This is a genomic window from Micromonospora sp. URMC 105, from assembly GCF_051386295.1.
Lineage (GTDB): Bacteria > Actinomycetota > Actinomycetes > Mycobacteriales > Micromonosporaceae > Micromonospora.
Map to the genome: position 1 here is coordinate 1 of NZ_JBPQTL010000038.1, position 51202 is coordinate 51202.

Below are 51202 nucleotides of genomic sequence, written 5' to 3' on the forward strand. Positions count from 1 at the left end.
CCCCCCCCCCCCCCCCCCCCCCCCCCCCCCCCACCGCTCACCTCAGACCTCTTCGACCGAGCTCGGCTCGCGCCGGGACAGGTCGATGCCCAGCTCCTCCGCCGCCCGGAACACCTCGTCGTCGGTCTCGCGCATCTCCAGGGCCACACCGTCGCTGGAGAGCACCTCGACGTTGAGGCACAGCGACTGCAGCTCCTTGAGCAGCACCTTGAACGACTCCGGGATGCCCGGCTCGGGGATGTTCTCGCCCTTGACGATCGCCTCGTAGACCTTCACGCGGCCCAGGACGTCGTCGGACTTGATGGTCAGCAGTTCCTGCAGGGCGTAGGCGGCGCCGTACGCCTGCATGGCCCAGCACTCCATCTCACCGAAGCGCTGACCACCGAACTGCGCCTTACCACCCAGCGGCTGCTGCGTGATCATCGAGTACGGGCCGGTCGACCGGGCGTGGATCTTGTCGTCGACCAGGTGGTTGAGCTTCAGGATGTAGATGTAGCCGACCGCGATCGGGTCCGGCAGCGGCTCGCCGGAGCGACCGTCGAACAGCTGCGCCTTGCCGGAGGAACCGATCAGCTGCTTGCCGTCCCGGTTGGGCAGGGTCGACGAGAGCAGACCGGAGATCTCCTCCTCGCGGGCACCGTCGAAGACCGGCGTGGCCACGTTGGTGTCCGGCTCGGACTCGTGGGCGTCGATCGAGCGGAGCTGACGCTTCCACTCGGCGTCGTCGCCCTCGACGCTCCAACCGGTCTTGGCCACCCACCCGAGGTGGGTCTCCAGGACCTGGCCGATGTTCATCCGGGAGGGCACACCCAGCGGGTTGAGCACGATGTCGACCGGGGTGCCGTCCTCCAGGAACGGCATGTCCTCGATCGGCAGGATCTTGGAGATGACGCCCTTGTTGCCGTGCCGGCCGGCGAGCTTGTCACCGTCCTGGATCTTGCGCTTCTGGGCGACGTAGACCCGGACCAGCTCGTTGACGCCCGGCGGCAGCTCGTCGCCGTCCTCGCGGGAGAAGGTACGCACACCGATGACCGTGCCGGTCTCGCCGTGCGGCACCTTCAGGGAGGTGTCCCGGACCTCACGCGCCTTCTCACCGAAGATCGCGCGGAGCAGCCGCTCCTCCGGGGTCAGCTCGGTCTCGCCCTTGGGCGTGACCTTGCCGACCAGGATGTCGCCGGGGACGACCTCGGCGCCGATCCGGATGATGCCGCGCTCGTCGAGGTCGGCGAGCATCTCCTCGCTGACGTTCGGGATGTCGCGGGTGATCTCCTCCGGGCCGAGCTTGGTGTCCCGGGCGTCGACCTCGTGCTCCTCGATGTGGATCGAGGTGAGCACGTCCTGCTGCACGAGGCGCTGCGACAGGATGATCGCGTCCTCGTAGTTGTGGCCCTCCCAGGTCATGAACGCCACGAGCAGGTTGCGCCCGAGCGCCATCTCGCCCTCGTCGGTGCACGGACCGTCGGCGATGACCTGGCCGGCCTCGACGCGGTCGCCCTCGAAGACGACCGGCTTCTGGTTGACGCAGGAGCCGGCGTTGGAGCGGCGGAACTTGTGCAGCAGGTACGTCCGGCGGTGGCCGTCGTCCTGGTGGATGGTGATGTAGTCGGCGCAGAGGTCCTCGATGACACCGCCGACCTCGGCGACGACCACGTCACCGGCGTCCACGGCGGCCCGGTACTCCATGCCGGTGCCGACCAGCGGCGACTCCGCCTTGACCAGCGGCACCGCCTGGCGCTGCATGTTCGCGCCCATCAGTGCCCGGTTGGCGTCGTCGTGCTCGAGGAACGGGATCATCGCGGTCGCGACGGAGGTCATCTGCCGCGGCGAGACGTCCATGTAGTCCACGGCGCCCGGCGCGACGTCCTCGGTCTCGCCACCCTTACGACGGACCAGGACGCGATCCTCGGCGAAGGTGCCGTCCGCCTTCAGCGGAGCGTTGGCCTGCGCCTTGACGTACCGGTCCTCCTCGTCCGCGGTCAGGTAGTCGATCTGGTCGGTGACCCGACCCTCGACGACCTTCCGGTAGGGCGTCTCGATGAAGCCGAACGGGTTGACCCGGGCGAAGGTGGAGAGCGCGCCGATCAGGCCGATGTTCGGGCCTTCCGGCGTCTCGATCGGGCACATCCGGCCGTAGTGGGACGGGTGCACGTCACGGACCTCGAAGCCGGCCCGCTCCCGGGACAGACCACCCGGGCCGAGCGCGCTCAGCCGGCGCCGGTGGGTCAGGCCCGCCAGCGGGTTGGTCTGGTCCATGAACTGGGACAGCTGCGACGTACCGAAGAACTCCTTGATCGCCGCCACCACCGGGCGGATGTTGATCAGGGTCTGCGGCGTGATCGCCTCGACGTCCTGGGTGGTCATCCGCTCGCGGACGACCCGCTCCATGCGGGACAGGCCGACCCGAACCTGGTTCTGGATCAGCTCGCCGACCGTACGCAGGCGCCGGTTGCCGAAGTGGTCGATGTCGTCGGCCTCGTAGCCGTCCTCACCGGCGTGCAGCCGGCAGAGGTACTCCACGGTGGCGACGATGTCGTCCTCGGTGAGCGTGCCCGTGGTGATCGGGACGTCCACCTCGAGCTTCTTGTTGAACTTGTAACGACCGACCTTGGCGACGTCGTACCGCTTCGGGTTGAAGAAGAGGTTGTCGAGCAGGGTCTGGGCGTTCTCACGGGTCGGCGGCTCGCCAGGGCGGAGCTTCCGGTAGATGTCGAGCAGCGCCTCGTCCTGGCCGGCGATGTGGTCCTTCTCGAGCGTGGTCATCATCAGCTCGGACCAGCCGAACCGCTCGCGGATCTGCTCGGCGGACCATCCGATGGCCTTGAGCAGGACCGTGACGGCCTGCCGACGCTTGCGGTCGATGCGGACGCCGACCGTGTCGCGCTTGTCGATGTCGAACTCCAGCCAGGCACCCCGGCTCGGGATGACCTTGACGCTGGAGAGGTCGCGGTCGGAGGTCTTGTCCGGCTGCTTGTCGAAGTAGACGCCCGGGGACCGGACGAGCTGGCTGACCACGACGCGCTCGGTGCCGTTGATGATGAAGGTGCCCTTCGGCGTCATCATCGGGAAGTCACCCATGAACACCGTCTGGCTCTTGATCTCGCCAGTGGTGTTGTTGGTGAACTCCGCGGTCACGAACAGCGGCGCGCAGTAGGTCAGGTCCTTCTCCTTGCACTCCTCGATCGAGGCCTTGACCTCGTCGAAGCGCGGAGCCGAGAAGGAGAGCGACATGGTGCCGGAGAAGTCCTCAATGGGACTGATCTCGTCGAGGATCTCCGCGAGACCCGAGCGTGCGTGCGGGTCGTCCGCCGACCGGCCCTGCCAAGCCTCGTTGCCGACGAGCCAGTCGAAGGACTCGTTCTGAATGGCGAGGAGGTTGGGGACCTCGAGGTGTTCGGTGATCCTGCCGAAAGAAACTCGGCGGGGAGCGAAAGCGCTCGACGTACGACTGGTCTTCGCAGGGCGGGAAGCTGCCAAGATGCGTCCTTCCGAGGACCGGTGCTGCAGAACGGCTGGTACGCGTGCACTCCAATGACCCCACCAGAAATATCCGTAAACGGACATTTCCGAGCAGGGGTCAAGTCGGAAGGCAGCGCAAACTAGCAGTGTAGCCGAGAGGCTAACCGCTGTCCAGCCCACCCCGCAGGTCGTCGCGGAACGTGCCTCGGGACCCCTGAGAACCGGGTCTACCGGGCCGCTCGGAACGCGTCGTCCCTGCGGGCCGCTCAGGTCTCGCAGCCGGCGGTGCTGCCGCTGCCATTACCCAAGTGGTGGCCGTCGCAAGCGCGGAAGGTCTTGCTGGTGTCAGCGTGCCTGGGAGTCCGGTGCCGCGTCAAGGGCCGCTCTCGGGTCGCCGCCGTCTTTCCCACTCCAGGACTACCACCGGACACCGTGGAGGCGCCGTACGCCGGGCGTCGGACGTCCTGCTCACGCCGCTGCCACCGGTAGCCACCAACCACAGCGGGGGGTGATCCGTTCCCGGATCACCGCCCGCCGCGATGCGGTGTGCCCCGGCTCACGTGAGCCGGACGCGCGCCTGGTCGTACCTCAATTACTTGAGGGTGACCTTGGCGCCCTCGCCCTCGAGCTTGGCCTTGGCCTTCTCGGCGGTCTCCTTGTTGACCTTCTCCAGGATGGCCTTCGGCGCGGACTCGACCGCGTCCTTGGCCTCCTTGAGGCCCAGGCCGGTCAGCTCGCGCACGACCTTGATGACCTGGATCTTCTTGCCACCGTCACCCTCGAGGACGACGTCGAACTCGTCCTTCTCCGGCTCGGCCTCGGCGGCGGCGGCGCCGCCACCCGGGCCGGCCACCATCATCGCGGCCGGGGCCGCGGCGGTGACCTCGAAGGTCTCCTCGAACTGCTTCACGAACTCGGAGAGCTCGATCAGCGTCATCTCCTTGAACGCGTCGAGCAGCTCGTCGGTGCTGAGCTTCGCCATGTCTGGCGTCCTTTCCTGAATCTGTTAGGTAAGAACTGGGTGCGCCGGGGGGCCTCAGGCCGCCTCGGCGCCCTCCTTCTCGCGCTTGTCCTGCAGGGCGGCCGCCAGACGGGCGGTCTTGGAGAGCGGAGCCTGGAACAGGGCCGCGGCCTTGCTCAGGTTGCCCTTCATGGCGCCGGCCAGCTTGGCCAGCAGCACCTCACGGGACTCCAGGTCGGCGAGCTTCGTGACCTCGGCCGCGGTAATGGCCTTGCCCTCGAAGACACCGCCCTTGATGACGAGCTTCGGGTTGGCCTTCGCGAAGTCGCGAAGCCCCTTCGCCGCCTCGACGACGTCGCCCGAAACGAAAGTCAGCGCGGTAGGACCGGTGAACAGCTCGTCGAGGCCGGAGATGCCCGCCTCGGTCGCGGCACGCTTGGCCAGCGTGTTCTTCGCGACCGTGTAGGTGGTCTCCTTGCCGAGCGAGCGCCGCAGCTGGGTGAGCTGGGAAACCGTCAGACCACGGTATTCGGTGAGCACCGCGGCTCCCGCGTTACGGAAGCTCTCGGTCAGCTCAGCGACGGCCGTGGCCTTGTCGGCCCGGATCGGCTTGTCCGCCATGTCCCTCCTCTCTCGTTGCTCGAGGCTGGTCGCCGTCGGCAGGCCGGAAAGGCCTTCGGACGGCGGCGGAGGATCACGACAACGAGAAAAGCCCCGGCGCAGGGCGCACGGGGCGAGGGCCGGCACGGTCACCATGGTCGGCGGACCACGGGAAGAGCCGATTTTCGCTTGCCGCCCTGCGCGGGTCGCCCGTCATCGCGGGACCTTCGACCGTGCCGGAGCACGGTGACCAGCGGTCTCTGGGTGGAACTTCGTCATCAGGTTACGCCACCGGACCGTGGGCACCAAATCGCCCCCACGTGCGCCCGGTCACCCCCGGCGGCCGACCCTCGCTCACGGGCGGGCCCGACGCCGCCAGGCGTAACCGGCCAGGGCCACCGCGGCCCAGGCCAGCGCACCCGCGCTGAGCAGGAGCGCCGTCGAGATGGCGAGCGGGCCGGTCAGCGCGCGGGCGGTCGCCATCACCGACGGGGCAAGCCAGGGCGCCACCGAGCCGCTCAGGCCGAGCACCAGAGCGCCGACCGCGCCCAGGGCCAGCACCGCGACGCCGTACCCGGCGCTGCCGGTCACCGCGCGGCTGGCCAGGGCACCGAGCGCCACCGCCGCGGGCAGGGCGAGCAGGTGCGCCCAGAGCCCGAGGGCGAGACCCGCCACCAGTGAGCGGTCCCCCGGCCCCACCGGGCCGGTCACCCCGCCGACCAGCCACGGGAAGATCATCGCGATCAGCACCGTGCCGAGCGCGGCCACGGTCGCCGCCAGCAGACCGGCGGCACGCTCCCGGGCCGGGCCGACGAGCACCAGGGCGAGCCGGCGCTGCACGTCGGGCTCCACGTCGAGCAGGATCCTGGTCTGCCAGGCCAGCACCGGGAAGAGCACCACCGCGGAGACGCCGTACGCCTCCGCCGGCTGGGCCCGGCCGCCGCCGTACAGGACGCCGAGCGCGAGCAGGCCGGCCAGCAGCGGCGCCAGCGCCCGCCCGGTACGCAGGAAGCCGGCCAGCCGCAGCCGCACCAGCGCGATCACCGGGACACCTCCCGCCCCGGGCCGTCCGATCCGGCGCCCTGTCCCGCCGTTTGCTCCGGCGACCCGGCGCCGGGCGGGACGGCGTCGGGGCGTACCCGCAGGATCTGGTGGCCCTCGGCGCGCAACCGGGCGACGGCGCCGGCCACCCGCGCGGCCGGCACGGCGAGCTCGACCACCGCCATCGGTTCCGTCCCGGCGGACGTCTCCTCGGTCACCACGCCGTCGGCGACCGTCCAGCGGCGGGCGCCCGGCAGCCGGACGGTCTCCCCCCGGTGGTCGCTGACCAGCACCGACCCGCCGGCCGCCAGCACCTCGTCGACCAGGGCGGGGACCAGGTCACGGGCGGCGGCGTCCAGGCCCTCCCAGGGCTCGTCCAGCACCAGCAGACCGGGCCGCCGGAGCATCGCCTGGGCCAGGCCGACCTTCTGCGCGGTGCCCTTGGACAGCTCGGGCAGCTTCACGCCCCGGAACCGGGTCAGGCCCAGCCGCTCGGTCCACCGGTCGGCCTCCCGCACCGCCCCCGGTCGGGACAGCCCGGCCACCCGGCCCATCGCGGTCAGGTAGCCCGCCACGGTGAAGGGCTGGTCGGCGGGGAACCGCTCGGGGACCCAGCCCACGTGGCGGGGCCGGTCGGCGACCCGGCCCCGGCCCGGCCGGAGCACCCCGGCCGCGACCTGGAGCAGGGTGGACTTGCCCGCGCCGTTGCGGCCGAGCACGAGCGCCACCTCACCCGGGGCGATCCGGGCCTGTGCCGCCCGCAGCACCCACGGGCCGCGCCGGTGGTACCGGAGCCAGACGTCCTCCAGCCGCATGCCCGCGAGCCTGCCACAGCCGGACGAACGGCAGGGGCCCCGCCACGAGTTCGTGGCGGGGCCCCTGCGCGGGTCGTGCTCAGCTCTCGGCCGGAGCCTCGTGCAGGTTCTTCACCAGCTTCGGGTCGACCGGGACGCCCGGGCCCATGGTGGTGGTGAGGGTGACCTTCTTGAGGTACGTGCCCTTGGCCGCCGACGGCTTGGCGCGGAGCACCTCGTCGAGGACGGCGGCGTAGTTGTCCACCAGCTGGGCCTCGGAGAACGAGGACTTGCCGATGATCAGGTGCAGGTTGGAGTGCTTGTCCACCCGGAAGGTGATCTTGCCGCCCTTGATGTCCTGGACGGCCTTGGTGACGTCCATGGTCACCGTGCCCGTCTTCGGGTTCGGCATCAGGCCGCGCGGGCCCAGGATCCGCGCGATCCGGCCGATCTTGGCCATCTGGTCGGGGGTGGCGATCGCGGCGTCGAAGTCCAGCCAGCCGCCCTGGATCCGGGCGACGAGCTCGTCCGTGCCCACCTCGTCGGCACCGGCGGCGGCGGCCTCCTCGGCCTTCGCGCCGGCGGCGAACACGATCACGCGGGCGGTCTTACCGGTGCCGTGCGGCAGGTTGACCGTGCCGCGGACCATCTGGTCCGCCTTGCGGGGGTCGACGCCGAGGCGCATCGCGACCTCGACCGTGGCGTCGAACTTGACGTTGGTGGTCTCCTTGGCCAGCTTCACGGCCTCGGCGGGGGTGTAGAGCTTCGACCGGTCGATGACGTCGGCGGCCTTGCGGTAGCTCTTGCTGCGCTGCATTTCTGGTTACTCCTGTGGTCTCTGGCGGGCCCGCGGTCGTCGCGTGCCCTCCCACGAACTGATCGGGTGGGTGCTGAGCCGACGTCAGTCGTTGACGACGATGCCCATCGACCGGGCGGTGCCGGCGATGATCTTCGCAGCCTGGTCGATGTCGTTGGCGTTGAGGTCGACCATCTTCTTCTCGGCGATCTCACGCACCTGGGCCTGCGACACGGAGCCGACCTTGTCCTTCTGCGGGACGCCCGAGCCCTTCTCCACGCCGGCGGCCTTGAGCAGCAGCCGGGCGGCGGGCGGGGTCTTCAGCACGAAGGTGAAGGACCGGTCCTCGTACACGCTGATCTCGGCGGGGACGATGTCGCCCCGCTGGGACTCGGTCTGCGCGTTGTAGGACTTGCAGAACTCCATGATGTTCACGCCGTGCTGACCGAGCGCGGGGCCCACCGGCGGCGCCGGCGTGGCCTGGCCCGCCTTCAGCTGAAGCGTGAACGTCTTGACGAGCTTCTTCTTCGGAGGCATGTCACTTCCTGGGGCTTGGAACTGGGAAAGGTGCCGGCCGCGGGCGCGCACGGTCAGCGCGATGCGACAGCGGCGACGTTCTAGGGTAGCGCAGCGTTGCTCCGCCCCGTCCGTCGAGGTCCGTCGAGGTCCGGCGGAGGGGCGGAAACGGGTACGCCGGCGGCGGGCGAACGCCCACCGCCGGCGACCCGGACGTCAGATCTTGGCGACCTGGTTGAAGTTCAGCTCGACCGGAGTCTCCCGGCCGAAGATCGACACCAGCACCTTGAGCTTCTGCTGGTCGGCGTTGATCTCGCTGATCGTCGCCGGCAGCGAGGCGAACGCGCCATCGGTGACGGTGACCGAGTCGCCGACCTCGAAGTCGAGGACCTTGATCTCGGGCTTGGCCTTCTTCTGCTCGGTCTCGACCGCCGGGGCCAGCCACTTGAGCACCTCGTCGAGGCTCAGCGGCGCCGGCCGGTCGGCCCGGTCGGTCGCACCGACGAAGCCGGTGACCCCCGGCGTGTTGCGCACGCAGGAGTACGACTCGGCGGTCAGCTCCATCCGGACCAGGATGTAGCCCGGGAAGACCTTGGCCTGGACCTGCGACCGCTTGCCGTTCTTGACCTCGACCTCTTCCCGGGTCGGCACCTCGACCTGGTAGATGAACTCCTCCATGTCGAGGGAGGTGATCCGGGTCTCGAGGTTGGTCTTGACCTTGTTCTCGTAGCCGGCGTACGAGTGCACCACGTACCAGTCACCCGGGGCGTAGCGCAGCTTCTGGCGCAGCTCGGCGACCGGGTCGTAGTCCTCCTCCGGGGCCGGCTCGGTGGTCGGGAATTCCGGCTCGCTGGCGGCCTCGACCGACTCGTCACTGGCCGCCGTCGCCACCGTGGACTGGTCGTCCGTGGTTTCGGCGGTCTCGTCGTACTCAGGCACGCTCGCTCACTTCCGTCACTATCGGCTCAGTCGGCCGGTCAGCTGGGGTTGCCGAAGACCCACAGCACGCCCTTCGCGAACCCGAAGTCGAGAAGGGCGACGATCGTCAGCACCACCGCGACGAACGTCACCACCACGGCCGTGTAGGTCAACAGCTCCTTGCGGGTCGGCCAGATGACCTTACGCAGTTCGGCGACCACCTCGCGGAAGAAACGCGCGATGCGGGCGAACAGTCCGACCCGGTCGGAGTCGGTGCGGGTCTTCGGCTTGCTGTCGGCCGAACCGGCCCGGGCCCGCGCGCGGGTCGCCGTGCCGCCTCGGGAAACCGGCTCGTCCGCGCCGGTGGCGTCGTCGTCGGCAGTCACGTCGTCGACGAGCTCGTCGCGCTCGTCGCGCTGACCCTCGTCGCCGGCGTCCTCGCCGCGCCGCTTGCTCTCGGCCACTTCGCCCTCCGTCGCGGGATGTCGGTCGTACGCCTCATGGGCGTACGCGGCGTGTGCTCACGCCGGCCGGACCAGCCGTCCCGCGACGGGCCGCGGCCGGCGGACCGGACGAAGGGGACCCGATGCCTCGGAACCACCCCGCCGATGCCACCACCACGGGCCGGACGCCGCCGTTCGGCGGCGCGACCCACGGGAACGGTCAGGCCTGAGGCGCAGGGGTGACAGGACTTGAACCTGCAGCCTGCGGTTTTGGAGACCGCTGCTCTGCCAATTGAGCTACACCCCTGTGCGGCAACGCTCGCCCCGCTCGGCCACGAGGGCCGGGCAGGAGTCACTTGCCCCACGGCGGACCAGTGTACGGGTAGTGCCCCGACTTTCCCAACCGGTACCGCCCATGACGTGCCGGACAGCGGTCAGCGCGGGGTCCGGACGGTCGCCCGGGCCTGCGAGAGGACCTTCTCCCCCAGGCAGGTGGCCGTCACGTCGAGCCTGGTCAGGCCCGCCTCGGTGACCTCCCGGACCACCGCGTTGACCTCGATCTCGGTGCCCTGGTCGTCGTCCGGGACCACCACCGGCCGGGTGAACCGGACGCCGAAGTCGACCACCGCGTCGGGTGCGCCGGCCCAGGTGGTGACGGCCCGGCCGACCAGCGCCATGGTGAACATCCCGTGGGCGATCACCCCGGGCAGGCCCACCTTGGTGGCGGTCCGGTCGTTCCAGTGGATCGGGTTGAAGTCGCCGGAGGCGCCCGCGTAGCGGACCAGGTCCGCCCGGGTGATCCGGAACGTCTGCGTCGGCAGCTCCATGTCAGCCCTCCCCGCGTACGACGAGCTTGGACCAGACCGCGACCACCGGCTCGCCGGCGACGGTGCTCACATCGGTGCGGGTGGTCAGGAAGCCGTGCCCGCCCCGGCTGGTGACCTCCTCGATGGTGTTCACGCAGACCAGCTCGTCACCGGCCACCACCGGCCGGGTGTACGCGAAGCGCTGGTCGCCGTGCACCACCCGGCTGTAGTCGACGCCCAGCGCCGGGTCCTCGACGATCTGGCGGCTCGCCGCCATCGTGATCACGAAGGGGAAGGTCGGCGGGGCGACCACGTCCGGGTGGCCCAGCGCCCGGGCCGCCTCCGGATCGTGGTGGGCCGGGTCGGTGGCGCCGATGGCGCTGGCGAACTCGCGGATCTTTTCTCGGCCCACCTGGTAGGGGGCGGTCGGCGGATAGGTCCGGCCGACGAAGGACGGGTCCAGAGACATGCCGCCGAACCTACACGGAACGCACGAACGCCGATCCGTACGGGAGGGCGGCACAGGGCCGCGCCATCCGTGCGGATCGGCGTTCGGGTGTCCGGGGACCGGGCCGGCAGTGCCGGCCGCAGGTCAGCGGGTCTCGCGGTGAACGGTGTGCCGACCGTCCCGGGGGCAGAACTTCTTCAGCTCGATGCGGTCCGGGTCGTTACGACGGTTCTTGCGCGTGATGTAGTTGCGCTCCTTGCACTCCACACACGCCAAAGTGATCTTCGGCCGGACATCGGTCGCCTTCGCCACGGCGGAGTGCCTTCCTCGCTGGGGTATCAACTACGACGCATCAGCCTACGCGGTCGATGCGCGGACATGCAAAGTGGGCGCCCTGTGGCGCCCGTCCCACCGGCCGCCGGGAGCCAGGCCCGGAGGACGAGAGTAGCGGTGGCCGGACTTGAACCGGCGACACAGCGATTATGAGCCGCTTGCTCTGCCATCTGAGCTACACCGCCGCAGGCGGGTCCAGCCGGACCCTCTGAGCCCCCTTACGGAATCGAACCGTAGACCTTCTCCTTACCATGGAGACGCTCTGCCGACTGAGCTAAGGGGGCCTGCCCGATCACCCCGGAGGGCGTCGCGCAGGGGTAACAGTACATGACCTCGCCGCCGAGGTGAAATCGGATCCCCCTGCACCGCGTTTCCGCAGGTCAGGGCACAACCCGCAGCCTCGGCGACTCGCCGGCGGAGATCGTCTCCGGATCCACCTGGGCACCGAACCAGGCCTCCAGGCGCTCGTACGGCAGGGGCCGGCTGAACAGGAAGCCCTGGCCGATCTCGCAGCCGATGTCCTGGAGCAGTTCCAGGGTCAGCTCGCTCTCCACGCCCTCGGCCACCACGGCGAGACCGAACTGCTGGGAGAGCGTGACCACCGCGTTGACGATCGCCAGGTCCCCCGGATCGGTCGCCATGCCCTGCACGAAGGAGCGGTCGACCTTGACCTCGTGCACCGGCAGGCGGCGCAGGTGCGCCAGCGAGGAGTCACCCGTGCCGAAGTCGTCCACCGAGAGCCGTACGCCCAGGTCCCGCAGGCGGCGCAGGGTCGGGATCGGGCGGTCGGTGCCGTCCAGCACCCCGGACTCGCGGATCTCGAAGGTGAGCCGCTGCGGCGGCACGCCGTACTCGGTCAGCAGCTCGCGTACCCGGTCCGGGAAGTGCTGGTCGGTCAGCGTACGGGCGGCGAGGTTGACCGCGACGGCGAGCGGCTGGCCGGTGTGGCTCCAGTCCCGGCTGCGCCGCAGCCCCTCCCGCAGCACCACCTCGGTGAGCCGGTCCAGCTGGCCGGTGTGCTCCGCCACCGCGACGAAGTCCTCCGGGCTGACCGTCCCGTGGGTCGGGTGCTCCCACCGGGCCAGGCACTCCACGCCGACCAGCCGGCGGTCCCGCAGCGTCACCTTCGGCTGGAAGTAGACCTCCAGCCCGCCCTCGTCGAGCGCCCGGCGCAGGTCCCCGGCGAGCCCGAGCCGGCGCAGCGACCGGGACTCCAGCGCCGGGTTGAACAGCTGCACGCTGCCCGGGACCGACTTGGCCGCCGTCGCGGCCAGGTCGACCCGTTGCAGCAGCGAGGCGGCGTCGCTGCCGTGGTCCGGGTGGACGGCCACCCCGACCGCGGTGTCCACGTCCAGGGTGAGCGCGTCGAAGACCATCTCGTCGCGGATCTGCTCGCGCAGCTGGGCGGCGAGCTCCAGCGCCGCCTCGGCGTTCTCCAGCCGGAGGGTGACCAGAAACTCGTCCCCGCCGGCCCGGCCCACCAGCGCCGAGGAGGGTGCGCAGGCGCGCAGCCGCTCGGCCACCTCGACCAGGACCTTGTCGCCCGCGGCGTGGCCGAGCGACTCGTTGACCTGGCGCAGGCCGTCCACGTCGAAGAGCAGTACCGCCACCACCTCGCCCGGCGCGCGGATCTTGACCGCCTCGTCGAGGGCGCCGCTGATCCGGCGGCGGTTGGGCAGCTTGGTGAGCGCGTCGTGGTACGCGTCGTGCCGCAGCCGGTCGACCAGGCGGGAGTTCTCCAGGGCGACCGCGGCGTGCGCGGCGACGGTCTCGAAGATGGGGATGTCGCTGGCGGTGAAGTGGCCGACGTCGCTGAGCCGGTTGGCCACCTCCAGGGTGCCGATGACGGCCTGCCCGGAGCGCAGCGGCACGGCGATGACGTCCTTGACGCCGGTCGTGCGCAACGACGCACGCAGCTGCTCGTCCCCGCCGAGCCGTACGCCGAGCGCCAGGCTGCGCTGCTGCCGCCGGGTCTCCTCCCGGATCACCTCGGGCGTGGGCGCGACGTCGAGCAGACCCGAGTCGTCCACCCGGGCGGTCAGCATGACCTCCGGGTGCCGGCCCTGGGCGGGCAGCCAGAGGGTGGCGTACTCGGCCTGCATGAGCGCCCGGATCCGGCCGAGCAGCACGTCGACCAGGTTGCCGCTCTGCCCCTCCGCGGTCATCGCCTTGGTCAGGTCGTACATGTCGCCGAGCGTGCGGTGCTGGCGGAAGAACTGGGCGTAGGAGCGGTAGACCATCACGGCGGCGCCCGCCAGTGCGGCGATGAGGACCGCCGACCACCAGGTGGTGACCAGCGCGATGAGCACCACCAGGCCGACCACCACGTTGATCGTCTGGGTCAGCAGGGGCGGCAGCTGGTTCCGCAGCACCCCGGCCCCGGCCTGCCAGCCGTGCATCACCGTGATGACCCCGGCCACGCCGACCAGGGTGGCCAGCGTGAAGGTGCTGACCGAGGCGAAGAGCACGCCCCAGGTGCCGGGGCCCACCCCGCGGATCGGCGGCAGCGCCAGCAGCACCAGCGCGGCGAGGGACGCCGCCGCGGAGGCGTTGGCCACGTTGAATGCGAGCTTGGCGACCCCGAAGCGGTAGCGCAGGTGGGTGAGCAGGGTGGCCAGCGTGTACGCCAGCACCACCATCAGCGGTGGCAGGAAGTAGAACGCCAGGACCAGCGGTATCTCGGTGAGCCGTACCCCGAAGGACTGCCGGCCGATCACGAAGTTGAGCATCGGCAGGCCCGCCACCACCATGACGGTGAGCAGCACGCCGGCGAGGCTCCATGAGCCGAAGGGGTGCGGCGTGGCCAGGCCGATCGCGGTGGAGAAGACGACAGCGACCAGGGTCAGCGGGCCGGTGACCAGCCAGGCGTGCTCGGCAGGCCGCCGAGGGGACGCCGCTCCTGCCGAGGACGACCGACGGTCGGCCATAACACTCCTCATCGGTCACTGGCCGGAGCCGTGGACGGATGGTGCCACCGCACCGTCGGCAGCGCCCCGACGGGGCGGCTGCTGACAGAGTTAGTTGGCCGGCGGCGCCGTCCACACGTAGTCGATGGCCCGCAGCTCACCGATCCCGTCACCGATCAGCCCCGTACCGAAACCAGCGGCGAGGGCGAGAAGCATGAGCAACACGCTGACCCGCCGGGCCAGCCTTCGACCAGACATTCGCGTGCTCCTGTCGGCAGGGTTGTCGGAGGTGAAGATTCCACGATCGTGCCACAAGCGGGTCGGCCCGCAAAGCGGACGGACGGCCGATCGGCGTGGGCCGTACCGGCCGGTTCGGACGGTCGGCGACAAGTCACCAGACGGGGCGGCTCGCGGCTCTGAGCAGCGCACAGATGACGCGTCTTCCGTCTTTAGCCGCGATTCCCCTCGTCCAACGCGAGTAGGACCTTTGCCCCGACGGCCGACCAGTCCGAAGATCCGGTCAGAAGCGACGGGGGCGGTGGTACGTCCGGATGAGCCGCCGGGAAACCGGGGCTCGCCGGTGCGGTCGGCCGGAGACCGGGCCGCAACCGGGCAGGGATCCGAGCGATCGGCGCTTCCCCCGACAACCGATCGCCGACACATCCACGACCGTCAGAATGCTCCACCCGACGCCGAAGCGCCAGCCCCTATCCGACAGTCAGTGACGTGAATACGCTCACCACCGGACGGCGACGGCGGCGCCGAGGGCCGACGGCGGACGTTTCCGCTGGTCAGTCGCGCTCGGACCGGTCGCGTCGCCACCGGGGCGGATCAGCGGGCGACCAGCAGGTTGACGGTGACCGTGTCGCCGACCCGGAGCCCCTCGGCCTCGCGCACGCTCGCCTTCACGGGCACCACGTACCGCCCGTCCTTGGGGAACAGCGACGTCGTCCACCGGGTCCGCCCGATCCGGGCCGTCACCGGCACCATGCCCCAGCCATAGCTCACCGACGCCGCCGTGGCGGTCAACTCCTGGCAGTCCTCTTCCGGGACGGTGACGAAGTGCCAGGGCGCCGGCCCCTTCCAGAACCACACGTCGCCGCTGAACTCCAGCTCCATCGGATCAGGATAGGAGCGCGCCCCCGGGGTTGGGCGTACCTGCCGAGCGGTTACCCGACCACCTTGCGCAAGAAGGCGGAGAGGCTGACGGTCATCCGCTCGATCTTCTCGGCCAGGCTGATCGACTCGTCGAGGCGCCGGCCGGCGTCCTTCTTCCCGCGCAGGTAGAGCGAGCACGCCAGGTCGGTGCAGATGTAGACGCCCACCGAGTTGCCCTGCCGCCCGTCCCGCCCGGCCTTGCGCGCGGTCATCAACGAGACGCCGTCACCGGTGTGCGTCGTCAGACAGAGCGAACACATGCTGCGCCGGACGCGCCCGGTCTGGGGTGCCACCCGCAGCGCCACGCCGACGAGCCCCGTGTCGGACCCGGCGACCAGATAGGCCCGATCCCCGGCGGACGGGTCCCGCCACCCGAGGAAGTCGAGGTTTGCCCAGGGTCGCTCGCCCAGATCCCTGGGCACCGGCAGACGCTTCGCCTCACCCTTGGTGCAGTTGACGAAGGCAGCGCGGATGGCAGACTCGGTGGGCGGTGTCATAGGCACCAGCCTAATGGCATTAGGTAAATAAACGAAACATCTAGGTGTGGAGCTGAACACATGGCACGTGCGGGGGTGACTGCCGAACGCCTGACCCTGGCGGCGGCGGAACTGGCCGACGAGGTCGGCTTCGAGAACGTGACCGTCTCGGCGCTGGCGCGCCGCTTCGGCGTCAAGGACGCGAGCCTCTACTTCCACATCAAGAACGCGCAGGACCTACGGATCAAGGTGGCGCTGCTGGCCCTGGCCGAGCTCGCCGACCGGGTCGCCGACGCGCTCGCCGGCCGCGCGGGAAAGGATGCCCTGGTCGCGTTCGCCAACGCCTACCGCGACTACGCGAAACAGCATCCGGGCCGGTACGCCGCGATGCAGCAGGACCTGGACCCGGAGACGGCGGCCGCCGGCGCGGGCGGCCGGCATGCGGAGATGACGCGGGCGATCCTGCGCGGCTACCAGCTCTCCGAGCCCGACCAGACGGACGCGGTGCGGATGCTGCACAGCACGTTCCACGGGTACGTCTCCCTGGAGCGGACCGGCGGATTCCGCCACCATCCGCGCAGCATGGACGCCTCGTGGTCCAGGGCTTTGGACGCCCTCGACGCCCTGCTCAGAAACTGGCCGCCGCAGTGAGACGTCGCTGGACGAAGAAGGCCTCTGATGTGCGTTTCCGCAGATCAGAGGCCTTATCGCTGCCTGGTGGCGGGTAGAGGATTCGAACCTCTGTAGCTTTCGCGACGGATTTACAGTCCGCTCCCATTGGCCGCTCGGGCAACCCGCCAGGGCGTACCACCGCACTCGCGCGCGGCAGCGGAGCCAAGGATAGCGGTTGCCCCCGGGGAGGTCGCAACCGGGTACGGTCAGGGGGTCGTGCCGCTGGTCAGCGGGCGACGGTACGTGACAGACCGCCGGACAGCAGGAGCATGATCATGGCAGCGAACCCGTCGTTCGACATCGTGAGCAAGGTCGACCGTCAGGAGGTCGACAACGCCCTCCGCCAGGCGGAGAAGGAGCTCGCGCAGCGGTTCGACTTCCGCGGCACCGGTGCGGAGATCTCCTGGTCGGGCGAGGAGGCGATCAGCCTCCAGGCGGAGACCGAGGAGCGGGTCAGCGCCGCGCTGGACGTCTTCAAGGAGAAGCTGGTCAAGCGGAACATCTCGCTGAAGTCCCTGGACGCCGGCGACCCCCGGTCCTCGGGCAAGGTGTTCAAGATCGACTGCAAGGTCATCCAGGGCATCGACTCGGACAAGGCCAAGGCGATCAGCAAGAAGATCCGCGAGGAGGGCCCGAAGGGCGTCCAGGCCCAGATCCAGGGCGACCAGCTCCGGGTCACCGGCAAGAAGAAGGACGACCTCCAAGCCGTCATCGCGCTGCTCAAGGGCGAGGACTTCGGGGTGGCCCTGCAGTTCACCAACTACAGGTAAACACTCAGCTCGCGAAGATCAACAGCAGCACCACGGTCAGGATCACGCTGATCAGCAGGGAGCCGAGGCAGCCCACCCGGTTCGAGAAGAAGAAGAACATACGGACGCTGTACCCCGATCGACGGGATGCAGACCAGCGCGGGCGTTCCCCGCAGGGAACGGCCGCGACTGCGTTTCCGGGTCGGGCTGCCGGTCAGACCAGGCTGGGCTGCTCGGCGCGTACCGCGGTCGCCTCGGCCCGGGCGATCGGCCCGGCGGGGAGCGCGGCCACCGCGGCCCCGACGGCGACGGCGGCCCCCGCGAAGAGGAACGCCCACGGCACGCCGCCGGCGTGGTCGACGATCAGCCCGGCCACCGCGCCACCGGCGGCGCTCGCCGCCACCGACATGGTCACCACCCAGGTGTACGCCTCGTTCAGCATGCCGCTCGGGGCGATCCGCCCGACCAGGGTGTTCTCCAGGGTGAGCGCCGGCGCGATGGTGGCTCCGCCGACGACCAGCGCGACGCCCAGCGCCACCGGGGTGGGCATCACCGCGAAGACGGCGAAGCTGCCGGCCACCGCGGCGAGCAGCCAGGCGAACTGCCGGGTCATGTTCGCCGACGGCTTGCGTACGCCGAACCAGAAGCCCCCGGCGGCGCTGCCGACGCCCCAGACCGCGAGCAGGACACCGGCGAGGCTCTCCGGGTCACCGGTGGGCTGGTTGCCGGCGAAGGCCGGCACGATCACCCCGGCCGCGCCGAACGCGATGCCGAGGCTGGCGACGCAGACCAGCAGCGCGGGGAAGCCGCCCACCCGCAGCGGGCCGAGACCCTTGGCGTGGTGCTCCCGGGGGTGCGGCCGCCAGCCGCGCATGACCCGCCCGAGCGCCACCGCGGCGGTGCCGACCAGGGTCACCAGGGCGGCGCCGATCAGGGCGGCGGCGGCATCTGCGACCAGCACGAAGCCGGCCACCAGCAGCGGGCCGAGCACGAAGACGACCTCGAAGAGCGAGGTCTCGGCGGCCAGGGCGGTGTTGCGCAGGTGGTACCGCCCGGAGCTGGGGCCGGTGAGGTCGTTCCAGGCGCCCCGGATCGCGGCGGTCAGCGGCGGGTACGTCGCACCGGCCACCCCGGCCGCCAGGTAGATCAGGCCGAGGCCGCCGGCCTCCGACCGGCTCGCCCAGAGCAGCCCGAACAGGGCGAACGGGTGGGCGACGGCGGTCGCCAGCAGCACCGGGGTGGGGCCGATCCGGTCGGCGATCCGGCCGGCGACGGGGCTGAGCGCGGCACCGGAGAGGGCGTAGACGCCCCCGGCGACCGCGGCGAGCGAGTATCGCCCGGTCACCTGCTCGACCACCAGCAGCAACGCCAGTGGCGTCATGCCGATCCCGAGCCGCCCGACGATGCCGAAGATCAGCAGCATCGGCGCGCCGGGGATCCGCCAGACGCCCAGGTACTGGCGCAGTGCGGCCACGGTCGACCTCCATGGGTGTAACGGGTGGGAGACGTTTCGACCCTAACGTCGGCTGCCGCGCGGGGGAAACGATTAGTGCCCTCGGACACGACTGCGCCCGCGTCCGGCGGACCGGACGCGGGCGCAGGTGTCGTACGTCAGCGCTCGAACTGGACCGGGCCGCTGCTGACGGCCAGCTGCTCCAGCCGGGCGACCCGCTCCTCCATCCGGGGGTGGGTGGAGAAGAGCGCGGCGATGCCGCCGCCCCGCTTGAACGGGTTGTCGATCATCAGGTGGGCGGTGCTGGTCAGCTGGCCCTGCGCGGGCAGCGGACGGCTCTGGGTACCCATGTGGATCTTCTTCAGGGCGCTGGCCAGCGCCAGCGGGTCCCGGGTGAGCTCGGCGCCGGAGGCGTCGGCCTGGAACTCCCGGCTCCGGCTGATCGCCAGCTGGATCACGGTGGCCGCGATCGGGCCGAGGATCAGGGTGAGCAGCAGCACGGCCGGGTTCGGGGCGTCCTCGTCGTCGCCCCCGCCGAGCGGGATGAACCAGGCGATGTTGGCCAGCGCGGTGACGATGCCGGCCAGGCCGGCCGCGACGCTGGAGATGAGGATGTCCCGGTTGTAGACGTGCGACAGCTCGTGACCGATCACCCCGCGCAGCTCGCGGTAGTCCAGGATCTCGGTGATCCCCCGGGTGACGCAGACCGCCGCGTGGGCCGGGTTACGCCCGGTCGCGAACGCGTTGGGCTGCGAGGTCGGGCTGATGTAGAGCCGAGGCATCGGCTGGCGCGCCTCGGTGGCCAGCTCGCGGACCATCCGGTACAGCTCGGGGAATTCCGCCTCGCTGACCGGTTGTGCCCGCATCGAGCGCAGCGCGAGCTTGTCGGAGTAGAAGTAGCTCACGCCGTTCATCAGCAACGAGACGACGACGGCGATGACGAGGCCGGCGCTGCCGCCGAACCAGTAGCCGACCGCGAGGATCAGCGAGGTCAACAGGCCGAGCAGCGCTGCGGTCTTCAAACGGTTGTGATGCACGATCGCTCCTTCGGTGCGCGGGCCACGCGGGACCCGCTGACCGGTCCAACGTCACCGGTACCCGTCAACCATCCTGCTCATGACTGAGAGTTGGCTGGAGGTCGCTGAGGGCCCGCTGGCAGCGCCTTTGGCCCCCCGGTTTGCGGCGAGTCGGGGCCTCCCACGACGGGGACACCCCGACACGCCGCAAAGCGGAGCGGCAGCGCCGGGCACGAAGGGGCCGCGCGGGGGCGTTTCGGGCAGGCGGGACCGGAGCGAGGGCGAAGGGGTCAGCGGGCGGCGAGGTCGAGGACGAGCTGCGGGGCGAAGCCGACCACCACGGCGGCGGCGGTGGCGAGGCCCAGCGCCGCCGCGACCGTCCAGGCCGGCCGGGCGGCCTCCCGCTCGCCGGAGACCGCCATTCCGGCGTCCCGGCTGTCGCCGGCGTAGAGGGTGGCGGCGAGGCGCAGGTAGTAGGCGAGCCCGATCACCGCGTTCACCGCCACCACCAGGGCCAGCCAGCCCGCGCCGCCGGTCAGCAGCGACCGGACCACGGTGACCTTGGCGAAGAGCCCGGCCAGGCCCGGCGGCAGACCAGCCAGGCCGATCAGCGCCAGCGCGAGGGCCGCCGCCACCCACGGATGCCGGCGGGCCGCGCCGCGCAGGTCGTCGACCGTGCCGCCGTCCGCGCCGGCCGGACGCAGCGCCACCAGCGCCGCGAAGGCGGCCAGCTCCAGCAGGACGAAGAAGACCGCGTACGCGACCGCGGCGGCGTACGCGGCCGACCGGGCCTCGCCGGTGCGCCCGGCGGCCAGCGCCAACGCGCCCAGCGGGGCCAGGATGTAGCCGGCCTGGGCCACCGACGACCAGGCGAGCAGCCGGACCGTACGCCGCTGGCGCAGCGCCACCAGGTTGCCGACCGTCATGGTCGCCACGGCGAGCAGGGCGAGCACCGGGCCGGTCACGTCGGCCGGCAGCGCGCGCTGCACCACGGCGAGCAGGGCGACGACCCCGCCGAGCTTGGAGGCGGTGGAGAGGTACGCCGCCACCGGCAGCGGCGCGCCGTCGTAGGTGGCCGGCGCCCAGGCGTGGAAGGGCACCGCCGCGACCTTGAAGGCCAGCCCGAGCACCACCAGCGCGACGGCGGCAGTGGTCAGCGGCAGGTCGAGCAGCTCGGGGCGGTCGCCGAGGATCGCGCCGAGCCGGTCCAGGTGCAGCCCGCCGGTGGTCGCGTAGAGCAGCGCCGCGCCGAGCAGGGTCAGGGTGGTCGCGACCACGCTGACCACGAAGAAGGTGACCGCCGCCTCGGCGCTGGCCAGGCTGCCCCGGCGCAACCCGACCAGCACGTAGAGCGGCAGGGTGAGCGTCTCCAGGGCGACGATCAGGGTGATCAGGTCGCCGGCGGCGCCGAGCACCACGCCGCCGGTCATCGAGCAGGCGAGCAGGAAGCAGTACTCCCCCGGCGGCGTCGGCCCGTCGGACAGCAGCGGCCCGGAGAGCCCCAGCACCCCGAGGGTGAGCAGGGCGAAGACGGCGGCCACCAGCGCCGCCCGGCCGTCCAGGACCCAGGAGCAGTCGGCGCCGACGCAGAACGTCCGCCGGGTCTGTCCCGCGCCGACCAGCGCCGCGCCGACGGCGGTGGCGACGGCGCCCACCGCGGCCACGGCCACCGTCGCGCCGCGCCGGGCCACCAGCAGGTCGGCCAGGAGCACGAGTACGGCGGTGCCGGCAGCCAGGTACGCCGGCAGCAGCGCCACGTTGTCCACGCTCTGTACGAGACTCATGCCGTCTCCTCCCGCCGCCCGCTGACCGGGTCGCCGCCGACCCGCGGCGACGCGCTCACCGGAGCACTCCGACCAGGGCGTCCACCGGGCCGGTGGCGAGGCCGAGCACGAGGGTGGGCGCCAGACCGACCGCGAGGGCGAGCAGCACCAGCGGCGCCCAGGCGGTCAGCTCCGCCCCGGCCAGCCCCGGCGTGAGCCGGCCCACCGCCGGGCTGGGCCGCCCGTGGGTGACCTGCCGCAGCAGCCGCAGGAAGTACGCGGCGGTGAGCGCCCCGCCGACCGCGGCCAGCACGGCCAGGGTGGTCCAGAACGGCCCGCCCCGCCCGACGGCGGCGAACACGGCGAACGCCTCACCCCAGAAGCCGGCCAGCCCCGGCAGGCCGAGCGAGGCCACCGCGGCGAAGCCGAGCAGCCCGGCCAGCCGGGGCGCGGTCTCCCGCAGCCCGGACAGCTCGGCGAGCGCGCCGGTGTGCGTACGGTCCTTGACCGCCCCGGCGAGGAAGAAGAGCAGGCCGGTGATCACCCCGTGCGCGATGTTGCCGATCAGGGCCGCCTGGATGCCGGTGGTGGTCAGCGTGGCCACCCCGAGCAGCACGAAGCCCATGTGCCCGACGCTGGAGTACGCGATCAGCCGCTTCAGCTCGTCCTGCGCCAGGCAGACCAGCGACCCGATCAGGATGGCCGCGACGGCGAGCACGCCGAGCACCGGGGCGGCCCAGCGGGCGCCCTCGGGAGCGACCCCGACCGCGACCCGGATCAGGCCGTACGTACCCATCTTGAGCAGCACCCCGGCGAGGATCACGCTGCCGACGGTGGGCGCCTGGGTGTGCGCGTCGGGCAGCCAGGAGTGCAGCGGCCAGAGCGGGGCCTTCACCGCGAAGGCGAGCCCCAGCAGGGTGAACGCGGCGAGCTGGGTACCCCGGGACAGCCCGGCCCCGCCGGTGAGCGCGAGGATGTCGGCGGTGCCCGCGGCGGCCACCACCACGTAGACGCCGACCAGCAGCAGCACTGAGCCGAAGAGCGTGTAGAGGGCGAACTTCCGCGCCGCCCGGCGCCGGTCCGCGCCGCCCCAGCCCGCGATGATCGCGTACATGGGAAGCAGGACGACCTCGAAGAACGCGAAGAAGAGCACCAGGTCCAGGGCGAGGAAGGTGCCGAGGATGCCCACCTCGACCACCAGCAGCAGCGCCACCAGCGCCCGCCCGCTCCCGCCGTCCGGCACCCGCCGGAGGGTGTAACCGCAGCAGAGCAGGGTGAGCAGGGCGGTCAGCACCACCAGCGGCCAGGAGATCCCGTCGACGCCGAGGTGGAAGCGCAGGTCCAGGCCGGGCACCCAGGGCAGGTCGAGGCGGTGCCAGGGCTGCACGGCCGGCGCCGCTCCGTAGCCGGACCAGCCGTGGTCGCCGAGCACCAGCAGCACCGCGCCCACCAGGGTCAGCGCGGCGACCGCCGTGCCGACCAGCCGGGCCGCCCGGTCCCGGGGCGTCGCAGCCACCAGGACCGCGCCGACCGCCGGCACGGCCAGCACCCCGACCAGCAGGAACTCTCCGAGCGTCATGCCGCCCCTCCGATCAGGACGGCGGCGACCCCGATCAGCAGCGCGCCGGCGAGCACCGCCGCCGCCGCGCGGGGCAGCGCCGCCCGGTGCAGCGCGCCCAGCGCGCCGCCGAGGCCGGACGCACCCCGGCCGCTCCCCTCCACCAGGCCGTCCACCACCACCTCGTCACCGGTACGCGCGACCCGGGCGAGCGCGCTCGCCGGGCGTACGACCAGGGCGTGCTGGACGTCGTCGAGCCGGAACGCCCGGGCGAAGACCGGCCGCAGCGGACCCAGCGCGCGGGCCGGGTCGGCGGCCCGGTCCCGGCGCCAGCCGGCCCAGGCCAGCCCGGCGCCGGCCAGCAGCAGCACGGTCGGCAGCAGCAGCGCCAGGCCGAGGTGGACCAGCTCGACGTCGGCTTCGACGCCGTTCGCCGGGGCGAGCAGCCGATCGGCGAACGGGGGCAGGAAGGCGGCCGGCCCGAGCAGCGCGGCCGGCACCGCCAGCAGCAGCACCGGCCAGCGCATCGCGGCCGGCGGGTCGTGCGGGTGCAGCAGCGGCATCCGGGGTTCGCCGAGGAAGGTGCGCAGCAGCAGGCGGGTGGCGTACCAGGCGGTGACCACCACGCCGAGCAGCCCGGTCAGCCAGACCAGCCAGCCGACCCAGGCCGGGGCGGGACCGGCGCCGTCCAGCGCGGCGGCCTCGGCGACGGCGAGCACGCCGTCCTTGCTCCAGAAACCGGAGAGCGGCGGCACCCCGGCCAGCGCACCGAGACCGATCAGCGTGCACCAGAAGGTCACCGGCATGTCCCGGCGCAGCCCACCCATCCGGGACATCAGCGTGGTGCCGACGGCGTGGATGACCGCGCCGGCGGCGAGGAAGAGCAGCGCCTTGAAGGCGGCGTGGGTGAGCAGGTGGAACAGGGCGGCGGCCGGCGCGCCGACGGCGAGCGCACCGGTCATGTAGCCGATCTGGGAGACCGTCGACCAGGCGAGCACCCGCTTGAGGTCGTCCTGCGCGGTCGCCGCGAACGCGCCGAGCAGCAGGGTGATCGAGGCCATCACCCCGAGCACGGCCAGCGCGGTCGGGACGGCCGCGAAGAGCGGGAAGAGCCGGGCCACCGCGTAGACGCCGGCGGCGACCATGGTGGCGGCGTGGATCAGCGCGGAGATCGGGGTGGGACCGGCCATCGCGTCGGGCAGCCAGGTGTGCAGCGGGAACTGGGCGCTCTTGCCGGCCACCCCGGCGAGCAGCAGCAGGCAGGCGGCGGTGAGCGTGCCGGTGGCGTGGTCGTGGGCGAGCACGTCGGCGATCCGGAAGCTGCCCGCCGAGACGCCGAGCAGCGCGATGCCGAGCAGGAAGCCGACGTCACCCACCCGGGTGACCAGGAACGCCTTCATCGCGGCGGCCGGCGCCTCGGGCAGCCGCCGGTCGTGGGCGATCAGCAGGTAGGAGCAGAGGCCCATCACCTCCCAGCCGACCAGCAGCAGGACCAGGTCACCGGCGACCACCACCAGCAGCATCGCCGCGGTGAAGAGGCTGATCTGGGCCGCGTAGGGCGGATAGCGGTGGTCGACCTCGACGTCGTCGTGCGGGCCCCGCTTCAGGTACGCGGTGGAGTAGACCTGCACGGCCAGGGCCACCGCCGCCACGGCCACCGCGACCAGGGCGGCGGTGCCGTCCAGCCGGACGCCGAGGGTGACCCGCAGGCCGCCCAGGTCGATCCAGGTGGCGGAGGTCTCGACCGGGTCGCCGACCCGGGCCAGCAGGAGCAGTGCGATCAGCAGCGCCCCGGCCGCGCCGGCCACCCCGAGGCCGATCGCGACCCGCCGGGCCCGGTCCTCCCCGGTGGTCGCGCCGCGCGGCGACGGTGGCAGCAGCAGGCCGGTCAGGCCCGCCACCAGGGGTACGGCCGGCAGCGCGGCCCCGAGCAGACCGGTCACCGCGGTACCTCCGTCGGGGCCTCGGCGAGCGGCACCTCGTCCACCGCGACGCTGGCCCGCAGCCGGTAGAGCTGGAGCACGATGGCCAGCCCGACGCCGATCTCGGCGGCGGCCAGCACGATCACGAAGAGCGCGAAGACCTGCCCGCCGTGCGGCAGCGCGGCCTTCGCGGTGGTGTCGGCGGTGACCAGGATCAGGTTGACCGCGTTGAGCATCAGCTCGACCGCCATCAGCACCAGCACCGCGTTGCGGCGGCGCAGCACGCCGTAGACGCCGAGGCCGAACAGCAGCGCGGCGGTGACGTACGGGATGACCGGCCTCACCGGCGACCGCCCTCGTCGGGGCGGCGGCCGATGTCGGGGCGGGAGAGCACGATCGCGCCGACCAGGGCGGCCAGCAGCAGCACCGAGAGCACCTCGAACGGCAGCACCCAGGTGCGGAAGACCTGCTCACCCAGGCGCTCGGCGGTGCCCGCCGCCGGCAGCTCCACCCGGGACCAGCGGAACGCGTCGACCAGCAGCACGGCCAGGCCCAGGCCCGCGCCCCCGCCGATCAGGGCGGCCGGCCAGCCCGGCCGGTCCAGGTCGTCGGAGGCGCCGATCGGGGCGCGGGTCAGCATCACCGCGAACAGCAGCAGCACCACCACCGCGCCGACGTAGATCAGCACCTGCACCCAGGCCACCAGCTCGGCGGTGAGCACCAGGTAGTCCCCGGCCAGCGCGCCGAGGCAGAGCACCAGGTAGAGGCCGGCCCGGACGAGGTGCTTCGTGCCCACCACGAGCGCGCCCGCCCCGACCGCCACCGCGCCCAGGGCGAGCAGCAGCACGTCCGCGCCGGTCATCAGGGCGTACCCCCGTCGGCGGCGGGGCCGGGCTCGGGGCGTACCACGGTGGGGCGGGCGGCGGAGCTGGTCGGGGCCGCGGCCTTGCGTGCGGCGGTGGACTCCTCCTTGGCCGGCTCGCCGTTGTGGTCGTGCGCGGGCGGCGGCGGAACCGTCGCCATCCACTGGCCGAGGTGGTCCTTGTCGTGCAGCAGGTCCTTGATGTCGTACTCGGCGTACTCGAACTCAGGCGACCAGTAGAGCGCGTCGAACGGGCAGACCTCGACGCAGATGCCGCAGTACATGCAGAGCGAGAAGTCGATGTCGAACTTGTCGAGCACGTTGCGCTGGCGGGGGCGGGCGGCGCCGGCCACCGCCACCTCCTCCTTGTGGGAGTCGATGTAGATGCACCAGTCCGGGCACTCCCGGGCGCAGAGCATGCAGACCGTGCAGTTCTCCGCCAGCAGCGCGATCACACCCCGGGAGCGGGGCGGCAGCTCGGGGGCGACGTCCGGGTACTGCTGGGTGGTCGACCGGCGGGTCATCGTCTTCAGCGTGACCGCCAGCCCCTTCACCAGCCCTTCGCCGGGCAGGCCGCTGCGCTCGCTCACGCCGTCGCCTCGCTTCGCTCAGCGACGCCGTGCGGCGCCTTCGCGCTGAGCCGGCTGGTTCGCTCGCTGCGCTCGCTCATGACGCTCATCCTGCCCTGTGCCCCCGGCGCGCGCGAGCGCCACCCGGCTGTTGGCGGCGCTACCGTGACGCCGGGGAGAACGACGCAGCGGGAACGACCCGTCGACGACCGCGGCGCTGCCCGGCGACCACCCGCCGCCGGGCGCGCGGACCATCGACGGCATCCGCCGCGGGTGACCCGGACCCCGGCCCGGCGCAGACACCGGGGACTTAGCTGATCATCTATGCTGCTCCGGCCGACGAACGAGGGGGACCACGGCCGGATGAAGAAGACCACCACCCGGGTGATCGCGGCGATGGCCGCGCTCGCCGCCGTGCTCTTCGGCACGACGGCAGCCCAGGCCGAGCCCGGCGCCACGATCACCGGCACGGTGACCGACCGGGCGACGGGTGCGCCGCTCGCCGGCGCCTGCGTCTCGCTGATGCAGACGGCGGAACAGGCGCTGACGACCCGCTGCACCGACACCACCGGCACCTACACCTTCACCGGGGTCACCGGGCAGTCCTTCTGGGGCGTGCACATCCGGGCCCGGTCGACCGGCCGGCCCGACGTCTGGTGGCCGAGCGCCCCGGACTACTACAACAGCGAGCGGCTGCACGTGGAGCCCGGCACGACCGGCCGGGCCGACCTCAGCATGGTCACCGAGGTGGGCGGCTTCCACGGCCGGATCACGCACCCGGACGGCAGCCCCGCGTACGCCAGTGAGGTGACCGCGGTCGCCGTCGACGGCGCCTGGCGGGCCAAGGCCCTGGCCGACAACGAGGGCCGGTACCGGCTGGCCGGGCTGCCGGTCGGTGCGTACCGGCTCGGTGTGGGGCCGGAGGGCTCGGTCCCGCGACAGTGGGTGCCGGGCCGGGCGAACCAGAGCGACGCGACTGTCTTCACGGTCACCGCCGGCAGCAGCACCTCGGTCGACGAGCGGTACCTCTCGGAGGCGCCGCCGACGAGCATCGGCAACGGCACGATCGCCGGCCTGGTCACCGCGCGGGCCACCGGGGAGCCGGTCGCGGGCGCCTGCGTGACCGCCGTCAACGCCGACCGCGGCGGCGAGGTCGGCCGGTCCTGCACCGACGCCACCGGGCGCTACCGCATCGAACGCCTCTGGTACCAGTACCAGTACCGCCTGCGGGTGCAGGCCGAGGGCTTCCCGGAGCAGTGGGCCAAGGACGCCAACGACTTCGACAACGCGACCCTCTACACCACCTCGGGCGAGGAGGTCACCACGGCCGACGTGGCGCTGCGGGTCGGTGGCGGCACGATCCGCGGCCGGGTCATGCCGGAGCAGGGCGGCACCATGCCCTGGTCGCTGTCCGTGGTGGCCAAGGCGGTCGACGGCTCGTGGCGGGGCGGCGTGATCGCCGTCGACGGCGAGTACCGGCTCGATCGGGTGCCGCCCGGTGACTACCGGGTGTATTTCTACGCCGCCGGCCGGACCCGCCAGTTCCACCCGGGCGTGGCGACCGCGGAGGAGGCGGCGATCGTCGGTGTCACCGAGGGCGGGACGACCGTCGTCGATGAGCGGCTGGTGCCCGCCGGCTCGGTGGAGATCGACCTGGTGGACAAGAGCACCCGCGCCCCGGTCAGCGGCTGCGTGGAACTGGTCGAGTCGGTCGAGAAGGCCTGCACCCCGAGCGGTTCCAACCGGGTCACCTTCCCGGTGGTCTGGGCCACCACCCAGCGGACGGAGACTGCCCGGGTGACGCCCGGCCCGGGGTACTGGCAGCGCGCGGTCGGCGACATCCGGGTCACGTCCGGCAAGGCCACCCGCCTCACCCTGGAGATCGAACCGGCGGCCACCGTGAAGACCAGCGTGGTCGACGGCGCGGGCAACAAGGTCGCCGGTATCTGCGTCACGCCGGTCTCCGGTGTGTCGGTTCCGACCACCCCGCTCCGCCAGGAGAACCAGGACCGTCGGTACTGCTCGGACGCCTCGGGCTCGCTGACCGTCGGCCCGCTGCCCGCCGGCCCGACGCAGCTTTTCGTGCAGTCGACCAAGCCGTGGGGCGCCCAGTGGTACGCCACCACCGGCGGCACCGGCGACCGCCGCACCGCGAGCGTCCTCAACCTCAACGTCGGCACGGTGACCAGCACCGCACCGATCCGCCTCGACCGGGCCGGCTCGATCACCGGCACCGTGCAGGGCGCGGACGGCAAGTTCGTCGAGGGCTGCGTGCAGGCCGGCGCCGGCCAGCCCGACCTGCCCGGCGGAGCGGCCCGGGGTTGCACGGTCTTCACCAGCGGCCCGTACGAGGGCCGGTTCACCATCACCGGGCTCGGCCCGTACCGGTGGCCGTTGCAGTACACCGGGCAGTGGATGGGCGACGACTCGCCCTTCGCGCTGGCCTGGTCCGGCAACGCCACCAACCGGTACCTGGCCACCCCGGTGCAGGTGAAGGCGGACGCGACGGTGACCGCCCCGCCGGTCACCCTGCCCCACGACGGCACCATCCGGCAGTTCGACGTGGGTGCCGGCGCGGGCACGTACTGGTCGGTCGAGGCGTACCACCCGAGCACCGGAGACCTGGTGGCGGTCTACCGCCGGGCGTACGACGAGGCGATGGTCGGGCTGCCGGCCGGTCCGCTGCTGCTGCGCTACGTGCCGGGCAGCGGAAAGCCGTGCTGGTACGTGGCCGGCGGCGCGACCGGGGGTGCCGGGGGCACTCCCCGGCCGACCGTGGTGAGCATCGCCCCGCAGCAGATCGTCGACAGCATCCGCATGGTGCCGGGCAGCACGTGCCTGGCCGTCCCGGTCGCGACCCGGGAGGGCCCCTCGAAGCCGGGCTGAGCCCCGGCGTCTCCGCGGCCCGTGCCGACAGTCCCCCGCGAAGGGCGTCGGCGCGGGCCGCGGCCGTTGCGGGGCTCCCTGCGGCGGTCGTGGCGATCAGGCCGGCGGCAGTATCTCCACGCCGAGCTGCTGGAGGAGCTGGAACAGCTCGTTGACGCTCCACACGTCGACGATCCGCCCCGCACCGTCGAAGCGCAGGAAGGTGGCCCCCGAGTAGCTGACCACCTGCCCGGTCGGCGGCACCGGGCCGAACTGCCCGGCCTGGGTGCCGGCGGCCCGCCAGCGCACCGCCACCCGGTCACCGGCGGCCACCACGTCCACGATCTTGTAGCGGAGGTCGGGGAAGGCCGCCCGGCGGTCCCGATGCCAGGCCAGGGCCGCCTCCGGCCCGGCCCCGCCGAGCCCCGGGCACGCCGCCCCGACCAGCTCGTACGCAGACTCCTCGCGCCCGGCGTTCCACACGTCGGCGACGAAGCGCCGCGCCACCGCCTCCAGATCGGTCATCCGGGCAGCCTAGCCATTTGCCGCCGGGGCCCCGCCGTCACACGTGCGGGCGGTCCCCGGGTCGGAGCGGGCGAGATCGGCAAAGATGGGAACGGAGACGACGGACGGATTCCAGGGGGCGACGTGGGCGAGACGGCAAGCGAGACGACCGGAGGCAAGTACGTCGAGCCGGGCGGTGAGTTCACCCGCGACCAGCGCTACATCGCCACCCGGATCACCGCCGACGGGCGGGACGGCTACCCGGTCGAGCCGGGGCGGTACCGGCTGGCGGTCAGCCGCGCCTGCCCCTGGGCGAACCGGTTGATCATCGTACGGCGGCTGCTCGGGCTGGAGGACGCCATCTCGATGGCGGTGGCCGGGCCGACCCACGACGCCCGGAGCTGGACGTTCGACCTGGACCCGGGCGGGCGTGACCCGGTGCTCGGCATCGAGCGCCTCCAGGAGGCGTACTTCGCCCGGTTCCCCGGCTACGAGCGGGGCATCACCGTGCCGGCGATCGTGGACGTGCCGACCGGGCAGGTGGTCACCAACAACTTCGGGCAGATGAGCCTCGACCTGTCCACCGAGTGGACGGCGTACCACCGCGAGGGCGCGCCGCAGCTCTACCCGGAGCGGCTGCGTGACGAGATCGACGAGATCAGCGCGGTGCTGTTCCGGGACGTCAACAACGGCGTCTACCGGTGCGGCTTCGCCGGCAGCCAGGAGGCGTACGAGAAGGCGTACCACCAGCTCTTCGACCGGCTGGACTGGCTGAGCGAGCGGCTGGCGGGGCAGCGCTACCTGGTCGGCGACACCATCACCGAGGCGGACATCCGGCTCTTCACCACCCTGACCCGCTTCGACCCGGTCTACCACGGCCACTTCAAGTGCAACCGCAGCAAGCTGACCGAGATGCCGGTGCTCTGGGCGTACGCGCGGGACCTGTTCCAGACCCCGGGCTTCGGCGACACGGTCGACTTCGACCACATCAAGCGGCACTACTACGAGGTGCACCGGGACATCAACCCGACCGGCGTGGTGCCGCTCGGCCCCGACCTGTCCAACTGGCTGACCCCGCACGGCCGGGAGGAACTCGGCGGGCGGCCCTTCGGCGACGGCACTCCCCCGCCGCCCCCGCCGGCCGACGAGCGGGTCGACCCCGCCCACACTCCGCTGCGCTGAGGCCGCGCGGCCGCCGGTCCTCCGCACGCTTTGCGGCGGGTCGGGGTGTCCCGACGCCCGGACACCCCGACTCGCCGCGAAGCGGCGCGATCATCAGCGCGGCGCGGCGGATTACATGAGCGCTGGCGCGCGTCAGAGGGCGAGGCGGACGGCGGCGGTGAGGACCAGCTGGGCCAGGGAGAGCGGCACCAGCACCAGCCAGCAGAGGCGTTGCAGCTGGTCCTCGCGCAGCCGCGGGTACGACACCCGCAGCCAGATGATGACGAAGGAGACCGCGAAGACCTTCAGCAGCGTCCACAGCCAGCCGAGCTGACCGTCGGCGAACGGGCCCTGCCAGCCGCCGAGGAAGAGCACGGTGGTCAGCGCGGCGATCACCACGATGCCGACGTACTCGGCGAGCAGGAAGAAGGCGAAGCGCAGGCCGGTGTACTCGGTCATGTAGCCGAAGACCAGCTCGGAGTCGGCGATCGGCATGTCGAACGGGGGCCGCCGGATCTCGGCCAGCCCGGCGACGAAGAAGACGAACATCGCGGGGGCCTGCCAGAGCAGCCACCAGGGCTGCCACGCCTCGACTATGCCGGAGAGGCTCAGCGTGCCCGCCGCCATGGCCACCGAGGCGGCGGCGAGCACCAGCGGGAGCTCGTAGCCGAGCAGCTGCGCCGCCCCGCGCAGGCCGCCGAGCAGGCTGTACTTGTTGGCCGAGGCCCAGGCCGACATCAGCACCGCGACCACGCCGACGCCGACCACGGCGAGGACGAAGAAGAGGCCGATGTCCAGCGGCTGCCCGACCAGGTCGTCCGGGCCCAGCGGGATGACCAGCAGGACCAGCAGGTAGGGCACCAGGGCCACCACCGGCGCCAGCCGGAACACCGCCCGGTCCGCCTCGCGGGGGGTGACGTCCTCCTTCTGCACGAACTTCACCCCGTCGGCGACCAGCTGCGCCCAGCCGTGGAAGCCGCCGGCGTACATCGGGCCGAGCCGGCCCTGCATGTGCGCCATCACCTTGTGCTCGGCCTGGCCCACCAGCAGCGGCAGGGTGAGGAACGCGACCAGCACGCCGCCGACCCGGATCACCAGCTCCAACCAGGTCGGCATCAGGCCGTCCCTTCCTCGTCGCGCGGCGCCGGGCCGTCGCCGGCGGCGGGCCCCGCAGCCGGCGCCGGGCCGTCACCGGGCGCCGCGGCCCTCGGGGTACGCGCCGGACGGGTACCGGGAGCCGGCCGGGCGGGCCGTTCCCGGGCCGGGCGGGCCGGGGTGCCGCCGCGCGGCCCCTCGCCCACGCCGGCCGCGCCGGCGGGCGTCGGCGTGGTGCCCCACTCCCCCGGCGCGGGTACGCCCGGCGGCCCGATGGGGCGGCGACCACCACCGGCCTCCGACTCGCCCGGCTCCTTCGCGCCCGGCCAGGGCTTGGCGACCCGGGAGGCGAGCACGAACTCCTTGCGCAGCGGATGCCCCTCGAACTCCGGGGGCAGCAGCAGCGGGGCCAGCTTGGGATGACCGGCGAAGTCGATGCCGAACATCTCGTGGGTCTCCCGCTCGTGCCAGGCCGCGCCCGGCCAGAGGTCGACCACCGAGGCCACCGTCGGCGACTCGCGGGGCACCCGGGTGCGCAGCAGCACCCCGTGCCGGCGGGTGGTCGACCAGAGGTGCACCACCACGTCGAACCCGGTGGCCAGCTCGTCGACGGCGGAGAGCCAGTCGAAGAAGTCGCAGGCCAGCTCGGCGTCGTCGCGCGCCGCGCGCAGCGCGTCGACCCAGCTCGCGACGGGTACGTCGACGGTGGCGCGGGCGTGGGACTGACCGCCGGAGACCGACGCGGTGGCCTCGACCGGTGCGAGCAGCGCGACGACCCGCTGGCCGACCTCTTCCGGAGTCATGCCGCTGATCCTAGGCCGTGTTTCATGAGGGCGGTCGAGCCGAGGCGGAGTCCAGACGGCGGTCCGGCAAGGCGCGGGTTCGTCCGGATACCGGCGTTGTATCCGGACGAACCCGCAACGCGGCCGGACGTCGTCTGGGCCCGCCGCAGGCCGGCCAGTCCTCATGAAACACGGCCTGAGGCCGCTGGCCCGCGGCCGTGTCGGGCCGCCCGGCGCCGGGCATCTGGCCGCTTTGCCCGGCGGGTGGCCGCCGGAGGGGGAAAGATGGTCACCGTGCGCGCTGTCACTGTGACTCCCGGGACGCCCGACTCCCTGCGACTGGTGGACGACTGGCCCGAGCCGTCGCCCGAGGAGGGCGAGATCCTGGTCGAGGCGCTGGCGGTCGGCATCTGCGGCACCGATCTGGAGATCGTCGCGGGCCAGTACGGGGAGGCGCCGCCCGGGCAGGAGCGGCTGGTGCTCGGGCACGAGGCGCTGGGCCGGGTGCTGGAGGACTCCACCGGCACCCTGCAACCGGGCGACCTGGTGGCGGGCGTGGTCCGGCGCCCCGACCCGGTGCCCTGCCCGAACTGCGCGGTTGACGAGTGGGACATGTGCCGCAACGGGCTGTACACCGAACACGGGATCAAGGGCCTGCCCGGCTTCGCCCGGGACCGGTGGCGGATCCAACCGAAGTTCGCCGTCGGCCTGGACCCGTCCCTCGCGCCGGTCGGCATGCTGCTGGAGCCGGCCAGCGTGGTGGCGAAGGCCTGGGACCACATCGAGCGGGTCGGCAGCCGCGCCGAGTGGAAGCCGCAGACCGCGCTGGTCACCGGCGCCGGGCCGATCGGCCTGCTGGCCGCGTTGCTGGCCATGCAGCGTGGGCTGGCGGTGCACGTGCTGGACCGGAACAAGACCGGCCCGAAGCCGGAGCTGGTCCGGGCGCTCGGCGCGACGTACCACACGGAGCCGGTGGCCGAGCTGGACCTGGTACCGGACGTGGTGGTCGAGTGCACCGGCGCGCCGCCGGTGGTGCTGGACGCGATGTGCAAGGTCGGTCCGATCGGCGTGGTCTGCCTGACCGGCGTCTCCAGCGGCGGCCGGACCATCGACTTCGACGCCGGCGCGCTCAACCGGGAACTGGTGCTGGAGAACAACGTCGTCTTCGGCTCGGTCAACGCCAACCGGCGGCACTGGGACCTGGCCGCCGAGGCGCTCGCCCGGGCCGACCAGTCCTGGCTGAAGTCCCTGATCACCCGCCGGCTGCCGGTGTCGGCGCACGCCGAGGCGTACACCCACACCGGCGGGGACATCAAGACGGTGCTGGACTTCACTCTCTGAGCCGGCGCCCGGGGCGGTCAGATCCCGGGGAGGCGGCCGTTGCGGAACAGGTCCACGAAGAGCTGGTGGTCGGTCCGGGTCCGGACACCGTACGCGTGCGCGAAGTCGACCAGGTGGGTCACGAACCCCGCCTCGTCGGCGTCGACCGCCGCCACGATGGACTCCTCGGTGGAGTAGTCCACCAGGTCGTGGCTGGACTCGTCGTCGGCTACCGAGTGCATCCGGGCCACCGCCCGGCCCAGGTCACCGAGGACCCCGGCCAGTTCGTCCGGCTCGTTCACGTTCGCCCAGTCCAGGTCGGCGGCGTACGGGGAGACCTCGGCGACGAGCTGGCCGATCCCGTCCAGCTCGGTGAAGCCCAGCCACGGGTCGGCGTGCGCCTGCAGCGCCCGCTGCGACTCGGCCGTACGGTGGCCCTGGTGCCGGAAGTAGCCGCGGACCCGCTCGTCCTCGATGTGCCGGGCCACCGCGGGCACCTGCGCCTGCTTCATGTAGATGACCACGTCGTTCTCCAGCGCCTGGGTGTGCCCCTCCAGCAGCAGGTTGTACGACGGCAGGCCGGCCGAGCCGATGCCCACGCCCTTGCGCAGCACGACGTCCTTGATCCGGGTGGCTACCGGACGCAGCCGCGCGGTGGCCTGCGGCAGCGTGGTCAGGTAGTCCTCGAAGGCGGCGCAGACCTGCTCCCGGGTGGCCGCGTCGATCTCGAACACCCCGTCGCCGAGGGAGAAGCGGCGCTCGTAGTGGTCGATCGTGGTCTGGGCGGTGAGCAGGTCGACCCGGGTGTTGAGCCGGGCCTGCTGGAGCACCCGGCGCAGCACGCCGTCGGCGTTGTCCAGGGTGATCGAGCCGATCGCGTCGTCCCCGCCGGCCGCGATGGCCCGCAGCTCGGTCAGGTAGGAGCGGGCGAACCGGGCGACCAGGTCGCTGATCACCTGGTCGGAGAGGGCCTTCGCGTAGCAGAGCAGGGCGACGCTGGCGGCGAGCCGCTTGAGGTCCCAGGAGAACGGCCCGACGTACGCCTCGTCGAAGTCGTTGACGTTGAACACCAGCTGCCCGGAGCCGTTCATGTAGGTGCCGAAGTTCTCCGCGTGCAGGTCGCCGTGGATCCAGACCTGGCTGGTCCGCCCGTCGAGGAACGCCTCGTCGGCGAAGTCGCCGCGCTGGTCGGCGTAGAAGAGGGACGCGCTGCCCCGGTAGAAGGCGAACGGGGAGGCGGCCATCTTGCGGAACTTGCGGCGGAAGGCCGCCGGGTCGAGTGCCATCGAGGCGCCGAATTCCTCGGTCAGCACGTCGACGATGAAGGCGGAACGCTGCTCCGCGGACGGGGTCATGGACCGCAGGCTAGCTGCCGGCCGCCAGCGGGGGCGTCGTTCGAGCGGACCGGCCGGGCGGGCCGGTCGGGCACCCACCGGACCGCCCACCCGGTGCGGGTTCAGGACGCCGGTGGGCGGACCGGCGGGGAGGTGAGCGAGCCGACCGGACGGCGCGGGGAGTCGGCACGGGGCGCGGCGTCCGAGGGCGAGGCGAGCGCGTCGGGGCGGGACACCCCGCCGATCCCGGACTGCTCGGCGGCGATCTTCTCCTGGAGCAGGAGGATGCCGTGCAGCAGCGCCTCCGGCCGCGGCGGGCAGCCGGGCACGTAGACGTCGACCGGGATGAGCTGGTCGACGCCCTTGGTCACCGAGTACGAGTCCCAGTACGGGCCGCCGCAGTTGGAGCAGGCGCCGAACGAGATGACGTACTTCGGCTCGGGCATCTGGTCGTAGAGGCGCTTGATCGCCGGGGCCATCTTGTCGGTGACCGTGCCGGAGACCACCATCAGGTCGGCCTGCCGGGGGCCGTGGGCGAACGGGATCACGCCCAGCCGGATGAAGTCGTGCCGGCCCATGCTGGTGGCGATGAACTCGATCGCGCAGCAGGCCAGGCCGAAGTTGAAGACCCAGAGCGAGTAGCGGCGGCCCCAGTTGAGCACGAACCGGATCGGCTCGCCGAGCACTCCCGGCAGCTGCACGGCCGCCCCCTTCCTGTCTCCCACCCGACAAGCCAGTCAACCACAGCGCCGGGCGGTCGCCCCGGGGCCGCCCGGGCTCAGTACGCCGGGCGTTGCAGCAGGCTGACGAACTCGACCAGCAGCCGCTCGCGCAGCGCCGGCGGGGCGGCGTCCAGCAGGGTGTTCACCACGGCCATCCGCTCCGGCACGCCCCGGGCGCCGTCGAGGCCCAATCCGGCGGCCAGGCCGGCCACCAGCTCCGGGGTGAGCGCCTGCGGGGCCAGCGAGGTCGCCAGCGCCCGCAGCTCGGCGGGGAGCCGGACCGGTCCGGCCGCCCGGGTCGCGGCCACCGCGGCGGCCAGGTCCGGGCCGAACTCGGCGACCCGGGGCGCGACCGAGGCGGTCACGGTCAGGTGCACGCTCGCCGGCAGGTCCGCGTACCGCAGCTGCGGCTGGGTGTGCCAGCCCCGGGCGGTCAGCTCGTCGACCAGCACGAAGAGGTCCAGCTCGGGGTCGGCGGCGGTGAAGCAGACCACGGTCGACTCCGGCTCGGCCATCAGCCGCAGCCCGTCGACGGCACGGACCGCGTCGGCCAGAGCGGTCACCGCGTCCCGGGTGGCGGCGGCGAGCCGCAGGTAGCCGGCGTCGCCGAGGTGTCGCAGGGTGGCGTACGCGGCGGCGATCGGACCGCCCGAGCGGGTCGAGGCGAGCACCGGGTTGACCATCGTGTACCCGGGCCAGTCCGCGTACGCGAAGTACTGCGGGGCGCGCAGCGCCGGGTCGCGGTGCAGCAGCAGCGACACGCCCTTCGGGGCGTACGCGTACTTGTGCAGGTCCACCGAGATCGAGGTGACCCCGTCGACGGCGAAGTCGAACGGCGGCACCGGCACGCCGAGCCGGCGCAGGTAGGGCAGGGTCCAGCCGCCGAAGCAGGCGTCCACGTGGCAGCGCACCCCGGCCGCCGCGGCCACCGCGGCGATCTCCGCCACCGGGTCGACGACGCCGTGCGCGTACGAGGGGGCGGAGCAGGCCACCAGCACGGTCTCCGGGCGGATCGCGGCGGCCACGCCGGCCACCGCCGGGCGCAGCGTCTGCGGGTCGACCGGCACCGGATCGAGGGTGACCCCGAGCAGGTGGGCGGCCTTGGCGAAGGCGGCGTGCCCGCTCGCCGGCACCACGATCCGGGGGGCGGTCAGCTCGGGGCGGGCGTCGCGGGCCGCCTTGACGGCGAGGATCAGCGACTCGGTGCCGCCGCTGGTGACGCTGCCGACCACCTCGGGCGCGGTCGTGCCGGGGCCGCCGCCGAGCAGCCGGGCGGCCGCCCCGACCAGCGCGTTCTCCATGGCCAGCAGAGACGGGAAGGCGGTCGGGTCGAGCCCGTTGACGTGCGCGCTGGCGGCGTGCGCGGCGGCGGCCAGCTCGTCCAGGCCGGGCACGGCGGGGTCGTAGACGTAGGCGAACAGCCGCCCGCCGTGCGTCGGCCGGTCGAGGGCGCGCAGCTCACGGATCTCCGCCAGCACTTGCTCGGCGGGTGCGCCGTCGGAGTCGATCATGCTTCGCCCTTCGGGTCGGGATGCAGGGTCCAGCCGCGCAGCAGCAGCACGGCGAGCCCGACCAGCAGGGCGGGCAGCACGGTGAAGCCGAGCAGCACGCCCAGCCGGGCCTGGTCGGACTGGGCCGCCGCGGTGCCGGTGTCGGAGGAGACGTAGCCGGAGACCTGGAGCACCAGGCCGTAGAGGCCCGGGCCGAGGGCCAGCCCGAAGGTCTCCCCCGCCGTCCACAGGCCGGTGAAGACGCCCGCCTGCCGCCGGCCGGTCCGCGCGGTCTCGTCGGCGACGCAGTCCGGCAGCAGGGCCAGGGCGAAGACCTGCTGGCCGGCGTACCCGACCCCGAGCAGCGCGACCACCGCGTAGACGGCGGCGGCGGGCAGCGCGGGCGCGGCGACCAGGGCCAGCGCTCCGGCGGCGAGCAGCAGCGAGGCGGCGACCAGGGCGGTGCGCTTGCCGAGCCGGGCGCCGAGCCGGGTCCACAGCGGCATCACCAGCAGCGCCGGCCCGACGAAGCAGGCGAAGAGCAGGGTCGGACCGTTCTGCGGGTCGCGCAGGATCTGGTCGGCGAAGTAGCTGACCCCGGCCAGGATGGTCGCCACCCCGGCCGACTGGATCACGAAGCAGAGCAGCAACGCCCGGAACGGCCGGTTGCCGGCGGCCACCGCGAGCTGGGCGCGCAGGGTCGGCTCGGTCGCGGTCACCGCCCCGGTCGCGACCGCGCGGGTGCCGAGGAAGGCGCCGACCGCGCCGAGGGCGATCAGCGCGGCGACGAAGAGGCCCATCCACCGGTGCCCGACCAGGCCGTCGCCGGTCGCGGTCACCACCATCGGGGCCACCGCGCCGGAGACCAGGATGGCCAGCGCCAGCACCGCGATCCGCCAGGTCATCAGCCGGGTACGCTCCGCGCGGTCGCCGGTCAGCTCGGCCGGCATCGCCACGTACGGCACCTGGAAGAAGGCGAACGCGGTGGCGGTGGCGAGGAAGGCGACCGCCACGTACGCCCCGGCGGCGGGACCGGCGCCGAAGGGCGCGGCGAAGATGGCGGCGAAGAGCACGGCCAGGGCCAGCCCGGCGCCGAGCAGCCAGGGCCGGCGCGGTCCCCAGCGGGAGCGGGTGCGGTCGGAGAGCCGCCCGGCGACCGGGTTCACCAGCACGTCCCACGCCTTGGGCAGCAGCACCAGCAGGGCGGCCACCCCGGCGGCCACGCCCAGCGTGTCGGTGAGGTACGGCAGCAGCAGCAGCCCCGGCACCGTGCCGAACGCGCCGGTGGACAGCGAGCCGAGGGCGTAGCCGGCGTGCACCCGGCGGGGCAGCGGGTCGGGGCGCCGCGCCCCGGCCGGGCCGGCGACCGAGGGGTCGGCTTCCGCCGGCGGCGCGTCCATGGGGCCGAATGTTACTCACGTTATGGCCCCGGTCACATCCCCTCCTCCGGCCACCAGCTCGCCGCCGACATGTCCACCCCGGCGGCGCGCAACGGGCAGCCCTCGGCCCGCAGCCGGGCCCGCGCCTCGACCTCGTGCCCGGGCGGCAACCGGCCGGCGGAGGTCACCACCCGGTGCCAGGGCACCCCGCCGCCGTGCCGGGCCATGATCGAGCCGACCAGCCGGGCCGAGGACCGGCCCGAGCGCTCCGACAGCGCGTCGGCCACCGCCCCGTACGACATCACCCGGCCCGGTGGGATCCGCTCGACCAGCGCGAGCACCGACTCGACGTACTCCTCAGGCGTCACGACCGGCCACGATATGGGAAGCCTGCCGGGCCGTGCAGGACCGACCGCGCAGAATGGGCGGGTGCGCGAAGCAGTCACCCAGGCCCGGCGGATCGTCGTCAAGATCGGGTCGTCCTCGCTGACCACCGGCGGTGGCGGGCTGGACGACGCCCGGGTCGACGCCCTGGTCGACGCCCTCGGCGTGCTCGCCGCCGACGGCCGGGAGGTGGTGCTGGTCTCCTCCGGCGCGATCGCCGCCGGCCTGGCCCCGCTCGGGCTGCCCCGGCGTCCCCGCGACCTGGCCACCCAGCAGGCTGCGGCGAGCGTCGGGCAGGGCCTGCTCATCGGCCGGTACGCGGCCGGCTTCGCCCGGCACCGGCTCACCGTCGGGCAGGTGCTGCTCACCGTCGACGACGTGACCCGGCGGGCGCACTACCGCAACGCGTACCGGACCCTGCGCAAGCTGCTCGACCTGCGCGCGGTGCCGATCGTCAACGAGAACGACACGGTCGCCACCGAGGAGATCCGCTTCGGCGACAACGACCGGCTCGCCGCGCTGGTCGCCGCCCTGGTCGACGCCGACCTGCTGGTGCTCCTCTCCGACGTGGACGCGCTCTGGACCGGGGACCCGACCCAGCCGGGCAGCACCCGGATCACCGAGGTGCACGGCGAGGGCGACCTGGCTGGCATCGACATCGGCGGCGCGGGCCGCTCCGGGGTGGGCACCGGCGGCATGGTCACGAAGGTCGAGGCGGCCCGGATCGCCACCGGCTTCGGCATCCCGGTGGTGCTGACCGCCGCGCCGCTGGCCGGTGCGGCGCTGGCCGGCGAGCCGGTCGGCACGTTCTTCCATCCGAGCCGGCGGCGGCCGACGGCCCGGCTGTTCTGGCTCGCGCACGCCACCGCGCCCCGGGGCCGGCTGCACCTCGATCCGGGCGCGGTGCAGGCGGTGGTGGGCCGGCGCAAGTCGCTGCTGCCGGCCGGGATCACCGCCGTCGACGGCGCGTTCACCGCCGGGGACCCGGTCGACCTGGTCGACACCGACGGCGCGCCGGTGGCCCGGGGGCTGGTCAACTACGACGCGGTGGAGCTGCCGGGGCTGCTCGGCCGCTCCACCGGAGAACTCGCCGCGGCGCTCGGCCCGGCGTACGAACGGGAGGTCGTCCACCGCGACGACCTCGTGCTGCTGTGAGGAGTTGGCGATGAGCGGGAGTGCCGGCATGAGCGTCAGCGAGCAGGCCCGCCGGGCCCGGGACGCGGCGGGCGAGCTGGCGGTCGCCACGCGTACCGCCAAGGACGCCGCGCTGCACGCGATGGCCGACGCGCTGGTGGCGCGTACCCCGGAGATCCTGACCGCGAACGAGGCGGACCTGGCGGCCGGGCGCGCGGCCGGGCTGAGCGCGGCCGTGCTGGACCGGCTCGCGCTCGACGCGGGCCGGGTGGCGGGCATCGCCGACGCGCTGCGCCAGATGGCCGCGCTGCCCGACCCGGTGGGCGAGGTGGTCCGCGGCTCGACCCTGCCCAACGGGCTGGAGCTGCGCCAGATCCGGGTGCCGTTCGGGGTGGTCGGCATCATCTACGAGGCCCGGCCGAACGTCACCGTGGATGCCGCGGGCATCTGCCTGAAGTCCGGCAACGCGGCGCTGCTGCGCGGCTCCTCGTCGGCGGCACACTCCAACGCGGCGCTGGTCGCCGTCCTGCGCGACGCGGTGGCCGGGGCGGGCCTGCCGGCCGACGCGGTGCAGCTGCTCGACGCCACCACGCGCGACTCGGTCAAGGAGCTGATGCGGGCGCGCGGCCTGGTCGACGTGCTGATCCCGCGCGGCGGCGCGTCGTTGATCCGCACCGTGGTCGAGGAGTCGACGGTGCCGGTGATCGAGACCGGGGTGGGCAACTGCCACGTCTACGTCGACGCCGCGGCGGACGTGACGAAGGCGGTGGCGGTCGCTCTCAACGCGAAGACCCAGCGGCTCTCCACCTGCAACACCGCCGAGTCGCTGCTGGTGCACGCGGCGGTCGCGGACGCCTTCCTGCCGCCGATGCTGGCCGCCTTCGCCGAGGCCGGGGTGACCGTGCACGGCGACGCCCGGGTGGCGGCGTTCTCCGACGCGGTGGTGCCCGCCACCGACGAGGACTTCGCCACCGAGTACCTCTCGGCGGACATCTCGGTCGCCGTGGTCGACTCGCTGGACGCGGCGGTCGCCCACATCCGGCGCTACGGCACCGGGCACACCGAGGCGATCCTGACCGACTCCGCCGCGGCGGCCCGGGAGTTCGTGGCCCGGGTGGACGCGGCGGCGGTGATGGTGAACGCCTCGACCCGGTTCACCGACGGCGGCGAGTTCGGCTTCGGCGCCGAGATCGGCATCTCCACCCAGAAGCTGCACGCCCGCGGCCCGATGGGTCTGCCCGAGCTGACCTCGACGAAGTACGTGGTGACCGGGGACGGGCACCTGCGCGGCTGACCCTCGCCAGTGGAGGGTCACCCAGGGGTCGCACCCGGTCGCTAGGCTGGGGCCGGTTCGGCACGGCTCGTCTGGGGAGGCAGCATGCTGGGCGAGAGCGCCCTGGAGCAGCAACTGGCGGAGGCACGCGCCGCGCTGCGGGAGGTGAGCCGCTCCGTGGTCCCGCCGGAGCGGGTCGAGTCGGTCGCCGAGGCCGCCGACGGGCGGATCCGCGTCACGGTCGGCGTCGACGGTCGGCTCAGCGCGGTCGACCTCGACCCCCGGGTGCTCCGGGAGGGCTCGGACTACCTGGCCGACGAGCTGCGGCGGGCGGTGAACGCGGCGCTCGACGGCCAGGCCGAGGTGGTCGCCGGCACCGAGCCGATGCCCGACCTCGCCGCGATGACCGCCACCGTGGAGCGCCTCCAGGACCAGGGCCTGCGCCAGATGCGGGAGATCAGCACCGCGATCAGCGAGACCATGCGCAAGCTTCAGCAGCGGAGTTGACCGTGGAACCGCTCGACGTGGACATCGACGCCCTGCGCCAGGGCGCGGACCAGCTCGCCCAGGCCAAGGAGAGCGTCCGCCAGGCGTTCGAGGCCTTCCAGGCGGCGGCGGGCGGCTACGCCGACGCCTTCGGCGGCGACGAGATCGGCATGCTGTTGAGCATGGGGCACCAGGCCTGCGTGGAGGCGCTCACCGAGTGCTTCAGCACCAACGTCGCCGAGCTGGAGAGCTACGCGGACGGCCTGAAGGGGATGGCCGAGAGCTATCGAGAAATCGAGGAGGGCGTCAGCGCCTCGTTCCGCTCGATCCTCGGCTCACTGGGTGGCTGAACCGCCACCGACGGACGACGAAAGGAGCCGGCGTGGGTCTGACGCTGCCGGGTGAACTCGCCTCGCTGCTCTCCATGATCGGGTACGACTGGCCGGAGTCCGACGAGACGGCGATCTTCCGGCTCGCCGGCGAGTGGACCGGCATGGCGGACCGGATCAACGGCTCGGTCGCCCAACTGGAGTCGGCGGCGCGGACGGTGCTCGACACCAACCGCGGAGAGAGCTTCACCGCGTTCGCCGGTGAGTGGAACGACAAGGAGTCGGCGGCCCGGAACATCGCCGACGCCGCCAACCCGGCGAGCGTCATCGGGATCGGGCTGATGGCCGCCGCCGGTGTGGTGCTCGCCCTGAAGATCAACGTGATCATCCAGCTGGTGGTGCTGGCGATCCAGATCGCCCAGGCGATCGCCACGGCGGCGGTCACCTTCGGCGCGTCCCTGCTCCAGATCCCGATCTTCAAGATGATCACCGGCCTGATCGTCGACCAGCTCATCGGCATGGCCGTGGACACGGTGCTCAATGGCTAAGAAGCGCACCTCGCCGCCCCGGCAGACGCAGGCGAAGGGTGCCAAGATCGTCTCGGCGTACCTGGAGAACGCCGACGTGTTCCGCACCGCCAAGACGGCCGGCACCACCCCCCGCGGCCCGGCCGTGCTGGTGCTGCGCAACCGGCCGGATTTCGACAAGCGGGACTTCGACCGCAAGGCCAAGGACCTGGTCCGGCTCGGCCAGGAGGGCCGGCTGAGCAAGGCGAAGTCGGACCGGACGGCCAACAGCGTCTACCACCGGGGCGGCCGGGGGACCACGCCGGGCACCCGGACCCGCACCAACGTCTTCCGGGACCGGGTGATCCGCCGGTTGACCAGGAACGAGCGACTGACCAAGCACCACGGCACCGCGGCGACCAACCAGTACCTGGCCAACCGGGACCTCGTGCAACGTCTCTACGGCCGGGGGGACATCACCGCGCGGGGCCAGGGCTTCGATCCGGACCACGTCCAGGAGCTGCAACTCGACGGAAAGGACGAATACGCTAACCTCAGGCTGATGGACGCCTGGACCAACCGCGAGATCGGCCGCGAGATTTCCGTGGCGTTGCGCGACGTCCCCGAGGGCACCCCGGTCATCGTGAGGGTCCTGCCATGACCCGGCCGGACCCGGCCGTCCTCGCCCGGATCGCCGAGAAGCTGGAGCTGCTCACCCGGGTCGAGTCCGAGCACGGCTTCGGTGTCCACATCGGCGGGCCGGCGGCGCTGGAGCCGATCGCCGACCTACCCGGCGTCGCCGAGGTCTACAGCCTCTTCGAGCGCTTGGAGGGCGACAACTTCCGGTTCCACGCACCCGAGCAGATCCGCACCCCGCAGGGCTGGGCGGAGTACGAGGTCAACCCGAACGACCCGATGGGCAGTCCACTGATCGTGGGCTACGAGATGGACAGCGTCCCCCGCGGCCTGCGCGACGATATCCGCGGCGGCGACCCGATCTACCTCGACCTGGACGACCTGGACGTGTACTACATGGAGTCCAGCGCCTACGTCTACCAGTACGAGCACCCCGACGAGGACGTCGAGTTCACCGTCATCGCCCCCGATGTCGCCACCTTCTTCGACGAGCACGTGCTCGGCCCCCGCTACCCGGAGCTGATGGCCGTGGTCTTCGGCCCCGCCGCGCCCGAGCAACGGCTGCGCAAGGGCCGGCACGCCGGCGAGTACGCCGACAACTGGCGGCGACTGCTGATCGCCGCCGGTCTGTCCTCCTGACCCACCCGTCGACCCTGCTTAAGGACGGTCATGGCAGCTGATCCGCGGTTCACCGCGTTGTGGAGCGAGGACGAGCTCATCCCGTACCCGCGCGAGGCGTGGCTGGAGGGGGGCTTCAGTCCCGACCTGCTCCCCGCCGGCGACGAGATCCCGCTCGACGTGGCGGTCGTCTACACCGCCTTCCTCGAAGGCGACATCGAGCTGTACGACACCATCCAGCTGAGCACCGCCGACGGTTCGCTGGACGTCCGGCTGATCGTGGTGGGCGCGGTCGCCGACAACCCCGACCTGCTCTACGTGCTCGACCCGCGGACCGGCGAGATCCTCCAGTTCGACCTGGATCAGCAGGACATCCAGGCCGTCAACAGCAGCTTCCGCACCTTCGTCGAGTTCCTCTACCAGTTCGCGCTCTTCGTCGAGGCCGACGAGGGCAAGCCGGGCCGGGCCGAGCGGGCCGAGACGCTGCGCATGGTGCTGGAGAGCATCGACCCGGCCGCGTTCACCCCCGACGGCTGGTGGCCGCTGGTGATCAGTCAGCTGAAGTGACCGCCGCCCGGCAGGCCCGGATCGCCCGCAACGTGGTGTGCACGTCGAACTGGTGACCGTCGTCGCTGTCCCACCCGCCGTCGCTGCGCTGGGTCTCGGCGAGCCGGCGGCGGGCGGAGACCAGCAGCCACTGCTCCTCGCCCACCTCCACCCGGCGCAGCGTCGCGGCCAGCCAGGCCACGTCGGCCGGGGACAGCTGCGGAATCCGCTCGGCCAGCACCGCCTGGATACGGGCCGACTCGTAGTACATCTCCTGCCGGTGCAGCACGGCCGCGCTCAGCCAGCCGGCGGGCAAAAAGGACGGCCAGCCGCCGTCCGCGGCGAGCTGCGCGGCGACGGCGTGTGCCGCCGCCTGCACCACCCCGGCGTACGCGCCGCCGACGCGGTGGTCGAGCGGGCCCGCGGCGCGGGCGTCCAGGCCGGCCACGGTGAGCCAGAACCCGGCGTTGGCGGTGAGGTAGAAGCGGGCCTCCGGATCGCCCGGCCGGGCCCACTCCGGGGCGAGGCCGGCCAGCGACGGGTCCTCGTCCCAGCTCCCGTCGGGCAGTTGCCGGGCGGCGAGCCAGTCCAGTGCGTGCCGGGCCGCCGGACGGCCGAGGGCACCCAGGTCGTCCAGCTCGGCCAGGCGGAAGCAGGTCGCGTCGACGGAACCGACGGCACCCTCCAGGACGGCCGACCAGCCGCCGTCAGGGGTCTGGCCCGCCTCGGCGGCGTCGAGCAGCTCGGCCGGCACCGGCGCGCCGGTGCGCAGCCGGGAGAGCCGGGCGCGGTCCACCGCGTCCCCGTGCGCCACGACGAAGCCGATAGCGGCGTCCATGTCCACCACGGCGGTCACGCTACCTGCGCAAAGGTGATCGCGCCTCGGTGAATCGGCCGAGGCCGGGGCGGGTGAGTGGCCCGCCGCCGGCCCCGGCCGTCGCTCAGTACGCGGGCAGCGAGGGATCGATCTGCTTGATCCAGGAGAGCACACCGCCCTGCACGTGCACCGCGTCGCGGAACCCGGCCGCCTTGAGGGCGGCGAGCGCCTCGGCGGAGCGGACGCCGGACTTGCAGTGCAGCACGATCTGCCGGTCCTGCGGGAGCTTCGCCAGCGCCTCGCCGGAGATGATCTCGCCCTTGGGGATCAGCGTGGCACCGGGGATGCGGACGATCTCGTGCTCGGCGGGCTCGCGGACGTCGACCAGGTAGATGTCCTTGCCGGCGTCCTGCCACTCCTTGAGCTCCAGCGCGGTGATGGTGGCGTCGACCACCGCCTCCTGCGCCTCCTCGGAGACCGCGCCGCAGAAGTCCTCGTAGTCCTCCAGCAGGTCGGTGACCGTCGGGTTCTCGCCGCAGAGCACGCAGTTCGGGTCCTTGCGCACCTTGATCTTGCGGTAGGACATCTCCAGGGCGTCGTAGACCATCAGCCGGCCGACCAGCGGCTCGCCGATGCCGGCGAGCAGCTTGATCGCCTCGTTGACCTGGATCGAGCCGATCGACGCGCAGAGCACGCCGAGCACGCCGCCCTCGGCGCAGGAGGGCACCATGCCGGGCGGCGGGGGCTCCGGGTAGAGGCACCGGTAGCAGGGGCCGTGCTCGGCCCAGAACACCGAGGCCTGGCCGTCGAAGCGGTAGATCGAACCCCAGACGTACGGCTTGCCGAGCAGCACCGCCGCGTCGTTGACCATGTACCGAGTGGCGAAGTTGTCGGTGCCGTCGACGATCAGGTCGTACCGGGAGAAGATGTCGCGGACGTTCTCCCGGTCCAGCGCGGTGTTGTGGATCTCGACGTTGACCAGCGGGTTGATCTCGCGGATGCTCGCCGCGGCGGACTCGGCCTTGGACCGGCCGACGTCGGAGACGCCGTGGATGATCTGGCGCTGGAGGTTGGACTCGTCGACGGTGTCGAAGTCGATGATGCCGAGCGTGCCGACGCCGGCGGCGGCGAGGTACATCAGGGCCGGCGAGCCGAGACCGCCGGCGCCGACGCAGAGCACCCGGGCGTTCTTCAGCCGCTTCTGCCCCTCGACCCCGACGTCCGGGATGATCAGGTGGCGCGAGTAGCGGCGGATCTCGTCAACGGTCAGCTCGGCGGCGGGCTCGACGAGCGGGGGCAGCGACACGGTGGACTCCCCGGGATCGGCTGGTGGCAGACCGCGCCATTGTCGCTCGGCCCGGCCACGCTCGGCCATGAGGAGGGACACGTCGCCCGACATGCGGGAGCGGGAATAACTCAGACACCGGGGACGAGTACGCCCTCATGGCGCACCCCGTCGACGTACGGCCAGGCGTTGGCGACGCAGCCGTCCAGGCCGTACGTCTGCTGCTGCATCACCGGGGCCGGCGCGCCGGGGCCGGGGCAGGCCTGGTGCTCCTCGCCGAACTCGTGCCCGACCTCGTGGTTGACCACGTACGTCCGGTACACCGCCAGCGGAGCGCCGTAGTGGGGAACGGCGTCCATCCAGCGGGCCAGGTTGATGATCACCTGACCGGGCAGCCGGCAGGAGGTGTAGCCCTCGGTGCTCAGCCCGCCCTCGGCGCACATCGCCTCCGAGGTCGCCGGGGTGGCCAGGTAGACGGTGAAGTCGGCGGCGTCGGCCTCGGACACCCGCTGTACCCGCAGCTCACCGGAGGCGATCCAGCTGCGCGGGTCGGCGAGCACCTCGTCCACGGTGGCGGCGAAGGCGTCCACGTCCTGCCCGGTGCCCTCCTCGACCGCCACCCGGTAGCGGCGCAGCGCCCCGTCGTATCCGCGCAATGGCGAGCGCCCGGCGGCGGTGACGAAGCGGCCATCGCCACTGCTCGGGGAGGCGGTGGGCGTGGCATGGTCGCCGGCCCCGTACCCGTGCGCCCGCGACACCCCGGTGGACGAGGGCGCGGACGGCCGGTCGTCGGCCCGGACCAGGGCGACGGTGGCGACGGTCGCGCCGAGCGACACCAGCCCGAGCAGCGCGGCGAGCCGGCGGCGGCGGGGCATCCGCACCGGTCCGCTTCGGACGGCGCCGACGGGTGGCCTGGCCGGGGCGCTCGGCTCCGGTCCGTCACCCTCGGCGCGCGGGAATGGGCTCACCCGACCAGCATGGCAGACTAATCGGGCATATCAGCGCTTTACCGTCGACTACGCGAGTAAGTTTCAGATCGCGCGCCAGGGCTCAGACGGGACGCCCCACGTACCGCCGGCCGTCGAGGTAGGGCCACGGGTTCGCGGTGCAGCCGTCCAGGAAGAGCGACTGCTGCTGCATCACCGGCGCCGGCCGGCCCCGCCCCGGGCACCGCTCGTGGCGGTGCCCCAACTGGTGGCCCACCTCGTGGTTCACCACGTAGGCGCGATAGAGCGACAGCGGCACCGCGGCCCGCACGAAGTGCGGCACCGATCTCCGCCACCGGTCCAGGTTGATGATCACCTGTCCGGGTGCCCGGCAGGACGTGTACGGCCGGCCGCCCACCCGGATGTCCACTCCCCCGGCCCGGCACATCCGCCACGCCGTGGCCCCCGTCGCCAGGTAGACCGTGAAGTCGTACGCCTCGCCCGCCGGCACCCGGCGCAACCGCAAGCGGCCACTGTCCACCCAGCTCCCCGGGCCGGCCAGTGCCGCCTGCGCCTCGTCGGAGAAGGCGTGCACGTCCTCGCCGGCCGCGTGCTCCACCGCCACCCGGTACCGCTGCACCGTGCCCGCCCGCCCGAGCACCGGGCCGGGCCGGTCGTCGTAGGCGAAGGTGCCCGGCCCGGCGGCCGGCACCGGTCCCGCGAGCTGGAGCACCGGGGTCGGGCTGGTCGCGGACGGGCTGGGGGTGACCGGCGGCGACGGCGACGGGGTAGCCGGCGCGCCGGTCGGCCCGGGGGCCGGCGTCACGGCGGCGAGCGTGTCGGCGACGGCCCCGGGACGGCCGGCGGAAAGCGCCCCGCCCGCGCCGACCACCACCGCGAGCATCGCCAGGAACAGCACCGTCAGCCGACGGCCGGTGACGGGTGCGCGGCGGCCACGCGGGGTCGCACGCGCGCGCCGGTGACCGTGGGAGAGGAACTCGGACATCAGGGGTCAGCCTGCCATGTCGGACCCCTTCGGTGCGACCTCCGTTTCGGCCAGCAGGTGCAACACGGCGCGCGCCACCGTGCGCGGCACCTCCACCTGCGCGACGTGGCCGACCCCTTCGAGCATCATCAGCCGGCTGTCCGGGATCACCCGGGCCGCCTGCGGCGCCACCCGCACGTCCACCAGCTTGTCCTGCAGGCCGCCCACCACCAGCGTCGGCGCCTGGACCGCCGCGGCGATCCGCCACATCGACCCCGGCCCCGGCAGGTAGGAGCGCAGGAAGCTGGAGACCAGGCCACGGAACGTCCGGACGTATGCGGCGGCGTAGTGCGCGGCCTCGTAACGCACCCGGATCTCCTCCAGCGCCTCCTGCCGGCGCTGCTCGTTGATCCGGCTCAGGTCGGCGAAGCACGCCTGGAGCACCTGCTGCGCCATCACCTCCGGCGGGAGCTGGGCCAGCCGCCAGGCCGCCAGCCGCTCCGCCCGGGGGATGGCCAGCAGCGGCAGCATCCGCCCCTGCAGGGAGCGGCGGAAGTCCAGGAAGGGCAGCGCCGGCGAGACCAGGGTGAGGGTACGCACCAGCTCCGGCCGCAGCCCCGCCACGTGCACCGCGATCGCCCCGCCGAGGGAGTTGCCGAACAGGTGCACCGGCCCCCGGCCGGAGTGCTCGATCCAGCGGACCACCCGCTGCGCGAAGGCCGGGATCGTGTAGCGCCGCCCCGGCTCGCTGCGCCCGAACCCGGGCAGGTCGATGGCCTGCCCGTCGAGCCGGTGGGCGAGCAGGCCGGCCAGGTCCGTCCAGTTCTGCGACGAGCCGCCCAGCCCGTGCACGTACAGCGCCGGCTCGGCGTCCGGGCCGGTGGCCGGGGTGTCCCGCACGTAGGTGACCGTCCCGTCGAGACGTACCTCCCGGCCGGGCCAGGGCGGCGGGACGTGCGGCGCGGGCAGCAGGTGGTCGGGCCAGAGGGCGGCGCGCTTCATGCCTTCCAGTGTGCCCAGCACGACCGCCGGCGTACACCACACCCGCTCAGGCCAGCAACGCCTCCAGGCGACGGTTGACGGCGGCCAGCGTCGCGCGGACCACCGCCTGCCGGGGGTCACCGGCGACCAGCGCGGAGCCGGCGAGCTGCTCGACCCAGCCGTCGCAGACCAGCAGCACGACCACAGTGGCCACCTCGCAGTTGCCGAACGGCACCACCGCCGCGTGCTCGACGAAGCACCGCCCGCGCTCGGCCGTACCCTCGCCGCCCCGCAGCAGATGGTCCACCGCCGCCGCGGCGGCCACCGCGCAGAGCCGCAGGACGTACCCGTCCACGGCCGGCCCGGTGGAGTGCCCGGACGCGGTCTCGCCGCCGGCGAGCAGGCGTACCTCGACGGTGGCGTCCAGGCCGAAGGTGCTCACCTGGACGTGGTCGATCACCACCCGGGGCCCCGGCGCGCCGCCGGTGTCCAGCGGCCGGGAGGGCGCCGTCTCCGTCGTGGTCATCTGCCCACCGGAGTACGACGTGCCGAGCGTGGCCGGGCTGCCGGTGGCCGGTGGCGCGGACGACAGGCTCGCCTCGTCCACACTGGCCCGGCCCCGGTGCGTGGAGACCTGGCGTCGCCGGCGCGGCACCCCGGCGACGGTGCTCGGATAGTCCTCGACCCGGCCGGGCGCGGGGGTGGACGCGGCGACAGAGCGGGCGCCGGGTGCCTGGTCGGAGAGGAGCCGACCGGCGGCGGCCGGCGCGCGGCCCTCCCCACCGGACGGATCGGCCGGAGCGCCCGGCGGATCGGCCGGGCGGGACCGCCTCGCCGGACCGGCCCCCGGATCCTGGCGGCGCAGCTCGGTGGGACCGGACTCCGCGTCGCGCGGCCCGGCCCCCGTCTCGCCGGGACGCGCGTCGGCGCCCCGCGACTCGGGCGCGCGGGTCTCGGCGGAGCGGCGGCGCAGCGGCGCCGGCGCGGGAGCCGTGCCGGGCAGGTTCTGCGGGGCCGCGGCCAACCCCATCCGCTCCTGGAGCAGCCGGGCCACCACCCGGCTCACCTCGGCCGGATCGGCACCGTCGGCGAGATCGAGCCGGAGGCTGTGCGCGCCGGCCGGGGTACGGCGCAACGCGGCGTCCCGGACGCCGGGCACCTCCCGCACGGCGTCGAGGATGGCGTTGACGTCGAAGCCCTCCGGCCGCTCCCGCAACGGGGCGGGCTCGTCGTCGCGGCGCAGATGGGTGGCGATGCGGGCGAGTTCCGGGGTCTCGGCGGGTGGCTCCACGGCTGGCAGCTCCGGCACGACGGGCACGTCCGGCTCGGCGGGGACGCGCTGCGGCAGCACCGCCGCGCCGGGGTCCGGCGTCCCGTCCTCCACGGCCGGCTCGGCCGGAGGTGCCGGATCGGGGGCGGAGCGGCGGT

Annotated in this window: 50 protein-coding genes, 4 tRNA genes and 1 pseudogene; 13 read left to right on the plus strand and 42 right to left on the minus strand. The window is 72.9% G+C overall.

Going from position 1 to position 51202, the window contains the following annotated elements:
* Nucleotides 1–42: 42 nt before the first annotated feature.
* The 19 genes from rpoB to ACSNN7_RS14850 all read right to left on the minus strand — a co-directional run bounded on the left by rpoB (nucleotide 43) and on the right by ACSNN7_RS14850 (nucleotide 15673).
* The gene (gene rpoB / locus ACSNN7_RS14760) at nucleotides 43–3474 is read right to left on the minus strand and encodes a DNA-directed RNA polymerase subunit beta (protein ID WP_436681331.1); all 3432 of its coding nucleotides are present in this window, start codon (nucleotides 3472–3474) and stop codon (nucleotides 43–45) included.
* Nucleotides 3475–4048: 574 nt separating this feature from the next.
* Entirely contained in the window at nucleotides 4049–4438 is a 390-nt protein-coding gene (gene rplL, locus ACSNN7_RS14765; RefSeq protein WP_436681332.1) for a 50S ribosomal protein L7/L12, read from the minus strand.
* Between the two features lie 54 nt (nucleotides 4439–4492).
* Complete coding sequence (gene rplJ, locus ACSNN7_RS14770) at nucleotides 4493–5038, minus strand: 50S ribosomal protein L10 (protein WP_396720428.1); 546 nt, start codon at nucleotides 5036–5038, stop codon at nucleotides 4493–4495.
* A gap of 333 nt (nucleotides 5039–5371) precedes the next feature.
* Complete coding sequence (locus ACSNN7_RS14775; protein ID WP_436681334.1) at nucleotides 5372–6061, minus strand: hypothetical protein; 690 nt, start codon at nucleotides 6059–6061, stop codon at nucleotides 5372–5374.
* Nucleotides 6058–6873, minus strand: a complete 816-nt coding sequence (locus ACSNN7_RS14780) for an ABC transporter ATP-binding protein (RefSeq protein ID WP_436681335.1) — start codon at nucleotides 6871–6873, stop codon at nucleotides 6058–6060. Before ACSNN7_RS14780 ends, ACSNN7_RS14775 begins: the two co-directional genes overlap by 4 nt.
* 79 nt (nucleotides 6874–6952) lie before the next feature.
* Nucleotides 6953–7669, minus strand: a complete 717-nt coding sequence (rplA, locus tag ACSNN7_RS14785; protein ID WP_436681336.1) for a 50S ribosomal protein L1 — start codon at nucleotides 7667–7669, stop codon at nucleotides 6953–6955.
* An 84-nt stretch (nucleotides 7670–7753) separates the two neighbouring features.
* Nucleotides 7754–8185 (minus strand): 50S ribosomal protein L11, encoded by a 432-nt coding sequence (gene rplK / locus ACSNN7_RS14790; RefSeq protein ID WP_132230892.1) that lies wholly within the window; start codon nucleotides 8183–8185, stop codon nucleotides 7754–7756.
* A 195-nt stretch (nucleotides 8186–8380) separates the two neighbouring features.
* Entirely contained in the window at nucleotides 8381–9103 is a 723-nt protein-coding gene (nusG, locus tag ACSNN7_RS14795) for a transcription termination/antitermination protein NusG (RefSeq protein WP_436681338.1), read from the minus strand.
* Between the two features lie 38 nt (nucleotides 9104–9141).
* The gene (secE, locus tag ACSNN7_RS14800) at nucleotides 9142–9546 is read right to left on the minus strand and encodes a preprotein translocase subunit SecE (RefSeq protein ID WP_436681339.1); all 405 of its coding nucleotides are present in this window, start codon (nucleotides 9544–9546) and stop codon (nucleotides 9142–9144) included.
* Between the two features lie 213 nt (nucleotides 9547–9759).
* Nucleotides 9760–9832: transfer RNA gene (locus tag ACSNN7_RS14805), tRNA-Trp, on the minus strand.
* Nucleotides 9833–9959: 127 nt separating this feature from the next.
* Entirely contained in the window at nucleotides 9960–10352 is a 393-nt protein-coding gene (locus ACSNN7_RS14810; RefSeq protein ID WP_436681340.1) for a MaoC family dehydratase, read from the minus strand.
* A gap of 1 nt (nucleotide 10353) precedes the next feature.
* Nucleotides 10354–10800, minus strand: a complete 447-nt coding sequence (locus ACSNN7_RS14815) for an FAS1-like dehydratase domain-containing protein (RefSeq protein ID WP_436681341.1) — start codon at nucleotides 10798–10800, stop codon at nucleotides 10354–10356.
* A 123-nt stretch (nucleotides 10801–10923) separates the two neighbouring features.
* The gene (gene rpmG / locus ACSNN7_RS14820) at nucleotides 10924–11091 is read right to left on the minus strand and encodes a 50S ribosomal protein L33 (protein WP_007073056.1); all 168 of its coding nucleotides are present in this window, start codon (nucleotides 11089–11091) and stop codon (nucleotides 10924–10926) included.
* A gap of 133 nt (nucleotides 11092–11224) precedes the next feature.
* Nucleotides 11225–11297, minus strand: a tRNA-Met gene (locus ACSNN7_RS14825).
* Nucleotides 11298–11323: 26 nt separating this feature from the next.
* Nucleotides 11324–11396, minus strand: a tRNA-Thr gene (locus ACSNN7_RS14830).
* A gap of 96 nt (nucleotides 11397–11492) precedes the next feature.
* Entirely contained in the window at nucleotides 11493–14039 is a 2547-nt protein-coding gene (locus ACSNN7_RS14835; protein ID WP_436681342.1) for a putative bifunctional diguanylate cyclase/phosphodiesterase, read from the minus strand.
* A 90-nt stretch (nucleotides 14040–14129) separates the two neighbouring features.
* Nucleotides 14130–14276, minus strand: a complete 147-nt coding sequence (locus ACSNN7_RS14840; protein ID WP_436681343.1) for a hypothetical protein — start codon at nucleotides 14274–14276, stop codon at nucleotides 14130–14132.
* Nucleotides 14277–14849: 573 nt separating this feature from the next.
* The gene (locus tag ACSNN7_RS14845; RefSeq protein WP_436681344.1) at nucleotides 14850–15137 is read right to left on the minus strand and encodes a DUF1905 domain-containing protein; all 288 of its coding nucleotides are present in this window, start codon (nucleotides 15135–15137) and stop codon (nucleotides 14850–14852) included.
* A gap of 50 nt (nucleotides 15138–15187) precedes the next feature.
* The gene (locus ACSNN7_RS14850) at nucleotides 15188–15673 is read right to left on the minus strand and encodes an FBP domain-containing protein (RefSeq protein WP_436681345.1); all 486 of its coding nucleotides are present in this window, start codon (nucleotides 15671–15673) and stop codon (nucleotides 15188–15190) included.
* Between the two features lie 75 nt (nucleotides 15674–15748).
* Between ACSNN7_RS14850 and ACSNN7_RS14855 the strand changes: the two genes are divergently transcribed.
* Nucleotides 15749–16303 carry a TetR/AcrR family transcriptional regulator gene (locus ACSNN7_RS14855; protein WP_436681346.1) on the plus strand — a complete coding sequence of 185 codons (555 nt, stop codon included), beginning with the start codon at nucleotides 15749–15751 and terminating at the stop codon, nucleotides 16301–16303.
* 64 nt (nucleotides 16304–16367) lie between these two features.
* Here the strand turns inward: ACSNN7_RS14855 and ACSNN7_RS14860 are convergent.
* Nucleotides 16368–16451 (minus strand) — tRNA-Tyr (locus ACSNN7_RS14860).
* Between the two features lie 148 nt (nucleotides 16452–16599).
* Here ACSNN7_RS14860 and ACSNN7_RS14865 point away from each other — a divergent pair.
* Complete coding sequence (locus tag ACSNN7_RS14865) at nucleotides 16600–17094, plus strand: YajQ family cyclic di-GMP-binding protein (RefSeq protein ID WP_334449518.1); 495 nt, start codon at nucleotides 16600–16602, stop codon at nucleotides 17092–17094.
* Between the two features lie 193 nt (nucleotides 17095–17287).
* On the opposite strand, the gene ACSNN7_RS14870 is transcribed toward ACSNN7_RS14865, so the two are convergent.
* From ACSNN7_RS14870 to ACSNN7_RS14905, 8 genes are all read right to left on the minus strand, one after another.
* Entirely contained in the window at nucleotides 17288–18547 is a 1260-nt protein-coding gene (locus tag ACSNN7_RS14870) for an MFS transporter (protein ID WP_436681348.1), read from the minus strand.
* A gap of 137 nt (nucleotides 18548–18684) precedes the next feature.
* Nucleotides 18685–19563, minus strand: a complete 879-nt coding sequence (gene htpX / locus ACSNN7_RS14875; protein WP_436681349.1) for a zinc metalloprotease HtpX — start codon at nucleotides 19561–19563, stop codon at nucleotides 18685–18687.
* Nucleotides 19564–19832: 269 nt separating this feature from the next.
* Nucleotides 19833–21326, minus strand: a complete 1494-nt coding sequence (locus ACSNN7_RS14880; protein ID WP_436681351.1) for an NADH-quinone oxidoreductase subunit N — start codon at nucleotides 21324–21326, stop codon at nucleotides 19833–19835.
* 55 nt (nucleotides 21327–21381) lie between these two features.
* On the minus strand, nucleotides 21382–22884 hold the full coding sequence (locus tag ACSNN7_RS14885; protein ID WP_436681352.1) for a complex I subunit 4 family protein: 1503 nt from the start codon (nucleotides 22882–22884) through the stop codon (nucleotides 21382–21384).
* Entirely contained in the window at nucleotides 22881–24806 is a 1926-nt protein-coding gene (locus tag ACSNN7_RS14890; RefSeq protein WP_436681353.1) for an NADH-quinone oxidoreductase subunit 5 family protein, read from the minus strand. Before ACSNN7_RS14890 ends, ACSNN7_RS14885 begins: the two co-directional genes overlap by 4 nt.
* A complete protein-coding gene (gene nuoK / locus ACSNN7_RS14895) occupies nucleotides 24803–25129 on the minus strand; it encodes an NADH-quinone oxidoreductase subunit NuoK (RefSeq protein ID WP_436681354.1) in 327 nt (108 codons plus the stop codon). Before nuoK ends, ACSNN7_RS14890 begins: the two co-directional genes overlap by 4 nt.
* Nucleotides 25126–25647 (minus strand): NADH-quinone oxidoreductase subunit J family protein, encoded by a 522-nt coding sequence (locus ACSNN7_RS14900; protein WP_334449534.1) that lies wholly within the window; start codon nucleotides 25645–25647, stop codon nucleotides 25126–25128. Before ACSNN7_RS14900 ends, nuoK begins: the two co-directional genes overlap by 4 nt.
* The gene (locus tag ACSNN7_RS14905) at nucleotides 25647–26237 is read right to left on the minus strand and encodes a NuoI/complex I 23 kDa subunit family protein (protein ID WP_436681355.1); all 591 of its coding nucleotides are present in this window, start codon (nucleotides 26235–26237) and stop codon (nucleotides 25647–25649) included. Before ACSNN7_RS14905 ends, ACSNN7_RS14900 begins: the two co-directional genes overlap by 1 nt.
* Before the next feature lie 303 nt (nucleotides 26238–26540).
* On the opposite strand from ACSNN7_RS14905, the gene ACSNN7_RS14910 reads away from it, so the two are divergent.
* Nucleotides 26541–29102, plus strand: coding sequence for a carboxypeptidase-like regulatory domain-containing protein (locus ACSNN7_RS14910; RefSeq protein WP_436681358.1), 2562 nt, complete (start codon nucleotides 26541–26543; stop codon nucleotides 29100–29102).
* Between the two features lie 96 nt (nucleotides 29103–29198).
* On the opposite strand, the gene ACSNN7_RS14915 is transcribed toward ACSNN7_RS14910, so the two are convergent.
* Nucleotides 29199–29606: an ester cyclase gene (locus ACSNN7_RS14915; RefSeq protein ID WP_436681359.1), complete on the minus strand. Its 408-nt coding sequence runs from the start codon at nucleotides 29604–29606 to the stop codon at nucleotides 29199–29201.
* A 123-nt stretch (nucleotides 29607–29729) separates the two neighbouring features.
* Here ACSNN7_RS14915 and ACSNN7_RS14920 point away from each other — a divergent pair, with 123 nt between their 5' ends.
* Nucleotides 29730–30767 carry a glutathione S-transferase family protein gene (locus ACSNN7_RS14920; RefSeq protein WP_436681360.1) on the plus strand — a complete coding sequence of 346 codons (1038 nt, stop codon included), beginning with the start codon at nucleotides 29730–29732 and terminating at the stop codon, nucleotides 30765–30767.
* Between the two features lie 132 nt (nucleotides 30768–30899).
* On the opposite strand, the gene nuoH is transcribed toward ACSNN7_RS14920, so the two are convergent.
* Nucleotides 30900–31862 carry an NADH-quinone oxidoreductase subunit NuoH gene (gene nuoH, locus ACSNN7_RS14925; RefSeq protein ID WP_334449541.1) on the minus strand — a complete coding sequence of 321 codons (963 nt, stop codon included), beginning with the start codon at nucleotides 31860–31862 and terminating at the stop codon, nucleotides 30900–30902.
* Nucleotides 31862–32644 carry an NADH-quinone oxidoreductase subunit C gene (locus tag ACSNN7_RS14930; RefSeq protein WP_436681361.1) on the minus strand — a complete coding sequence of 261 codons (783 nt, stop codon included), beginning with the start codon at nucleotides 32642–32644 and terminating at the stop codon, nucleotides 31862–31864. The genes nuoH and ACSNN7_RS14930 overlap by 1 nt, the downstream gene beginning before the upstream one ends.
* A 273-nt stretch (nucleotides 32645–32917) precedes the next feature.
* Here ACSNN7_RS14930 and ACSNN7_RS14935 point away from each other — a divergent pair, with 273 nt between their 5' ends.
* A complete protein-coding gene (locus ACSNN7_RS14935; protein ID WP_436681362.1) occupies nucleotides 32918–33964 on the plus strand; it encodes a glucose 1-dehydrogenase in 1047 nt (348 codons plus the stop codon).
* Nucleotides 33965–33981: 17 nt separating this feature from the next.
* Here ACSNN7_RS14935 and ACSNN7_RS14940 read toward each other — a convergent pair whose 3' ends face one another.
* The 5 genes from ACSNN7_RS14940 to ACSNN7_RS14960 form a co-directional block, all read right to left on the minus strand.
* A complete protein-coding gene (locus tag ACSNN7_RS14940; RefSeq protein ID WP_436681364.1) occupies nucleotides 33982–35298 on the minus strand; it encodes a DUF2252 domain-containing protein in 1317 nt (438 codons plus the stop codon).
* Nucleotides 35299–35399: 101 nt separating this feature from the next.
* On the minus strand, nucleotides 35400–35978 hold the full coding sequence (locus ACSNN7_RS14945) for an NADH-quinone oxidoreductase subunit B (RefSeq protein WP_436681365.1): 579 nt from the start codon (nucleotides 35976–35978) through the stop codon (nucleotides 35400–35402).
* 77 nt (nucleotides 35979–36055) lie between these two features.
* Nucleotides 36056–37510 (minus strand): pyridoxal phosphate-dependent decarboxylase family protein, encoded by a 1455-nt coding sequence (locus ACSNN7_RS14950; RefSeq protein ID WP_436681366.1) that lies wholly within the window; start codon nucleotides 37508–37510, stop codon nucleotides 36056–36058.
* A complete protein-coding gene (locus ACSNN7_RS14955) occupies nucleotides 37507–38889 on the minus strand; it encodes an MFS transporter (RefSeq protein ID WP_436681367.1) in 1383 nt (460 codons plus the stop codon). Before ACSNN7_RS14955 ends, ACSNN7_RS14950 begins: the two co-directional genes overlap by 4 nt.
* A 32-nt stretch (nucleotides 38890–38921) precedes the next feature.
* On the minus strand, nucleotides 38922–39236 hold the full coding sequence (locus ACSNN7_RS14960) for an MGMT family protein (protein WP_436681368.1): 315 nt from the start codon (nucleotides 39234–39236) through the stop codon (nucleotides 38922–38924).
* A gap of 13 nt (nucleotides 39237–39249) precedes the next feature.
* On the opposite strand from ACSNN7_RS14960, the gene proB reads away from it, so the two are divergent.
* The 8 genes from proB to ACSNN7_RS15000 all read left to right on the plus strand — a co-directional run bounded on the left by proB (nucleotide 39250) and on the right by ACSNN7_RS15000 (nucleotide 44801).
* Nucleotides 39250–40407 carry a glutamate 5-kinase gene (proB, locus tag ACSNN7_RS14965; protein WP_436681369.1) on the plus strand — a complete coding sequence of 386 codons (1158 nt, stop codon included), beginning with the start codon at nucleotides 39250–39252 and terminating at the stop codon, nucleotides 40405–40407.
* A 28-nt stretch (nucleotides 40408–40435) separates the two neighbouring features.
* Nucleotides 40436–41680, plus strand: coding sequence for a glutamate-5-semialdehyde dehydrogenase (locus tag ACSNN7_RS14970; protein WP_436681383.1), 1245 nt, complete (start codon nucleotides 40436–40438; stop codon nucleotides 41678–41680).
* Nucleotides 41681–41764: 84 nt separating this feature from the next.
* Entirely contained in the window at nucleotides 41765–42166 is a 402-nt protein-coding gene (locus ACSNN7_RS14975) for a YbaB/EbfC family nucleoid-associated protein (RefSeq protein WP_436681370.1), read from the plus strand.
* Nucleotides 42167–42168: 2 nt separating this feature from the next.
* Nucleotides 42169–42495, plus strand: coding sequence for a hypothetical protein (locus ACSNN7_RS14980; RefSeq protein ID WP_436681372.1), 327 nt, complete (start codon nucleotides 42169–42171; stop codon nucleotides 42493–42495).
* Between the two features lie 32 nt (nucleotides 42496–42527).
* The gene (locus ACSNN7_RS14985) at nucleotides 42528–43022 is read left to right on the plus strand and encodes a WXG100 family type VII secretion target (RefSeq protein WP_436681374.1); all 495 of its coding nucleotides are present in this window, start codon (nucleotides 42528–42530) and stop codon (nucleotides 43020–43022) included.
* On the plus strand, nucleotides 43015–43641 hold the full coding sequence (locus ACSNN7_RS14990) for a hypothetical protein (protein ID WP_436681375.1): 627 nt from the start codon (nucleotides 43015–43017) through the stop codon (nucleotides 43639–43641). The genes ACSNN7_RS14985 and ACSNN7_RS14990 overlap by 8 nt, the downstream gene beginning before the upstream one ends.
* The gene (locus ACSNN7_RS14995; RefSeq protein ID WP_436681377.1) at nucleotides 43638–44255 is read left to right on the plus strand and encodes a hypothetical protein; all 618 of its coding nucleotides are present in this window, start codon (nucleotides 43638–43640) and stop codon (nucleotides 44253–44255) included. Before ACSNN7_RS14990 ends, ACSNN7_RS14995 begins: the two co-directional genes overlap by 4 nt.
* Before the next feature lie 30 nt (nucleotides 44256–44285).
* A complete protein-coding gene (locus ACSNN7_RS15000) occupies nucleotides 44286–44801 on the plus strand; it encodes an SUKH-4 family immunity protein (RefSeq protein WP_436681378.1) in 516 nt (171 codons plus the stop codon).
* On the opposite strand, the gene ACSNN7_RS15005 is transcribed toward ACSNN7_RS15000, so the two are convergent.
* The 6 genes and pseudogenes from ACSNN7_RS15005 to ACSNN7_RS15030 form a co-directional block, all read right to left on the minus strand.
* On the minus strand, nucleotides 44785–45618 hold the full coding sequence (locus tag ACSNN7_RS15005) for a squalene--hopene cyclase (protein WP_436681384.1): 834 nt from the start codon (nucleotides 45616–45618) through the stop codon (nucleotides 44785–44787). The genes ACSNN7_RS15000 and ACSNN7_RS15005 overlap by 17 nt on opposite strands.
* Before the next feature lie 103 nt (nucleotides 45619–45721).
* Nucleotides 45722–46903, minus strand: a complete 1182-nt coding sequence (moeZ, locus tag ACSNN7_RS15010) for an adenylyltransferase/sulfurtransferase MoeZ (RefSeq protein ID WP_436681379.1) — start codon at nucleotides 46901–46903, stop codon at nucleotides 45722–45724.
* 110 nt (nucleotides 46904–47013) lie between these two features.
* On the minus strand, nucleotides 47014–47850 hold the full coding sequence (locus ACSNN7_RS15015) for a DUF3152 domain-containing protein (protein ID WP_436681380.1): 837 nt from the start codon (nucleotides 47848–47850) through the stop codon (nucleotides 47014–47016).
* Between the two features lie 82 nt (nucleotides 47851–47932).
* The gene (locus ACSNN7_RS15020) at nucleotides 47933–48814 is read right to left on the minus strand and encodes a DUF3152 domain-containing protein (RefSeq protein WP_436681381.1); all 882 of its coding nucleotides are present in this window, start codon (nucleotides 48812–48814) and stop codon (nucleotides 47933–47935) included.
* Nucleotides 48815–48820: 6 nt separating this feature from the next.
* Complete coding sequence (locus tag ACSNN7_RS15025) at nucleotides 48821–49795, minus strand: alpha/beta fold hydrolase (RefSeq protein ID WP_436681382.1); 975 nt, start codon at nucleotides 49793–49795, stop codon at nucleotides 48821–48823.
* 46 nt (nucleotides 49796–49841) lie between these two features.
* A pseudogene (locus ACSNN7_RS15030) lies at nucleotides 49842–51202 on the minus strand (hypothetical protein); the annotation flags it as partial.

Excerpts from the sequence above, each read along its gene's own strand:
- ACSNN7_RS14915 (WP_436681359.1), bottom strand. The coding sequence starts at position 29,606 with ATGACCGATCTGGAGGCGGTGGCGCGGCGCTTCGTCGCCGACGTGTGG.
- ACSNN7_RS15020 (WP_436681381.1), bottom strand. The coding sequence starts at position 48,814 with ATGTCCGAGTTCCTCTCCCACGGTCACCGGCGCGCGCGTGCGACCCCG.
- ACSNN7_RS14975 (WP_436681370.1), top strand. The coding sequence starts at position 41,765 with ATGCTGGGCGAGAGCGCCCTGGAGCAGCAACTGGCGGAGGCACGCGCC.
- ACSNN7_RS14940 (WP_436681364.1), bottom strand. The coding sequence starts at position 35,298 with ATGACCCCGTCCGCGGAGCAGCGTTCCGCCTTCATCGTCGACGTGCTG.
- ACSNN7_RS14950 (WP_436681366.1), bottom strand. The coding sequence starts at position 37,510 with ATGATCGACTCCGACGGCGCACCCGCCGAGCAAGTGCTGGCGGAGATC.
- ACSNN7_RS14970 (WP_436681383.1), top strand. The coding sequence starts at position 40,436 with ATGAGCGTCAGCGAGCAGGCCCGCCGGGCCCGGGACGCGGCGGGCGAG.
- proB (WP_436681369.1), top strand. The coding sequence starts at position 39,250 with ATGGGAAGCCTGCCGGGCCGTGCAGGACCGACCGCGCAGAATGGGCGG.
- rplJ (WP_396720428.1), bottom strand. The coding sequence starts at position 5,038 with ATGGCGGACAAGCCGATCCGGGCCGACAAGGCCACGGCCGTCGCTGAG.
- ACSNN7_RS14840 (WP_436681343.1), bottom strand. The coding sequence starts at position 14,276 with ATGTCTGGTCGAAGGCTGGCCCGGCGGGTCAGCGTGTTGCTCATGCTT.
- ACSNN7_RS14930 (WP_436681361.1), bottom strand. The coding sequence starts at position 32,644 with ATGACTCCGGAAGAGGTCGGCCAGCGGGTCGTCGCGCTGCTCGCACCG.
- ACSNN7_RS14900 (WP_334449534.1), bottom strand. The coding sequence starts at position 25,647 with ATGACCGGCGCGGACGTGCTGCTGCTCGCCCTGGGCGCGGTGGCGGTC.
- ACSNN7_RS14850 (WP_436681345.1), bottom strand. The coding sequence starts at position 15,673 with ATGACACCGCCCACCGAGTCTGCCATCCGCGCTGCCTTCGTCAACTGC.
- ACSNN7_RS14865 (WP_334449518.1), top strand. The coding sequence starts at position 16,600 with ATGGCAGCGAACCCGTCGTTCGACATCGTGAGCAAGGTCGACCGTCAG.
- ACSNN7_RS15000 (WP_436681378.1), top strand. The coding sequence starts at position 44,286 with ATGGCAGCTGATCCGCGGTTCACCGCGTTGTGGAGCGAGGACGAGCTC.
- rplL (WP_436681332.1), bottom strand. The coding sequence starts at position 4,438 with ATGGCGAAGCTCAGCACCGACGAGCTGCTCGACGCGTTCAAGGAGATG.
- ACSNN7_RS14810 (WP_436681340.1), bottom strand. The coding sequence starts at position 10,352 with ATGGAGCTGCCGACGCAGACGTTCCGGATCACCCGGGCGGACCTGGTC.
- ACSNN7_RS15025 (WP_436681382.1), bottom strand. The coding sequence starts at position 49,795 with ATGAAGCGCGCCGCCCTCTGGCCCGACCACCTGCTGCCCGCGCCGCAC.
- rplA (WP_436681336.1), bottom strand. The coding sequence starts at position 7,669 with ATGCAGCGCAGCAAGAGCTACCGCAAGGCCGCCGACGTCATCGACCGG.
- ACSNN7_RS14835 (WP_436681342.1), bottom strand. The coding sequence starts at position 14,039 with ATGGCCGACCGTCGGTCGTCCTCGGCAGGAGCGGCGTCCCCTCGGCGG.
- ACSNN7_RS14780 (WP_436681335.1), bottom strand. The coding sequence starts at position 6,873 with ATGCGGCTGGAGGACGTCTGGCTCCGGTACCACCGGCGCGGCCCGTGG.
- ACSNN7_RS14955 (WP_436681367.1), bottom strand. The coding sequence starts at position 38,889 with ATGGACGCGCCGCCGGCGGAAGCCGACCCCTCGGTCGCCGGCCCGGCC.
- ACSNN7_RS14885 (WP_436681352.1), bottom strand. The coding sequence starts at position 22,884 with ATGACGCTCGGAGAGTTCCTGCTGGTCGGGGTGCTGGCCGTGCCGGCG.
- ACSNN7_RS14815 (WP_436681341.1), bottom strand. The coding sequence starts at position 10,800 with ATGTCTCTGGACCCGTCCTTCGTCGGCCGGACCTATCCGCCGACCGCC.
- ACSNN7_RS15005 (WP_436681384.1), bottom strand. The coding sequence starts at position 45,618 with ATGGACGCCGCTATCGGCTTCGTCGTGGCGCACGGGGACGCGGTGGAC.
- ACSNN7_RS14990 (WP_436681375.1), top strand. The coding sequence starts at position 43,015 with ATGGCTAAGAAGCGCACCTCGCCGCCCCGGCAGACGCAGGCGAAGGGT.
- rplK (WP_132230892.1), bottom strand. The coding sequence starts at position 8,185 with ATGCCTCCGAAGAAGAAGCTCGTCAAGACGTTCACGCTTCAGCTGAAG.
- ACSNN7_RS14910 (WP_436681358.1), top strand. The coding sequence starts at position 26,541 with ATGCTGCTCCGGCCGACGAACGAGGGGGACCACGGCCGGATGAAGAAG.
- ACSNN7_RS14845 (WP_436681344.1), bottom strand. The coding sequence starts at position 15,137 with ATGGAGCTGGAGTTCAGCGGCGACGTGTGGTTCTGGAAGGGGCCGGCG.
- nuoH (WP_334449541.1), bottom strand. The coding sequence starts at position 31,862 with ATGCCGACCTGGTTGGAGCTGGTGATCCGGGTCGGCGGCGTGCTGGTC.
- ACSNN7_RS14880 (WP_436681351.1), bottom strand. The coding sequence starts at position 21,326 with ATGAGTCTCGTACAGAGCGTGGACAACGTGGCGCTGCTGCCGGCGTAC.
- ACSNN7_RS14995 (WP_436681377.1), top strand. The coding sequence starts at position 43,638 with ATGACCCGGCCGGACCCGGCCGTCCTCGCCCGGATCGCCGAGAAGCTG.